Annotated in this window: 47 protein-coding genes and 2 pseudogenes; 26 read left to right on the forward strand and 23 right to left on the reverse strand. The window is 41.3% G+C overall.

Features of this window, described 5'->3' with window-relative positions; translation table 11 throughout:
* Positions 1–186: 186 nt before the first annotated feature.
* Together RM049_RS30365 and RM049_RS30370 are read right to left on the reverse strand one after the other, a co-directional pair.
* The gene (locus RM049_RS30365; protein WP_322706812.1) at positions 187–1,674 is read right to left on the reverse strand and encodes an SIMPL domain-containing protein; all 1,488 of its coding nucleotides are present in this window, start codon (positions 1,672–1,674) and stop codon (positions 187–189) included.
* Between the two features lie 14 nt (positions 1,675–1,688).
* On the reverse strand, positions 1,689–1,835 hold the full coding sequence (locus RM049_RS30370; RefSeq protein WP_322706813.1) for a hypothetical protein: 147 nt from the start codon (positions 1,833–1,835) through the stop codon (positions 1,689–1,691).
* Positions 1,836–2,058: 223 nt separating this feature from the next.
* Between RM049_RS30370 and RM049_RS30375 the strand changes: the two genes are divergently transcribed.
* The 6 genes from RM049_RS30375 (at position 2,059) to RM049_RS30400 (ending at position 10,636) form a co-directional block, all read left to right on the forward strand.
* Positions 2,059–2,655 carry a cytochrome b/b6 domain-containing protein gene (locus tag RM049_RS30375; protein ID WP_322706814.1) on the forward strand — a complete coding sequence of 199 codons (597 nt, stop codon included), beginning with the start codon at positions 2,059–2,061 and terminating at the stop codon, positions 2,653–2,655.
* A gap of 86 nt (positions 2,656–2,741) precedes the next feature.
* Complete coding sequence (locus tag RM049_RS30380; protein ID WP_322706837.1) at positions 2,742–4,175, forward strand: bifunctional orotidine-5'-phosphate decarboxylase/orotate phosphoribosyltransferase; 1,434 nt, start codon at positions 2,742–2,744, stop codon at positions 4,173–4,175.
* Positions 4,176–4,295: 120 nt separating this feature from the next.
* The gene (locus RM049_RS30385; RefSeq protein ID WP_322706815.1) at positions 4,296–5,396 is read left to right on the forward strand and encodes an AI-2E family transporter; all 1,101 of its coding nucleotides are present in this window, start codon (positions 4,296–4,298) and stop codon (positions 5,394–5,396) included.
* Between the two features lie 119 nt (positions 5,397–5,515).
* Positions 5,516–6,229 carry a serine/threonine protein kinase gene (locus RM049_RS30390; RefSeq protein WP_322706816.1) on the forward strand — a complete coding sequence of 238 codons (714 nt, stop codon included), beginning with the start codon at positions 5,516–5,518 and terminating at the stop codon, positions 6,227–6,229.
* A gap of 495 nt (positions 6,230–6,724) precedes the next feature.
* Complete coding sequence (locus RM049_RS30395; protein WP_322706817.1) at positions 6,725–8,635, forward strand: GTPase family protein; 1,911 nt, start codon at positions 6,725–6,727, stop codon at positions 8,633–8,635.
* Between the two features lie 321 nt (positions 8,636–8,956).
* A complete protein-coding gene (locus tag RM049_RS30400) occupies positions 8,957–10,636 on the forward strand; it encodes an ATP-binding protein (protein ID WP_322706818.1) in 1,680 nt (559 codons plus the stop codon).
* 181 nt (positions 10,637–10,817) lie between these two features.
* Here RM049_RS30400 and RM049_RS30405 read toward each other — a convergent pair whose 3' ends face one another.
* Positions 10,818–11,237: an endonuclease domain-containing protein gene (locus RM049_RS30405; RefSeq protein WP_322706819.1), complete on the reverse strand. Its 420-nt coding sequence runs from the start codon at positions 11,235–11,237 to the stop codon at positions 10,818–10,820.
* A gap of 336 nt (positions 11,238–11,573) precedes the next feature.
* Between RM049_RS30405 and RM049_RS30410 the strand changes: the two genes are divergently transcribed.
* Positions 11,574–12,671, forward strand: a complete 1,098-nt coding sequence (locus tag RM049_RS30410; RefSeq protein ID WP_322706821.1) for an endonuclease NucS domain-containing protein — start codon at positions 11,574–11,576, stop codon at positions 12,669–12,671.
* A gap of 58 nt (positions 12,672–12,729) precedes the next feature.
* Here the strand turns inward: RM049_RS30410 and RM049_RS30415 are convergent, their stop codons facing one another.
* The 7 genes and pseudogenes from RM049_RS30415 to RM049_RS30445 all read right to left on the reverse strand — a co-directional run.
* A complete protein-coding gene (locus RM049_RS30415) occupies positions 12,730–12,945 on the reverse strand; it encodes a type II toxin-antitoxin system HicB family antitoxin (RefSeq protein WP_322706822.1) in 216 nt (71 codons plus the stop codon).
* 13 nt (positions 12,946–12,958) lie between these two features.
* Complete coding sequence (locus RM049_RS30420; protein ID WP_322706823.1) at positions 12,959–13,405, reverse strand: DUF29 domain-containing protein; 447 nt, start codon at positions 13,403–13,405, stop codon at positions 12,959–12,961.
* A 57-nt stretch (positions 13,406–13,462) separates the two neighbouring features.
* Positions 13,463–16,093 carry a bifunctional aconitate hydratase 2/2-methylisocitrate dehydratase gene (gene acnB / locus RM049_RS30425; RefSeq protein WP_322706838.1) on the reverse strand — a complete coding sequence of 877 codons (2,631 nt, stop codon included), beginning with the start codon at positions 16,091–16,093 and terminating at the stop codon, positions 13,463–13,465.
* A 285-nt stretch (positions 16,094–16,378) separates the two neighbouring features.
* Positions 16,379–16,633, reverse strand: a pseudogene (locus tag RM049_RS30430) (DUF4351 domain-containing protein); the annotation flags it as partial.
* A 12-nt stretch (positions 16,634–16,645) separates the two neighbouring features.
* On the reverse strand, positions 16,646–17,578 hold the full coding sequence (locus RM049_RS30435) for a DUF4351 domain-containing protein (RefSeq protein WP_322706825.1): 933 nt from the start codon (positions 17,576–17,578) through the stop codon (positions 16,646–16,648).
* Between the two features lie 200 nt (positions 17,579–17,778).
* Complete coding sequence (locus tag RM049_RS30440; RefSeq protein WP_322670899.1) at positions 17,779–18,174, reverse strand: hypothetical protein; 396 nt, start codon at positions 18,172–18,174, stop codon at positions 17,779–17,781.
* Positions 18,175–18,632: 458 nt separating this feature from the next.
* A pseudogene (locus tag RM049_RS30445) lies at positions 18,633–18,857 on the reverse strand (hypothetical protein); the annotation flags it as partial.
* Positions 18,858–19,131: 274 nt separating this feature from the next.
* On the opposite strand from RM049_RS30445, the gene RM049_RS30450 reads away from it, so the two are divergent.
* The 5 genes from RM049_RS30450 (at position 19,132) to RM049_RS30470 (ending at position 22,631) form a co-directional block, all read left to right on the forward strand.
* The gene (locus RM049_RS30450; protein ID WP_322670901.1) at positions 19,132–19,452 is read left to right on the forward strand and encodes a 2Fe-2S iron-sulfur cluster-binding protein; all 321 of its coding nucleotides are present in this window, start codon (positions 19,132–19,134) and stop codon (positions 19,450–19,452) included.
* A 147-nt stretch (positions 19,453–19,599) separates the two neighbouring features.
* Positions 19,600–19,806, forward strand: coding sequence for a hypothetical protein (locus RM049_RS30455; protein ID WP_322670902.1), 207 nt, complete (start codon positions 19,600–19,602; stop codon positions 19,804–19,806).
* A gap of 196 nt (positions 19,807–20,002) precedes the next feature.
* Entirely contained in the window at positions 20,003–21,067 is a 1,065-nt protein-coding gene (locus RM049_RS30460; protein ID WP_322706826.1) for a DUF3326 domain-containing protein, read from the forward strand.
* A gap of 121 nt (positions 21,068–21,188) precedes the next feature.
* Positions 21,189–21,785 carry a CPBP family intramembrane glutamic endopeptidase gene (locus RM049_RS30465; RefSeq protein ID WP_322670904.1) on the forward strand — a complete coding sequence of 199 codons (597 nt, stop codon included), beginning with the start codon at positions 21,189–21,191 and terminating at the stop codon, positions 21,783–21,785.
* Positions 21,786–22,010: 225 nt separating this feature from the next.
* Positions 22,011–22,631 carry a CP12 domain-containing protein gene (locus RM049_RS30470; RefSeq protein ID WP_322670905.1) on the forward strand — a complete coding sequence of 207 codons (621 nt, stop codon included), beginning with the start codon at positions 22,011–22,013 and terminating at the stop codon, positions 22,629–22,631.
* Between the two features lie 257 nt (positions 22,632–22,888).
* Here RM049_RS30470 and RM049_RS30475 read toward each other — a convergent pair whose 3' ends face one another.
* The 6 genes from RM049_RS30475 to RM049_RS30500 form a co-directional block, all read right to left on the reverse strand.
* Positions 22,889–24,004: an LptF/LptG family permease gene (locus RM049_RS30475; protein ID WP_322670906.1), complete on the reverse strand. Its 1,116-nt coding sequence runs from the start codon at positions 24,002–24,004 to the stop codon at positions 22,889–22,891.
* Positions 24,005–24,231: 227 nt separating this feature from the next.
* Entirely contained in the window at positions 24,232–24,960 is a 729-nt protein-coding gene (gene lptB, locus RM049_RS30480) for an LPS export ABC transporter ATP-binding protein (RefSeq protein ID WP_322670907.1), read from the reverse strand.
* A gap of 30 nt (positions 24,961–24,990) precedes the next feature.
* The gene (locus RM049_RS30485; RefSeq protein WP_322670908.1) at positions 24,991–25,488 is read right to left on the reverse strand and encodes an LptA/OstA family protein; all 498 of its coding nucleotides are present in this window, start codon (positions 25,486–25,488) and stop codon (positions 24,991–24,993) included.
* Positions 25,489–25,790: 302 nt separating this feature from the next.
* Positions 25,791–26,183 (reverse strand): DUF309 domain-containing protein, encoded by a 393-nt coding sequence (locus RM049_RS30490; RefSeq protein ID WP_322682978.1) that lies wholly within the window; start codon positions 26,181–26,183, stop codon positions 25,791–25,793.
* Positions 26,180–26,545 carry a ferredoxin thioredoxin reductase catalytic beta subunit gene (locus RM049_RS30495; RefSeq protein ID WP_292854015.1) on the reverse strand — a complete coding sequence of 122 codons (366 nt, stop codon included), beginning with the start codon at positions 26,543–26,545 and terminating at the stop codon, positions 26,180–26,182. The genes RM049_RS30490 and RM049_RS30495 overlap by 4 nt, the downstream gene beginning before the upstream one ends.
* 205 nt (positions 26,546–26,750) lie before the next feature.
* A complete protein-coding gene (locus tag RM049_RS30500; protein ID WP_322706827.1) occupies positions 26,751–27,911 on the reverse strand; it encodes a DUF58 domain-containing protein in 1,161 nt (386 codons plus the stop codon).
* Between the two features lie 169 nt (positions 27,912–28,080).
* Here RM049_RS30500 and bchM point away from each other — a divergent pair, with 169 nt between their 5' ends.
* The gene (gene bchM, locus RM049_RS30505) at positions 28,081–28,767 is read left to right on the forward strand and encodes a magnesium protoporphyrin IX methyltransferase (protein WP_289797917.1); all 687 of its coding nucleotides are present in this window, start codon (positions 28,081–28,083) and stop codon (positions 28,765–28,767) included.
* A gap of 228 nt (positions 28,768–28,995) precedes the next feature.
* Here bchM and RM049_RS30510 read toward each other — a convergent pair whose 3' ends face one another.
* A complete protein-coding gene (locus RM049_RS30510) occupies positions 28,996–30,417 on the reverse strand; it encodes a WGR domain-containing protein (protein WP_322706839.1) in 1,422 nt (473 codons plus the stop codon).
* A gap of 542 nt (positions 30,418–30,959) precedes the next feature.
* Here RM049_RS30510 and RM049_RS30515 point away from each other — a divergent pair.
* The 7 genes from RM049_RS30515 (at position 30,960) to RM049_RS30550 (ending at position 38,648) form a co-directional block, all read left to right on the forward strand.
* Positions 30,960–31,382, forward strand: coding sequence for a hypothetical protein (locus RM049_RS30515; RefSeq protein ID WP_416211803.1), 423 nt, complete (start codon positions 30,960–30,962; stop codon positions 31,380–31,382).
* A 582-nt stretch (positions 31,383–31,964) separates the two neighbouring features.
* Positions 31,965–33,323 (forward strand): APC family permease, encoded by a 1,359-nt coding sequence (locus RM049_RS30520; RefSeq protein ID WP_322706828.1) that lies wholly within the window; start codon positions 31,965–31,967, stop codon positions 33,321–33,323.
* A gap of 161 nt (positions 33,324–33,484) precedes the next feature.
* Complete coding sequence (locus tag RM049_RS30525; RefSeq protein WP_322699629.1) at positions 33,485–34,147, forward strand: class I SAM-dependent methyltransferase; 663 nt, start codon at positions 33,485–33,487, stop codon at positions 34,145–34,147.
* Between the two features lie 537 nt (positions 34,148–34,684).
* On the forward strand, positions 34,685–36,088 hold the full coding sequence (locus RM049_RS30535) for a glycoside hydrolase 100 family protein (RefSeq protein WP_322706829.1): 1,404 nt from the start codon (positions 34,685–34,687) through the stop codon (positions 36,086–36,088).
* 515 nt (positions 36,089–36,603) lie between these two features.
* The gene (locus RM049_RS30540) at positions 36,604–36,906 is read left to right on the forward strand and encodes a hypothetical protein (RefSeq protein ID WP_292810531.1); all 303 of its coding nucleotides are present in this window, start codon (positions 36,604–36,606) and stop codon (positions 36,904–36,906) included.
* 103 nt (positions 36,907–37,009) lie between these two features.
* Entirely contained in the window at positions 37,010–37,477 is a 468-nt protein-coding gene (locus RM049_RS30545; protein WP_322690949.1) for a hypothetical protein, read from the forward strand.
* Positions 37,478–38,006: 529 nt separating this feature from the next.
* Positions 38,007–38,648, forward strand: a complete 642-nt coding sequence (locus tag RM049_RS30550) for a DUF938 domain-containing protein (RefSeq protein ID WP_322670917.1) — start codon at positions 38,007–38,009, stop codon at positions 38,646–38,648.
* Between the two features lie 170 nt (positions 38,649–38,818).
* Here the strand turns inward: RM049_RS30550 and RM049_RS30555 are convergent, their stop codons facing one another.
* Complete coding sequence (locus RM049_RS30555; protein WP_322706830.1) at positions 38,819–41,083, reverse strand: family 10 glycosylhydrolase; 2,265 nt, start codon at positions 41,081–41,083, stop codon at positions 38,819–38,821.
* Positions 41,084–41,289: 206 nt separating this feature from the next.
* On the opposite strand from RM049_RS30555, the gene RM049_RS30560 reads away from it, so the two are divergent.
* Complete coding sequence (locus RM049_RS30560) at positions 41,290–41,751, forward strand: DUF3592 domain-containing protein (RefSeq protein WP_322706831.1); 462 nt, start codon at positions 41,290–41,292, stop codon at positions 41,749–41,751.
* A 7-nt stretch (positions 41,752–41,758) separates the two neighbouring features.
* On the opposite strand, the gene RM049_RS30565 is transcribed toward RM049_RS30560, so the two are convergent.
* Positions 41,759–42,031 (reverse strand): Precorrin-3B methylase, encoded by a 273-nt coding sequence (locus RM049_RS30565; RefSeq protein ID WP_322670920.1) that lies wholly within the window; start codon positions 42,029–42,031, stop codon positions 41,759–41,761.
* Between the two features lie 316 nt (positions 42,032–42,347).
* Here RM049_RS30565 and RM049_RS30570 point away from each other — a divergent pair, with 316 nt between their 5' ends.
* The gene (locus RM049_RS30570; protein ID WP_322706832.1) at positions 42,348–43,877 is read left to right on the forward strand and encodes a glycosyltransferase; all 1,530 of its coding nucleotides are present in this window, start codon (positions 42,348–42,350) and stop codon (positions 43,875–43,877) included.
* Between the two features lie 323 nt (positions 43,878–44,200).
* Here RM049_RS30570 and RM049_RS30575 read toward each other — a convergent pair whose 3' ends face one another.
* Positions 44,201–45,301, reverse strand: a complete 1,101-nt coding sequence (locus tag RM049_RS30575) for an alpha/beta hydrolase (protein WP_322670922.1) — start codon at positions 45,299–45,301, stop codon at positions 44,201–44,203.
* 501 nt (positions 45,302–45,802) lie between these two features.
* Positions 45,803–47,086 carry an MFS transporter gene (locus tag RM049_RS30580; protein ID WP_322706833.1) on the reverse strand — a complete coding sequence of 428 codons (1,284 nt, stop codon included), beginning with the start codon at positions 47,084–47,086 and terminating at the stop codon, positions 45,803–45,805.
* 867 nt (positions 47,087–47,953) lie between these two features.
* Between RM049_RS30580 and RM049_RS30585 the strand changes: the two genes are divergently transcribed.
* Positions 47,954–48,142 (forward strand): hypothetical protein, encoded by a 189-nt coding sequence (locus RM049_RS30585; protein WP_322670925.1) that lies wholly within the window; start codon positions 47,954–47,956, stop codon positions 48,140–48,142.
* A gap of 81 nt (positions 48,143–48,223) precedes the next feature.
* Here the strand turns inward: RM049_RS30585 and RM049_RS30590 are convergent, their stop codons facing one another.
* Positions 48,224–48,406, reverse strand: coding sequence for a hypothetical protein (locus RM049_RS30590; RefSeq protein ID WP_322706834.1), 183 nt, complete (start codon positions 48,404–48,406; stop codon positions 48,224–48,226).
* Positions 48,407–48,933: 527 nt separating this feature from the next.
* Here RM049_RS30590 and RM049_RS30595 point away from each other — a divergent pair.
* Complete coding sequence (locus tag RM049_RS30595) at positions 48,934–49,914, forward strand: aldo/keto reductase (protein ID WP_322706835.1); 981 nt, start codon at positions 48,934–48,936, stop codon at positions 49,912–49,914.
* A 148-nt stretch (positions 49,915–50,062) separates the two neighbouring features.
* Here RM049_RS30595 and RM049_RS30600 read toward each other — a convergent pair whose 3' ends face one another.
* Positions 50,063–50,260 carry a hypothetical protein gene (locus RM049_RS30600; RefSeq protein WP_322670928.1) on the reverse strand — a complete coding sequence of 66 codons (198 nt, stop codon included), beginning with the start codon at positions 50,258–50,260 and terminating at the stop codon, positions 50,063–50,065.
* Between the two features lie 31 nt (positions 50,261–50,291).
* Here RM049_RS30600 and RM049_RS30605 point away from each other — a divergent pair, with 31 nt between their 5' ends.
* Together RM049_RS30605 and RM049_RS30610 are read left to right on the forward strand one after the other, a co-directional pair.
* Positions 50,292–50,792 carry a DUF4174 domain-containing protein gene (locus RM049_RS30605; RefSeq protein ID WP_322706836.1) on the forward strand — a complete coding sequence of 167 codons (501 nt, stop codon included), beginning with the start codon at positions 50,292–50,294 and terminating at the stop codon, positions 50,790–50,792.
* Positions 50,793–51,085: 293 nt separating this feature from the next.
* On the forward strand, positions 51,086–51,358 hold the full coding sequence (locus RM049_RS30610) for a GlsB/YeaQ/YmgE family stress response membrane protein (protein WP_104909288.1): 273 nt from the start codon (positions 51,086–51,088) through the stop codon (positions 51,356–51,358).
* Positions 51,359–51,549 lie beyond the last annotated feature (191 nt).

The following is a 51,549-nucleotide window of genomic DNA, read 5'->3' on the forward strand; positions in this document are numbered from 1 at the left end:
TAACAAGGCGGCCGCCGCATTCACAATACAAGTCGATGTATTAACAAGGCGGCCGCCGCATTCACAATACAAGTCGATGTATTAACAAGGCGGCCGTCGCCTGCCTTAACCAAAAAATTCCTTAACCGAACGGTATTGGGCGCGGTGTAGTCCGCCACGTGCTTATGAAACTTGCATAAGTCCTGATTAAGCAAATTGCTGCAATCCATTAAGAGGTAGATCGAGAATCACTCCTGAATTTGGAGAATAACCGATATCTAGAGAAACACTAGCTTTTACCGTCTGAGAACCACCAATTATAGGAGTTGTAGAAACCCTATCTGCTGTTAAATTAGACACCAAGGGAGATGGTCTAGGATTCTCATTTGAGTTGAGATCAATGTCAATAATCTCTCCGGGGGTTAACTGCAAGGTACTAAAAACAGCCTGAGCTTGAGCTTTAGCATCTTTGACAGCTTCGCTCAGAACTTGCAGGCGTGCCTGTTGCAATACTTCGTCTGAGGCAGTGAAGCTGATATTCTGTATGACATTTGCGCCTGCTTGAATAGCTTTGTCAATTGCTGCTCCAGATTGATTTGTTGGTAACTCAAACTCAAGTGTGTTCAGACCTTCAAAACCTGTTAGGGTTTGAGTACTATTTTCATAACTATAAACAGGATTTAGTTGAATAGATGTAGTTTGAAGTTCTTGCGCCCCAAGCTTTTGCAAGACATCAACTACCGCACTTGAACGTTGAGCAACAAGTTGTTGAACTTCGGTTGCAGTTTTTCCCTGTACTTTAATCCCCAATTCTACATCAGTTAAAGTGGTAGCAACATTGACCTCTCCTTGACCAGTAACTTCCAATATCTGAGGAGTTTTTGCAGCAGTGCTACCAATGAAGGAATCGGCGATCGCAATACCCAAATTTCTCACACCGATGAGATTATCAGTAGCCGAAGCAAGAGTCCCTGCTGAATTTGGAGAATAACCGATATCTAGAGAAACACTAGCTTTTACCGTTTGAGGACTACCAATTATAGGAGTTGTACTAGCTGTTGCAAAAGTCCTATCTGCTGTTAAATTAGACACCAAGGGAGAGGGTCTAGGATTATCATCTGAGTTGATATCAATGTCAATAATCTGTCCGGGGGTTAACTGCAAGGTACTAAAAACAGCCTGAGCTTGAGCTTTAGCATCTTTGACAGCTTCGCTCAGAACTTGCAGGCGTGCCTGTTGCAATACTTCGTCTGAGGCAGTGAAGCTGATATTCTGTATGACATTTGCGCCTGCTTGAATAGCTTTGTCAATTGCTGCTCCAGATTGATTTGTTGGTAACTCAAACTCAAGTGTGTTCAGACCTTCAAAACCTGTTAGGGTTTGAGTACTATTTTCATAACTATAAACAGGATTTAGTTGAATAGATGTAGTTTGAAGTTCTTGCGCCCCAAGCTTTTGCAAGACATCAACTACCGCACTTGAACGTTGAGCAACAAGTTGTTGAACTTCGGTTGCAGTTTTTCCCTGTACTTTAATCCCCAATTCTACATCAGTTAAAGTGGTAGCAACATTGACCTCTCCTTGACCAGTAACTTCCAATATCTGAGGAGTTTTTGCAGCAGTGCTACCAATGAAGGAATCGGCGATCGCAATACCCAAATTTCTCACACCTATGAGATTATCTGTGTTAGCCATCTTATTCTCCTTGCTTAAATGATGTTTGATACCTGTTGATGTTTTAATCTTAAAGGATGTCTAAAAAGTAAACCGCGTTTATCACCAATACATACTGGATAAAAAACGCTCTCGCATTCGCCAGCCAAAATGCGATCGTTTGACAACTCTAGGGTTGTCACAAAACCTCATTCCACCAAGAAAGAGCAATCCTGTACTGCTGCGCTGCTGATTTAGGTATTGGATTGACATCGGTCTACTGGTAATCAAACAGCAGATGGTAGACCATCAATGCCAAAATACTGAATCTAAATGATGGGAAAATAAAAATGAGCAATACCCACCCAAACTTGCTGGGCTATTTACCCAAGACAGATAAACAACAAATTTTATCAGTCAAAATTTATGACTTCCAACGTTCCCTCTCCAACTCGAAAGCGACCCACTCAAGCAATAGGAGCCAAAATTTTCCACTGGTGTAACATCATTAGTCTATTTATCATGCTCACCAGTGGACTACAAATTTACAACGCTAACCCTGTTTTTGGTGGACGCGCAGGTTTGCACATTCCTTGGATATTTACTTTAGGAGGTTGGCTGGCAGGAGGTAGACACTGGCATTTTGCAGCAATGTGGCTATTCTCGCTGAATCTGTTGTGGTATGGAATTTACATTTTTATTACCCGACGTTGGCGACATCGCTTTGTCGGTGCTAATGACTTGAAAGCATTACAAAAAACTCAAAATTCTCAACGCCTAATTTATGCTTGGCATCGGATTGCTTATACAGCAATTATTCCTATTTTGCTGCTGGCATTATTTACAGGGATAGGAATGTATAAACCTGCTCAATTTCCCTGGATTGTGGATTGCTTTGGCGATTGGCAAGCATTGCGAATTGTTCACTTTGCCTCAGTGCCGATGGTTATCTTATTTGTAGTAATTCACTATCAATTAGGGAAAAAAGCTGGAGGGACTCAACTAACAGAATCAATGTTTTAGTAAACAAACTTGGTCATGGAGATAAATAAACGAGAGGAGAAATGACCAATGACTAATGACCAATGACCAATAACTATTTAAAAAAAATGAACTTTTTTGATAAATTGAATAGAAATATCTTACAAAATCAAAGCTTACTATTTGTAGGACTCGATCCAAATCCAGAGATGATGCCTGGGCGTTATGAATCTGAAGAACTCATCACTGGTTTGGAGAAGTGGTTACAATTCATTATTGCGGAAACTTCTGATTATGTTTGTGCTTATAAACCGACACTCGGCTTTTACGAAGCTTTAGGTATTCCTGGTTTAGAACTACTGTACAAAACTTTAGCAGCGATTCCAGCCCATATTCCAGTGATTTTAGATGCCAAACACAGTGACTTAAATACTAGTAGCATCTTTGCCCAGACTGTGTTTACACAATGGCAAGTGGACGCAATCACTCTCAGTCCTTATACAGGACAAGATCACATAGCACCTTTTTTAGTCTATCCTGATAAAGCAGTATTTATTTTATGCTGTACTTCTAATCCAGGTGCAGAAGCTCTACAGCAATATCCGACAAACGAATCACCCCTTTATTTACAGGTAGTAAAAGAATCAAAAACCTGGGGAACTCCAGAACAATTGGGTTTGGAAGTGGGAACTACAAATCCTGAAGTTTTAGCACTTATTCGAGCAGTTGCACCTGAACGAATCATTATGGCGCGTAGCATCTGGGCGGAGGGACAAAACCTGAAACAAATTTTAGAAGCTGGCTTGAATAGTAATGGTGATGGTTTACTGATTCCTATTCCTCAAGATATGTTGGTAAATATCGAATTATCAAAAGAAGTCCAGTCCCTACGTGCAGAAATTAATCAAATCAAAACTGAAATTATTTCCGAAAATTCTACTTGTTCTGTGTGGTTTCCTGATGTTTGTTTTCTAAATCAGCACCCTCACCAAGATTTGATTTTACAACTTTATGATATTGACTGCATTATGTTTGGCAGCTTTGTCCAAGCATCAGGAGCGATATTTCCTTATTACATCGACTTACGCAAAATTATTTCCAATCCCCAAGTTTTTAATCAAGTTCTCACAGCTTATGAGGATATTTTGAAGAATCTAAATTTTGATAGATTAGCAGGTATTCCCTATGGTTCATTACCGACTGCGACTGGTTTAGCTTTGCGCCTTCATTGTCCGATGATTTTCCCGCGTAAAGAGGTGAAAGCACACGGAACTCGGAGAGTAATTGAGGGTAACTTTCATGCTGGTGAAACAGTTGTAGTGGTTGACGATATTCTCATTAGTGGCAAAAGTGTTATGGAAGGGGCAGGAAAGTTGGAATCAGCTGGATTAAAGGTTAATGATATTGTGGTATTTATCGACCACGAACAAGGAGTGAAAGATAGGTTACAGCAAAATGGTTATCGTAGCTATGCGGTTTTAACTATTTCGGAAATCACTAATACTCTGTATCAAGCAGGGCGAATAAATGAGGAGCAATTTTTAGCTTTTGCTGAAAGTTAATCATTGAAATAATGGGAAGTGGAGCGTCGGGAAAGGTTTTTCTTGTCTACTTCCTCTTGAGCAAATTTAATTACTCGGTTAAATCTCGTAAATAGAATAATTTTCACTTTGAAATTAATTATGAATTTTCCACTGAACCAATTACTTAGATGGTTAATTTTTACGCTGTTATTTCCTCTAGTATTCCTCAATGGTTGGCTAGCATTTTTGCTGATTAAAAACTTTCAACCTGTTGTCACAATTCTTGTATTGGCTACCTTGCTTGCATTTATTTTAAACTATCCTGTTTCGATTCTCCAACAACGGAGAGTTAAACGCAGCTATGCAGTAGCATTGGTTTTTATATTAGCATTGGTAATTGTTGTAGCTTTGGGTATCACTTTAGTACCCATTGTTTTAGAGCAATTCAATGAAATGGTTAAAGTCTTTCCCCAATGGATTGATTCTAGCGAAGAAAAACTTCAGATTCTCAATAATTGGTTTTTTAAACATAAATTAAATGTAAATTTAAGTCAGCTATTAGCACAAATAACTGACCAATTACCTAATGAAATAGAGTTTATTTCAGATAAACTTTTAAGTATTATCATAGATACAATTGATAGTGTTTCTGAGGCGTTAATCACAGTAGTGCTAACTTTTTACTTGTTGTTAGATGGGCCAAGAATTTGGGAGGCGATATTTAAGAAATTACCTGGAAATATTGCCCAGCAGATAAGCCAGTCTATTCAGCAAAACTTCCAAAATTACTTAATTGGTCAGGTAAGTTTGGCTTTGTTGATGGGTGTTTCTATAACATTATTATTTTTAGCTTTTCAAGTCCAGTTTGGTTTACTCTTTGGTTTAGGAGTTGGACTTTTGAGCTTAATTCCCTTTGGTGATGTCGTCAGTCTGGTTTTAATAACTTTAATAATAGCGTCACATGACTTTTGGCTAGCAGCTAAAGTTTTTGCGGTAGCTGTTGTTATCGATCAGTTAATCGATCAGGCGATCGCACCTCGTCTTTTAGGCAAATTTACTGGCATTAGACCAATATGGGTATTAATTGCTTTGCTTGTAGGAACCAATGTTGGCGGAGTCTTGGGTTTACTAGTTGCGGTACCTGTAGCTGGTTTTATCAAAGATGTAGCAGATGGTTTTTCTAAATCTGTTAATTCTGATAACCTGGGTGAGGGTGAAGCAGCATCAGAATTGTTGGTAGAAGAATCAATATCGCAATGAGTTGTGAATAAAAATTGCCATCTCTATTCTTAACGGGAAGTTACAACGATATCATTTAGGTCGTAATTCACTCAAGTCAACCTTATTCCCAAACCTCGTAAATTGGCTAAGGAATTAATATGGACAAATTGCCCCTAAAACAGTTAGTCAAAAACATTTATCAGGAACTACTGCCTAGATTACAGATTGAAAGTGTCAATCCCCATAATCCAATTAAGGTCAGTTATCTTCCGCAACCTTGGCGGCTGCTTGGCAAAGGAAACTACGCCGCAGTATTTTATCACCCCGATTCCCCTGACTGTGTAGTTAAGATTTATGCCCCAGGACGGCCAGGTTTTGAAGAGGAAGTAGAAGTTTACCACCGTCTAGGTTATCATCCAGCCTTTTCTGAGTGTTTCTACGCCAAGGATGGGTTTTTAGTCTTGAAACGGCTTTATGGAACAACTCTCTACGATTGTATGCACTTTGGTTTACTAATTCCCAAGCAGGTAATAAAGGACATTGATGAAGCTCTTGACTATGCGCGAAGTTGCGGACTCCACCCTCATGATGTCCACGGGCGTAATGTCATGATGTACCAAGGCAGAGGATTAGTTGTAGATATATCAGATTTCTTGCATCAAGAAGCTTGCTCAAAGTGGAATGACCTCAAAAAGGCTTACTACTGGTTATATTTGCCCGTGTGTTACCCACTGCGACTGCGCATACCATACTTTGCCTTAGATATCGTCCGCAAATTTTATCGCTTGGGAACTTCTGTTAAAAATTTTTGCTGCCAACTACCCTTAAGATTAACTAATATTAAGTATTTAAATAAGTATTTAAAACGTTAATAGCTTTGTAAGAATTCAGCACCCAGGAGCGGAGCCGGAGATGCTCCGCCTCCGGTCAGGAGCCAGAATTTATCAGGAATCTAGAATAATTGGTATATTTATTCATCGAATGTTCTCCTGATTGTTTAACTATTCTGAATTCAGAAGGACTGAATTCTTACATAGCTTTTATCAATAGACCTCTTGCAAAAGTCCCTAACACCCCACCCCCAACCCCTCCCCGCTAGCGGGGAGGGGAGCGTTTGCGTTAGCAAATGCGGGGTGGGGTTCTTTATTTTTTATTTATGCAAGAGGTCTAATATAAGCACTCAAAAATATTAGTTGGTTTACCAATACTGCTCGGGTTTTGGGAAAAGGTTAAAGGGTAAAGGTTAAAGGTTTTTTCTTTCCCTTTCCCCCGCCCCATCCTGCCTGCATTGGAGACGATAGACTCTTTATAAGAGTAATTTTGACAAAAACTCGAATTTCCCAACATTTCAAAGCAGGTATGGGGCAATGGTGCGGTTAAAACTGTGGCAGTGGGTAGTCTTAGCAATTCCGATCGCGTTTATCATCATTTTCTTACTGGTGTCTGCCGGTTCACAAATTCACGCGTGGGGCATTAATTGGATTTGGGGTATATTCACCGTTTTATTTGTTGGTTGGCGTTGGCTGCTAGTCAAATGGACTCAACCAGCTGTTAACCAAGTGGAAGCTGTATTAACTCAAGTTCGTGAAGAACTGGAATCGACAGCAGAGGATACAGTAGAGCTACCAGTGGGAAGTGACACCACAAAGCTTGCAGAAGCCGCCCTTCAAGAGATCCTCCAAGCAGCACAAAGCGATCGCCCGATTTGGGAAGACTGGCAAACTTTTTGGACGCGATGCCAGAATTTAGTGGTGGCGATCGCTCATATCTACAATCCTGAAGTTCAATATCCCCTGTTGAATATTTACGTCCCCCAAGCTTACGGGCTGATTCGGGGAACGGTGGATGATATGGATAAGTGGATGCAAAAGTTATCCCCTGTCCTCAATCAGGTAACGGTTGGACAAGCATACCAAGGATATGAAGTCTACCGAAAGTTGGAACCATCGGCTCGGAAATTCTGGAAAGCTTGGAACTGGGCACAGTGGATCTTAAATCCGGTGGCGGCGGTGGCAAAACAAGCCAGTCAGGGTTCTAGTAACCAAGCAACTCAGCAATTATTGGGGAACTTGAGCCAGTTATTTCGGGAAGCTGCCTTGAGAAACTTATGCCGACAAGCGATCGCACTTTACGGACGTAGCACCTTACCAGTTCCAGCAACCGTAGCTTCTCCAGCAACTTTACCCAAGCCAAAAACTCAAACACTCCGAGAAATCCTGACTCAAGCTCAACCAGCCGAGGCGGTTGAGCAAAAACCCGTGAATATTCTGCTGGTGGGGCGCACGGGATCGGGAAAAAGTAGCCTGATTAATACGCTATTTCAGGCGGATCTCGCAGCAGTTGACGTTTTACCCAGTACCGATCGCATTCAGAGTTATCAATGGCAGACTGAAAGTGGGGAAACTTTGACGCTTTTAGACACACCTGGTTACGAACAAGTCAACCGTGCCGAACTCCGAAATCTGGTGCTTGATTATGCCATTAATTCAGATTTGCTGCTGTTAGCTACTCCTGCCCTCGATCCTGCGCTGCAAATGGATGTGGACTTTTTGCAAGACATCAAAGCAGAAGTTGCAGATTTACCTGCGATCGCGATCGTCACCCAAGTAGATCGGCTGCGTCCCATCCGCGAATGGCAACCGCCTTATGATTGGGAATGGGGCGATCGTCCCAAAGAAATTGCGATTCGCGAAGCCACTGAGTATCGCGCCAAACAGCTAGTAAACTTCTGTAATCTCGTTCTACCAGTGGTTACAGGCGACAGCAAAACAAATCGAGTTGCCTGGGGAGTAGAAGCGCTATCCTTGGGATTAGTGGATGCGATCGCACCTACCAAGCAACTCCGTCTCGCCCGCTTTTTGCGTAACCTAGAAACTCGCATCGTCGCCGCCGCCAAAATCATCGACCACTACACCTTCCAAATGACGACAACACAAGGATTAACGGCATTGCTCAAAAGTCCCGTCCTTCAGTTTGTTTCTACCCTCTCAACCGGATCTCCAGCTTTAGCATATATGCTGGCAAAGCAAATTCCTGTGGAACAGTTGCCGATTGTAATTGGCAAACTGCAAATGGGATATGAGCTTTTCTCACTCTTAAACCCCAACTCAGTCAACTTTGAATTGCTAGCCCTTTGGCCGCTCCTGCTGGAAAACACCGCTGCACCCGATCGCAATGCTTGGGCATTTGGTCACGCCTTAGTGGAGTACTGGACTCAAAATCTGACGGTTGAACAACTCCGGGAGCGATTTGAGTATTATTTAGCGATCGCCAAATAATTTGTCTGCGATGGCGATGTCTACGAAGGATTGTGACGTATCTTCGATTTTGTTGCAAATACTACGTCTAAATAACGAGTTTAAGCTGTTACGTAACCACCGTCAATAAACACCAAAAGTTGCATTAATAAATAAAAGTAACTTACGAATATTTACTTAGCAATTTTGAAGAATTTCATACTATATAAGGAAAAGTAAAAATGCGGTAACAGATTGTACTCCCAATATAGAGGTTAAGATTACGATTAAAAGTAGATGTCTGCTGAACCTACCCGTTTTACCTAAGTTTTGATACTAGTATCTTTTTGTTCGGAGTTCTTTATGAAAAATATATTACAAACCTCCATCTCTCAAGAACAGAATTCAGATCGGAGCTATAGCATTTCCTCTTACAACAGGCTGCTTTCGGTCGTGAAGGATTTGGCTTGTGTGCGGACTATTGAAGAAATTATTGAGATTGTGCGTTTGGCTGCTCGCGATCTCACAAATGCTGATGGAGTAACTTTTGTATTGCGGGATGGTGAATGTTGCCACTATGTCGATGAAAACGCCATTGGCCCGCTTTGGAAAGGTATGCGTTTTCCCCTCAAGTCTTGCATCTCCGGTTGGGCAATGCTCAATAAAAAAGCAGCCGTAATTGAGGATATTTACCAGGATGCACGAATTCCGATTGAGGCGTACAAAGTAACTTTTGTCAAAAGTTTAGTGATGGTTCCGATTCGGGTTTCCGATCCCCTGGGTGCGATTGGAGCTTACTGGAGTACACACCACCTAGCCACACCTGAAGAGATCGGAATGCTTGAGATTTTGACTGATACTACAGCAGTTGCGATCGCTAACGTGCAACTTTTCCAGAAATTGACGAACCAAAATGCCCTAAAAGACAAATTTATTGCCATGCTAGCTCACGAACTGAGGAATCCCGTTGCCCCCATCTCCAACGGCGTTCAGCTACTGAAGTTGAAGCTAGGACAGACTGGTGCAATCGGAGAAACAGTTTTAATGATGCAAAACCAGATTAAGCACCTCTCGAAATTGATCGATGAGTTACTTGATGTGTCGTCCATCACTTATGGGAAGATTTCATTAAACCTTGAGAAGGTTAATCTGGTAGAATTGGTTCGCCAAAGTCTCAATGACCATGCACAAGCAATCAAGAGATGGAATCTTAATGTAGTAGAAGACCTGCCAAAAGCGCCCGTGTGGGCTTATGTTGACTCCACTCGCTTCTTCCAAATCTTTGGAAACCTTCTTGATAACGCTTTAAAGTTTTCCCAGCCAGATGGAACGATCTGGGTGGATCTCTCATGTATTCCAGGTGAGAATGGCTCAGGTAGTGTAGCAGTCTTATCTGTAAGAGACTTAGGCATCGGGATAGAACCGACAATATTACCAGAACTTTTCGAGCCGTTTACCCAAGCCGATCGCAGTTTAGATCGTTCGCGGGGCGGGCTAGGTTTGGGACTTTCGGTAGTAAAAAGTCTTGTAGAACTTCATGGTGGTAATGTTGAAGCCTCAAGTAGAGGGATAAATTTGGGAGCAGAATTCAAAGTCACTCTCCCTATGTGCGAAGAGATTACAGCCTCAGACGACGACCTAGAGATTACAGAGGCGGCGAAAAAGTCGTTGAAGATTTTAGTTATTGAAGATAACGAGGATTCAGCCTTATCCTTACAAGCAGTACTTGAGTATTTTGGGCATGAAGTTTCCATTGCCAAGGATGGAATTTTAGGGGTAGAAACTGCAAAGAAGCTTGAGCCTCATGTAATTATTTGTGACATTGGACTTCCCAAAATGGATGGATTCGCCGTTGCACAGGAACTGAGTAAAGACTCCAAATTTACTCGCTCAATTCTGATTGCACTTACCGGCTATGGTAGCCAAGAGGATCGGCAGCTTGCGCTGAAGTCTGGTTTCAAATGCCACTTAACCAAGCCTGTAGACTTTGACATACTGAAAGCAGAAATCGATCGATACTTTGATGAAGTATTATCAAGTTGACATTATCTTAACCGTCGATCTCCCCTCATAAGGCTTATTACATACGTACTTAATACAAATCCGTTGTTTTGTTTTGGAACATACGCGATCGCATAGATTGACCTCTCCCCCAACCCCTCTTTGAAACGGAGAGGAGAGCCGGATTTCTCCCCCTTACCTCGTAGGGAAGGGGGTTGGGGGGTTAGGTCTCTTGAGAACAAGCTGTGGAAATACGCATCAAAACTTTATCAAGTTCGTGTCTCACTTCTTCATTTTTAATTCGCAACAAATGCAGTCCCCTAACTGACAAAACTTTGTCTCGTTCTGGATCATATTCGGCTTGCTGTTCATGAATTTTGCCATCTACTTCTATCACTAATGCAGTTACGTGACAGTAGAAATCTGCAATAAAGCCATTGATAATCTGCTGACGGCGAAAGTGCAAACCATTCAGGCGATTAGCACGAAGATGTTGCCAAAGAATTTTTTCTTCTGATGTCATTTGCTGACGAAGTTCTTTGGCACGTTGTACTTTAACTAAGTCTGCTTTGTATCCGATTACAATATTGCGAGTTCCTTCTTTTTTTGATGGATAGGGTTCTTTGGGTGTTGGATTATTCATTTATAAAATATGAAAATAGGTGTTTATTTTTATATGATTGACCTCTCCCCCAGCCCCTCTCCGAAGCGGAGAGGGGAGCCGGATTTCTCCCCCTTCCCTTGTCGGGAAGGGGGTTGGAGGGTTAGGTCTGTGTGGGAAGTGAGAGGGTGCGATCGCATTTCACTACCTTCACTTGTCCAAACAAAGACATCAGATAATTTTTAGTATAAATTAAAAACATCAGCCTATATATTTTTTAAAGAATATCTCAGTAAAAGCTTAATATAAAAAGCTTTTTGTCTCATTATGGTTTAAAAAATAATCGGCTTCTCTACTTATTATTACTTAACTTTGATTATGCAAAAGAACGTAGCATTACGCAAAAGCGAGCAAGGCTGGAAATTTATTGATGAGTCTGAATTAGAAACTTTTGTTTGGGAGAATTTAGAAGAAATATTTGAACTAAAGCCCTTAACGCGCCAATTATCTATAAAAGGAGAAATTTGTGACATCCTAGCAATAGGAGAAAATAATCAACTAGCTATTATTGAACTGAAAAATACAGAAGATAGATATGTGATTAATCAACTCACACGCTATTATGACAATTTACTAGAAGAACAACCTTTAAAAACTAATATTAATTATGATGAAGAAATTCGGCTATTAGCCATCTGTCCAAGCTTTCATCGTCATAATTTAATTGATGAAAAACACAGTAGATTAAATTTTAGTTTATTTACTTTTCTCATTGTTTATGAAAATAATGAATTTTATTTTCATTTATCTCAGATTCATAACAAATCAGAAACAAAAATTATAAAAATTAATTATCAAGAAGTCAATTTACAAAATCAAGAAAATGATAATATTCCTGAACCACCAAGATTATTATTAGATTGGTTAGGTTCCTTAACAAACACAGAAATAGAAAACTTCACGAAAATTAGACATCAGATATTAACTTTTGATCGTAGGTTAGAAGAAACAGTTGTGAATAGAAGTATTATATATGCAAGTAAATATGGTAAGGATAAGATAAGACCATGTGCAGAGTTATGTTTTGATAGAAAATCGAAAAAGATACTCTTGTTTTTATGGCTAATTATTCCCAACCGCCAAAATAAAACTATTGTAAGAATGCAAATTGATACAATGGATGAATATCTAACATATTGGCGATATATTCCTTTAAAAGAAGGAAGTATATCTTGGGAAAAATTATCATATCTTAGTATTGATTATACCTTTTATAGCGTCCCAGGAAATTCAAAAAACCTTCTTTATTTCACAAGTTTCAATTCAATCATTAAAGAACTAGAGCCAAACAATATTACTCATGTTAAAGGTAGACAGTTAATCTTTAAAAAATCAGCGAACGAAGAGATAATTGTTGATGACGTTAAACATATCATTAATAGATCATTAAAAATATGGCTAGAAAGAATTAGTTAAAATAAGTTGATTTTTAAGTTAGTTTTAAGGCAGTGAAATCCAATATTATGTATTTGCCTTAAAGAAATAAAAATTCATGTAATTCATCTATTGAAACGGGAGATTTATAAATATTACTTTCAGACTCATAAACAACTTTAAAAGATTCAATTGCTTCTTTCAGTTTCTTAATTGCATCTTCTTGACTATCTCCCTGACCGACAATGCCGTTTTCTAAACATAAAGCAACCCAATAGTCAGAATTCTTTCTAAGTACGACAGTATAAAAATTCATTCTTTCCTTCAACCTAATAACTATTTTTTAACGTTTCTTCTAATGTAAAAGGAGATTCTTGAGGAAAGAAATTTAATTTAATCCCTGTTTCATCAAATGCTTTGAAGCGAGCTTTTTGATAACAAACTTCAAATACTTCTGCAAGTAGAGGTTGTAAGCTGGGACTATCTTCTAATAATGTTTCAATGCAGATACGTTGTTCAGAAATGGTACTACGCCAACTTTCAATACGTTTTTCTGGTTGATATTGCCATTTAAGCAAGTGCATCAATAGCACAATTAATCGATTTCTTAACTCGCGTTTTTCACTCCTCCCTATGCTTTCAACTTCTTCAATTAGATTAGGTATATCTATTTCATTAAAATTATTTTCTTTTAACTGCTGGGCAATTGTTTGTGTCCATAAGTAAAAATCTTGTTCATAAAGATTTTTTTCATTTATAAAAGATGGACTAGTCATTCACATTCCTCTTGGAAACGCTAAAAATTAGGTGGGCATAACACCCACCTAATTAAACTATACTAACAACGCCTGCTCCTCTTTAGAAATCACGCGCCCTTCATCCTCAAAACCGACAATTTGATCGAAGTTCAAATACCGATACAAATTATCTGCAAAAGGATGAATTCTACTCGCCACAATATCCAAGTATTCCTGCACTGTCGGAAGTCGTCCCAGCAGCGCACAAACTGCGGCTAATTCTGCTGAACCAAGATACACTCGCGCATCTTTACCCATGCGATTATTGAAGTTGCGGGTAGAAGTAGAAAATACTGTTGTGCCATCAGCAACTCGCGCCTGATTTCCCATGCACAAACTGCATCCTGGCATTTCTGTTCTAGCACCCGCAGCCCCAAAAACGCTGTATACACCTTCTTCTTTTAATTGGTGTTCATCCATGCGCGTTGGTGGTGCTATCCACAGGCGAGTTTTCACTTCACCTGCGCCTTCTAAAACTTTCGCTGTTGCCCGATAATGACCAATATTCGTCATACAAGAACCGACGAATACTTCTTGCACTGGATCGTTAGCAACTTCCGATAATAACTTAACATTATCGGGGTCATTGGGAGCAGCAACAATTGGTTCTTTGATTTCGTTTAAATCAATTTCAATTATTTCGGCATACTCCGCATCGGCATCGCCTTCTAATAACACGGGATTTGCTAACCATTCTTCCATCTTTGCCACACGGCGCAGCATGGTACGTGCATCTTGATAGCCCCGTGCTATCATATTTTTCAGCAATGCTACGTTAGAACGCAGATATTCAGAAATTGTCTCTACACTCAGCTTAATTGTGCATCCGGCACAAGAACGTTCGGCACTAGCATCGGTGAGTTCAAAGGCTTGTTCAACTTTTAAATCTGGCAAACCTTCTATTTCTAGAATTCGCCCAGAGAAGACGTTTTTCTTGTTCTGCTTCTCTGCTGTCAGCAAACCTTTTTGAATTGCTACGTAGGGAATGGCATTCACGACATCGCGGAGGGTGATACCTGGTTGCAATTCACCTTTAAATCTTACCAATACTGACTCTGGCATATCTAAAGGCATCACACCCAAGGCGGCTGCAAAGGCCACTAATCCAGAACCGGCGGGAAAAGAAATACCCAAGGGGAAGCGGGTGTGAGAGTCGCCGCCAGTCCCCACGGTGTCGGGTAGCAGCATCCGGTTTAACCAAGAGTGGATGATACCATCACCGGGACGCAGGGCAACACCACCACGAGAGGCGAAGAAATCGGGGAGTTCGTGATGGGTTTGGATATCTACTGGTTTGGGATAAGCTGCTGTGTGGCAGAAACTTTGTATCACTAAGTCTGCACTGAAACCAAGACAAGCGAGTTCTTTTAATTCGTCGCGGGTCATGGGGCCTGTGGTATCTTGAGAACCAACGGTAGTAATGATGGGTTCGCAGGATGTGCCGGGACGCACGCCAGGTAATCCGCAAGCTTTACCTACCATTTTCTGTGCTAGGCTGTAGCCTTTGCCTGTATCAAAAGCTTGCTGGGGACGGGTGAAAACTGTGCTGTGTTCTAAACCAAGTGCAAGACGAGTTTTATCGGTGAGGGTACGTCCAATAAGTAGGGGGATGCGTCCACCTGCGCGGACTTCATCGAGGATGGTGTCAGGTTTGAGGGCAAAGGTGGAAATGACTTCGCCTGCTTCGTTGGTGATTTCGCCTTTGTAGGGATGGATGGTAATTACCATGCCGGTTTCTAGTTTGGTGACATCGCACTGAATAGGCAAAGCACCGGCATCTTCAGCTGTGTTAAAGAAGATTGGCGCGATCGCACCACCTAAAACATAACCCCCAGCGCGTTTGTTTGGCACAAAAGGTATATCATTTCCCATGTGCCACAATACTGAGTTGATGGCAGATTTACGCGAGGAACCTGTACCAACTACATCCCCTACGTAAGCTACAGGATGCCCTTTTTTCTTCAGTTCGGCAATGGTTGCCAAGCTTCCCGGTTGCCGTGACTCTAACATCACTAAGGCGTGTAAAGGAATATCCGGGCGAGTTGTGGCGCTTTGGGCGGGGGATAAGTCGTCGGTATTGGTTTCGCCAGGAACTTTAAAAACGGTGACGGTAATCGCTTCTGGAACTGTGGGGCGACTGGTAAACCATTCAGCTTCCGCCCAAGAGTCAATCACCCGTTTGGCGAAAGGATTGGTTTTAGACAACTCTAAAACATCGTGGAAGGCATCATACACCAAGAGGATTTTGCTTAAAGCGTTGGCGGCGTAGGCGGCGATGGGTTCCTTCCCTTGTCCACCCATTACCAGAGGCGTTTCAGATGAGTCAGAGAGGGATACGGTGGGCCATTGCAGCAAATCGATTAAAGATTGCACATTGTAACCACCTACCATCGTCCCCAGCAATTGCACTGCTTCTATGCGCGAAACCAAGGGACTAGTGATTTCCTTTTTGGCGATCGCAGTGAGAAATCCAGCTTTGACATAAGCTGCTGGATCGACACCAGGAGAAACGCGATCGCTCAATAAATGCAATAATATATCCTCTTGACCCTTTGGCGGATTTTTCAGTAATTCACATAATTCTGAGGTTTGCTTCGCATCCAATGGTAAAGGGGGAATACCGAGTGCTGCTCTTTCGGCAACGTGTTTACGATATTGTTCTAGCATTTTTATGTTCTCCATTGGGATGTTCTATCTTCAATTATGAAATTTTTAGGCAATACTTGGCTATAAAAGTTTAGCTTACTTTTATGATGAAAGCCTTACTAGTAATCGGTTATTAGCAACTTTTTTATACTGAAATTTTGGAAAATATAAGGCAATAAAATTCGCTACTACACAAACTTTCGTCCACCTCCGTGGACTAAGAGTAAATCAAGAATTTTTAACCCACAGAGGTGGGTTTCGTTTGTATAGCCGCGACTTCTAGTCGCCAGGTGTAGCAATAATAAATTAGATTGATTGTTGGTTTAACCAAGTTTCTAAATCAGCAACACTAGAAAAATCTAGTAATGCTTCTCCTAAATTCTCTAATTTTTCAATGGATAAACCTTTAATTTGCCCGATTAATGATGCCTCAATTTCACCAATACAGCGATTTAATAGACGCAGTATTAAGTCTTGCCTTCCTTCTTGTCTTCCCTCTTCTTTGGCTTGTTCTCTGTCTCTTTGGTAAAGTGGTTCTAGTCGCATAATTAACTCTTTATCAATCAAAATGAATTAGATTGATTGTTGGTTTAACCAAGTTTCTAAATCAGCAACACTAGAAAAATCTAGCAATGCCTCTCCTAAATTTTCTAATTGTTCAATGGATAAGCCTTTAATTTGCACGATTAATGATGCATCAATTTCACCAATACGGCGATTTAGTAAACGCAGTATTAAGTCTTGCCTTCCTTCTTGCCTTCCCTCTTGCCTTCCTTCTTGCCTTCCTTCTTGCCTTCCCTCTTCTTTGGCTTGTTCTCTGTCTCTTTGATAAAGTGGTTCTAGCCGCATAATTAACTCCCTATCATCTGCTTCTAATTCTTGGTTTACTCTCAAGTTTTCGCGCAAGTTGTAAACTAATTCGAGAGTTGCTTTCTGGTATGGATGATCTAATGGTAACGCTTGCAACTCGATAATCGCTTGTGATTGCACACTTCCCCTATCTAAAAGCCTCAACCATAATGTCTCTGGTGTTTGGGGTAGTTGGTGTATTGCTACAATTGCTGTTCGCAAGGCATCTGGCAGAAAATGTACTCCCGATAACCAACCTGTTTTTTGTATAGTTCCAAAGCTAGACAATCTAGTTTCAGATATGGTAGGTGTAAGAACCCACAATTTGGGAATTTCGGAGTCCTGAAGTTTGATTTTATTAGTTTTAGCTTCTCGTCGCAGCAGAGCCTTTATTTCTAATAATTTGAGAATACAGTCGCAGATTTCATCGGTAGAAGCTGGATTGCGGTATGGTTCTATAATTGCAGGATTTTCAGCAAATCTTCCAAGCATTCCCAGTATTTGTATATTAGAGCTTTGCTGTTTGGCAGGAGTGAATAAAACATCTATTTCTTTAATCTCTCCTGAGACTTTTTCTGATGCTTTGACTTCTCCGTAATCTTTTAATAATTCTTCTAGATAATCTTTGGCAAATTTATCATGTATAAACCTGGTCATTCAATTTTAAGATTTCGGAAGTTTTGGGTTAATATAAAGTGTTATTATATAGCAGTTCTGAATCATTCGTGATGAAATAAATTCCCGACTTCTCAAAGAAGTCGGGAATCTGGCCACCTTGTATTTTTACAGATACCATTCTAAAAAAGTTAAAAGCAGATTCTACAAGCCTTTTGACTTTTGACTTTTGCGTAGCGATACTAGGTGGTTATTGCATTTTCATCTGATGTTTTATCTGTGTTAGATTTCAAGCGTGTCAATCGGCTTTTACGGATACGTTCGCTGTCTCTAACGCCACCTGCAAGTTCATATTCATTGCTGTTTTTGCCGTACTTGCAACCAACCCACGTCAGCATTTTGTCTGAAACCTGACTTAAGGTTTTTTCCATGTCATCCAGCTTATTTCTAGAAGAGTCAATCATAGCTATAGCAGCGTTATAATCATCAAGCATATTGTGAAAATTGTCTATTAACTGAGTCAGGTTTTGCAAATTGTAAGTATTATCAAAATTGATCTGTGGATCGATAGCTTTCAGTCCGGCAACTCTAAATTCAGCTTTTTCTAAAATTCGGGAACTACGTTTTTTTCTAGCCATAAATTTACACTTTTAAAAGCTTTACAAAGCTATTTTGTCTCAATTAACCTGGATTTTGGTTCAGCAAAAAGCGCATTTTTTTAGTAAAAGTTTTTCTTTATGTCCGTGATTTCTCGGAATTTAATCATCAAAGGGTGATTTTCAGCAAAATAATATTATGTTTGAGCAACATGACAATAGGGCACAGCATTGCTGTAACCCTACAAATGGTCTGTCTTCTATGTCAACTGCGATCGCTGTAACCTTAAGCCTTAATGCTGTAACCTTAAGCCTTAATGTTGTAACCTTAAGCCTTAATGTTGTAACCTTAAGGCTTAATGCTGTAACCTTAAGCCTTAATGTTGTAACCTTAAGCCTTAATGTTGTAACCTTAAGCCTTAATGCTGTAACCTTAAGCCTTAATGCTGTAACCTTAAGCCTTAATGCTGTAACATTGTGCAGAGTGTGTATTGTTGATTTACAGCGATCGCAATTCCCCCCACTGAATCACGAGAAGCACCCACATCCGGCCCGGCGGCTTTGAGAACTTCGCGGGTTGTACCAAATAAACTATAAAGAGAGTTCATCGCTTCTCGTACCAAACCCTGGTCAACTTCCAAAGGTTTTACAGCAATGCGCGTCACCAATTCCACATAAAGCGACCAAGCCGCCTTCTTTTGTGTGGTGTCAACTTTCCAAGACATCGAACCAATGCCAAAAGGCAGACTTACAGATACAGTCTCTAATCAAACGCGATGCCTAGGGCGGGCTACGCCTACGCGCATATTTATAACAAGCAAATTTAACTAATTTATTTGGGTATTGTGTAGTCAATAATGTTACTAATTTATAACTTATTCAGAATTAGTTGCTATAATTATCAATCTTTAACCTAAATTTTTATAGTAACATCTAGATATTTTTAACTAATTCAGATAAACTAATAAATTTGTCCGTTGCATCACGCTTCTTTTGTATATGCCTAAAACTTACACCGTAGAAATCGATCACCAAGGCAAAATTCATACCTTGCAAGTTCCTGAAAATGAAACGATCTTATCAGTTGCCGATGCTGCTGGTTTGGAACTGCCGAGTTCTTGCAATGCAGGTGTCTGCACAACTTGCGCCGGTCAAATAAGCGAAGGAACTGTGGATCAAACTGATGGTATGGGCGTTAGTCCAGATTTGCAAAAGCAAGGTTACGTATTGCTTTGTGTTGCCAAACCCCTTTCTGATTTGAAAATTCAGACGGAAAAGGAAGACATAGTTTATCAATTACAATTTGGCAAAGGCAAATAATCAGCGAACAGTTATCAGTATATCGGATGATTTTTCATAACTGAATAACTGTTTGCGGAGATTACCAAACCTGATAAATTACGCAAGTATTTAATTGCAGATAAAATCAGCTATTCTAGAAACTAGAAATTAACAGGAATTACCAAAATGACGACTCATTTTATTACCGCAGAAATTGATTTACAAGAAACTCCCGCAGAGTTACTAGAAGTAATTGAAACAGAGTTAAAGAGACAAGGCGAACCTCTGCGTTGGGCAGTTACTTCTGTGGACGTTGACGAACAAAAAGCTACAGTTGAAGCTGTGGTGACAAAGAGTGCTGTTAGCGATAGCGGGGCATTAAGCCAGTGCTGAGTTAGAAGTTAAAAGCTGAGAGTGGGCAAAGGTTATTTCATTTTCATCTAGCCCGCCTCAGAATGAATTCTGAGTCTAATAGCGAAAGTCGTCTCAAGACGACTAAGAAAAGGTTATAGCCCGTTTTAACGGACTTTAGTTCTGAGCAGTTTATGTTTAGAACAAAATAGCCCTGGAGAGTGGGAAATAACTTAAAATGAATCGTCCATATACCGCTATCTTAATTGTACCAACTGGCGTTGGGGCTGCCATTGGGGGTTATGCAGGAGATGCTTTGCCTGTTGCCAGAGTTATAGCACAGGTTTGCGATCGCCTAATTACTCACCCCAATGTCCTCAATGGCGCAAGTTTGTATTGGAATCTCCCCAATGCTTTTTATGTTGAAGGTTACGGGCTTGACAAATTCGCCTCTGGATGCTGGGGGTTGCGTCCAGTCCGCAGCAACAAAGTAGGTTTGCTTTTAGACCAAGGCATTGAGCCAGAGTTACGACTACGACATATACAAGCAGCCGATGCAGTCAGAGCAACTCTGGGATTGACTTTAACAGATTATGTAATTACGGATGCGCCATTAAATGTAGAATTACGGACTACAGCATCGGGGGCTAGTTGGGGAACAATTGGCAACCCAGATAGCTTGTTACGAGCAGCCGAGATATTAATAAAAAAAGCGGGGGCAGAAGGGATCGCAGTAGTCGCCCGTTTCCCGGATGATATGGACTCAGAAGCAGTACAGAAATATCGTCAAGGTGAAGGGGTAGATTCTTTAGCGGGTGCAGAAGCCGTAATTAGCCATTTGTTAGTGCGAACCTTTCAAATTCCTTGCGCCCATTCACCCGCCCTTTTAAGCGAACCTCCGCAACCAGATTTATCTCCCCGTTCCGCCGCCGAAGAATTGGGTTATACCTTTTTGCCGTGCGTGCTTGTAGGATTAAGTCGTGCCCCACAATTTATAATAGAGAGAGCGATCGCATCACAGCAAGGAGATATTTGGGCAGATGAAGTGGATGCTGCGATCGCACCTGCAACTGCCTGTGGTAGCAGTGCCTTACTGAGCTTAAGCCAAAAACGATGCCAAATAATTACAGTAGAAGAAAATAAAACTCTAATAAAAGTTCCTCCGCAACCGTTGGGGATCAAATCTATACAGGTAAACTCATATTTAGAAGCAGTAGGTGTATTGGTAGCACATAAAGCAGGCATCAATCCCTCCGCTCTCCGTCCCAAATTATTACCTTTGCAGTCAGTAATTAAAAGTTAGGAGTTAGGAGTTAGGAGTTAGGAGTTTGGAGTTATGCCCAATGCCCAATGCCCAATGCCCAATTCCCAATTCCCAATTCCCAATGCCCAATGCCCAATGCCCCCTCTCCCTTTAAAAACCTGTGATTGAACAACAAAAGCAAGAGCCAGAAATTCCATACCTAACGCGCATCCAAGTACTTGGGGCGATGGGAGCGACTGCAATCATTTTGTTGATAGTCGCTAAACTTTCGTTATACTTTGGCAACTTTTCGCTATTTTCTTGGGACTTGAATCCAAGAGAAGCGCTATTAGGTGTAGGGTTGGGGTTTGTACTCACCGCGTTAAGTGGCTTAACTTACCGTCTATGGACTGCCTATCGTAAGAGTGCAGATTATTACCTAGAAATCGTACTGAAGCCTTTAGCTTTACCAGATTTAATTTGGCTGGGGTTGCTACCCGGATTGAGTGAAGAATTGTTATTTAGAGGTGTGATACTACCAGCTTTAGGCTCCGATCTGACAGCTGTAATTGTATCCAGTCTTTGCTTTGGCATCTTGCATTTTAGCGGTTCCCAACAATGGCCTTATGTAATTTGGGCAACAATTGTCGGGATGATATTGGCATATAGCGCTCTGCTCACGGGCAACTTGTTAGTGCCGATTGTTGCTCATATTATTACCAATTTGATTTCTAGCTATTTCTGGAAAATACGGCAATTTTCGGCAATTAAAAAATAAATATTTGTTGATCCGCAGAATGTTATCACAATTCATGCTTGGTTTTTGGGCATTGGTTACATTGGATAACATCATAAGTTGACAACTGGTCTAATTTATTGTTGTAGCTGGGCAAAAGTTCCACTTTTTTTACTTTCTAGTTAGAGCAAACTTTGCGCTGCAACGCTTCGATACGTCCATGAGGGCGCAGTGCTGCACCGGACTATTAACCAGGAGACTACAACAATGATGAAAGCTGAAGATATCATGACCAAAGACGTAGTTACCATTCGCGGTTCGGCAACTGTTGCTGAAGCGGTGGGGCTGATGAAGGATAAAGGATTGCGGGCGCTGGTTGTGGATCGTCGCTATGACAATGATGCTTATGGTATTGTCACAGAAACAGATATTGTTTATAAAATAACAGCCTACGGGAAAGATCCAAAGCAAGTGCGGGTTTATGAAATTATGAGCAAGCCCTGCATCGTGGTCAATCCTGATTTGGGTGTGGAATATGTAGCGCGGTTATTTGCTAATACTGGTATTCATCGCGCACCTGTGATTCAAGGCAAGCTGTTGGGGATCATCTCGATTACCGACATTTTGACTAAAAGCGACTTTGTGGAAGCGCCAAAAGCGCTACTGCTGGAGGAGAGGATTCAAAAAGCAATTGAGCAAGCTCGTGCTATTTGCACCGAACAAAGTGCTTATTCTAAAGCCTGTGCAGCTGCCTGGGATGAGGTAGAAGAACTTCAGGCAGAAGCAGCTCATCAAAAAGCTGAGGGTATGATATCAGCGAAAGTTTCTTTTGAAGAATACTGCAAGGAAAACCCCAATGCACCAGAATGTCGAAATTATCACCCGTAATTGAAGTGGGAGGATGAAGGAGAATAATAGACATCTGGTGAAAAAGGAATATAGAAATGTAGCACTGCTATGTTTCTACAAGGGTTATGGATAACGCATATTTAATTTCACCAGATGTTTAATAATTGTTTGTCTACTTCCGCATCCTCCTCAATTCATACCAATTTAAAAAAAATGCGACAGATACATACGAACATACCTTTGTTCTGTTTAGCTTTCCTAATTTTGAATTTTGAATTTTGAATTTTGAATTGGTATTACCTTCTCGCAACTCGCATCAATAAGAATAAACCTATTCCCAAAAAAAGAAAGTTGGGCAACCAAGCCCCCATAAACGGAGAAAGGACACCTGCTTGTGCCATCGCCCCACTAACAAAGAATATTAAGTAGTACGAAAATATAACTATGACACTAATCCCAAAACTGGTACCTCTTCCCGTTCGCTGGGGTATGCTTCCCATCGCTGCACCTACCAAGCCAAAAACCACGCATACAAAGGGCAAAGAGATTTTTTGTTGAATCCGCACTTCAAGTTTACGAATTTTTTGGCGATCGCCACCAAGATTTTCCACTTCTAGTTGCTGTAGTGCTTCGGCAATATTCATTTCACCATAATCGCGGCTTTTTTCTGCCAGACTTAATGGCGTGCGCGGTAGTTGCAGTTGTTGCTGTTCAAATCTGACGATGTTACGATAAGAGCGATCGGCAGCAACAAAATAGATCGTGCCGTTGTAAAAATCCCAGACATTTTGAGAAGGATTCCACTGAGCCGATTCTGATACCACAATTTGATTCAGATTTTTGGTTGAGCGATCTATAATTGTCAACCCTTTCATTCGCTTACCATCAAATTGGTCGGCGTAAAATAAGCGTGTCAATATCCGATTTTTAGAACCATCCGGCTGGACAACATCCTGGTATTCAGGATAGAAAATATTTTGCTGTTTAAAAGTGGGCTTATCTGATTTTAGGGCTTTATCCAGAGTCATCGCCGCTTGATAATTTGCTGCTGGTGCAATTTCTTCGTTAAACACAAATGTCATTCCTGTGACTACAAGACTTAACATCACAGCAGTTAGCACCATGCGATAGACACTGACACCACAACCACGCAAGGCAATTAGTTCGCTCTCGCTAGAAAGACGACTGTAAGTCATCAAAGTAGCCAGCAGCGTAGACATGGGAAAGGCTAAAACGATAAAGTTGGGAAATTTTAACAAAAAAACTTGAATAGCAATGTCTATAGGTAGCCCAGATTCGACAATTTTTCTGACGAGATCGAATACAGCATCAATGGTGACGCCAATTGATGAAAAAGCTCCGACACCAAAGAAAAACGGCGCTAACAATTCGCTGGCAAGGTAGCGATCCATGATCGTAAAAGGCAGCAGCGAATAGAGACTATTAAAATACGTGAGCTTCTTTGATATCATAAGCAATTTTAAAATTTAGATATTGGCAACCCTGGCAAAGCAAAACATCTCTAGTGTATTTAAGATCAAAATTAAATACTTAATGGCTAAAAATAAACTAATAAATTCATGCTGAAAAATCAAAAATCAAAATATCCTGGGAGATTATTAACTAAATAATTGTTAATTTAGACTTGAAAATTATCCCCCAAATAATATTGCCGCACGAGGGGATTGCTGTAGAGTTCGTCAGCAGCGCCAAAAGCAAGAATTTGTCCCTCACGCATGATATAGGCGCGATCGGTGATCGCGAGGGTTTCACGGACATTATGATCTGTAATTAAGATACCCATGCCGCGATCGCGCAGTTGGGCGACGATTTGCTGAATTTCTGAGACTGCGATCGGATCGACTCCGGCAAATGGTTCATCCAAAAGTAAAAATTTTGGCCCTTCTTGTCCAGCAGCTAAAGACCTTGCTAATTCCGTCCGCCGTCGCTCACCACCAGAAAGTTGAATTCCTTTACTCCTAGCTAATTTTTCCAACCGAAACTCCCGCAGTAAAGTTCTGAGTCGCCTTGCCCATTCCCATCGTGGCACATGAGTTTGTTCTAGCACTAACAGAATATTATCCTCTACCGAGAGTTGGCGAAAAACACTGGCTTCTTGTGCTAGATAACCAATACCCAGTCGTGCCCTTTGATGCATTGGCATTCCCGTCACGTCTACATTACCCAGCCAAACTTTTCCTTGATTGGGTTTTTCTAAACCTGTGGCAATGTAAAAAGTCGTCGTTTTACCAGCCCCATTGGGGCCTAGTAAACCAACGATTTCCCCCTGAGCAACAGAAAGATTGACACGATTGACAATTACTCGCTTGCCGTAAGATTTATGAATATTTTCTAAAACAATTTTCACGCTGGAAGCACCCTTTCTTGGTGGTAAATGCTAATTAGAAGGCTTCAAAGGTGGTGTTTTTGGGGCAGGTGTCGCAGTTTGTCCATTATTATCTGATTCTTGCACCATGTAGATGGACTCTACCTGACGGTTGGATTGGGGTAAAGCAACAAATCGCCCTTCATCAATTAAATAGGTTACTTTCTCTGCTCGGATACTGTTACCGCCCTGTTGCAAAATATAGACGTTGCCACTGAAATCAATTCGGCGTTCTTTACTAAAATACTGTGCTTGGGCAGATGTTGCCTGAAGTTGGCGAGCCGGATACAACATTTGCACATTACCGCGAGCGGTGATTACTTGATTTTTCGCGTCATATTCTTGTACATCAGCGCGGATAGTTAGGGGGCGATTTGCCTGAGATGTTTGTGCAGTAGCAGTTTGCACTTGGGTAGGGAAGGCAAAAGCGCCCAAAAGTGTAGCTGGCAGCATTAAAGCTAATCCAAAGCGACGTATCTGGGATAAGGGCAATTGATAGCAGGGCATCATAGCAATTGGGGATTTAGGATTTCAGCTTGCATTCTAATTATCTCAAGTACTTTATCCAGATTATGAAATATACAATCTGGAGTGATTTCTGATAACTACTGGCTGAAATAGTGACGCTACCCCCAACCTCAAGGTTTCAGGTAATTGACATCTGAATGAAAATGACGTAGACACAATACTCTTTTTTTAACAAAGACGCTATGCGTAGCTTGCTTCCACGTAGTAGTACGCGAAGCCCTCGGCTAGATGAATTTTGCCTACCAAGGATTTCAGGTAACGCATAATTAATTTCACTCCTATGTCTAATCAGTCGTTAGCACGATTTTAGGCAAAGATAAGACTTGATTTTCGCCCAGATTGCCAGCAGCAATCAAGTCTGGCCCTATTTGCTGTAATGTCGTCAACAACACTGCGCTCTCGCTCAATAGCTCATCTACGTCAATGCCGCTGTAACTAGATGGGTAACGGCGTAGGCGATTGCTGCCTTCTCCCAATAGAATTACAGCACCTCGCCAGTTCCGATTTTCCAAATGATACAGTGCCACAGCAATTTGGAGAATTCCTTGATAAAAGCTTTTTTCCGGTTCGCTAGCTTCAATCCACAAAGCCTCTAAAGTGTCATGACAAGCGTAGAACTGTCCAGAATTGAACTGTTCTACGCCTTGCCAAAACTCTTGGGGGATGATTTCGCTCATCCCATGCTGTCTCGTACTTCTTTGATTGTTTCCAGAGAGATTTCTTGTTTATCTCCAGCAAACTCATTGTCAGAGGTGAGGAACAACATGCAATGGCACTCTTTGCGTTCTCTCATTGGCACACAAGGACAGTTCCAATATGTGGCGTGAATCTCAGCTTCTTTATCTTCGTAATGGCGACAAGGACATAAAGGCGCACCCAGGTCGTCTTTATGTTTGGCTAATCCTTCAATCACAACTGCGGTGACAGAAGGTTCAGAACAGAAGTATGTTCCAGTACGCTTGGCGTATTGTTCGGAAAAATGCCGCATTGCCTCTAGGCTTTTATCGCTGGATTTTGTGTTATGTTCTGATGCGATCATGTCGTTCATAATTTAAATATTTCTTTGCATTGTACCTCAGCCTCATGTGGGGATTACTGGGTGTATTTCCCCAACCTTTTCCCTCAAATTGTTTTACATTTGCTCAAAGGCTGATATATCCGGTGTCCTGGGATCGGAGAAAATCTCAGAAATCGCAGAAGTTGAACTTGTCAGCGGTCTTTGAAATTATAAAATTTGAATTGATTTATGAATGTAATGTTTTTTGTAGCTGGGGTTGCAGTGGGCGATCGCTTTGCAAAACTATACCAGGGTGTTCCCAACTAATTACCTCTGGTTCTGCTGGTGAGGAAATATTTGGCCATAAAACCCAGCGACTACCTTGAGGAAGAGTAGCAAGGCTCAGGGGGTTTTGAGTCAGCCAAATCAAAGGATAGCTTTTAGGAACAACTGAACTGGCATCTTCTAAGGCTGTGGTTGCTGCTAAGGTTTCTAGAACAAAGCGTTCGCCTTTGATTAAATTTGTTGATGCTGTCCACAGTTGCACCTGTAATTCTTGTTGCTGTGCATAAAAGTACAAAGATGCTGCGGCAATTACTGCTTGTTCAAAGTTTTCTTCTTCCCAATTGCTAGCACTGTCAAGGGCAATCACTATTTCTTGTCCACCTGTTACCATTTCTAACTCCCGCACCCTTAATTCGCCATAACGGGCACTAGTCCGCCAGTGAATCAAGCGAGTAGGATCTCCTAGACGGTAGGGACGGAGCGATCGCACCAGCCCCGTTGTCGCTGTTTGCAAGGGTTTACCACGAGGATCGCCCCTTTTGCTCTCTTCTTGTCCCATTTCATCTACTAGGGGGCAGGTAGCCAAGGGTAACACTGTGGGATAAACGATCGCTGTGGCAGCACAATCACGCTGACGGCGACACCAAAACAAACCCAAAGGCGCACCAGAACCAAGTTCGACTGTGTGCCAGCGATAAACACCCCGACGCACAGTCGGGTGGTAATATACCCAACGGTAACTACCTTGGCTAGGAATTGTTTCGATTGCCTTTTGTACTGGTTTACCTAAGACAAAGGGCAGTATATCTTCAACTTGCAATAAGCTTACAGGCTGCTGTGTCTGATTGCAGATTTCTAATTCCACCGTTAGATCGTCGCCTGCTGACACAGGTTGCATGGGACGGCGGGTGATGGATAGACCTGTGAGCGATCGCGGCGGTAAGATGGCTGCTACACCCAAAAGGGCAAAACTAATGCCGCTAATGGCGTAAAGCCAACCAGCCATCGTATTGATACCTGCGCCAAAAAAACAAATAGCGGTTGCAGCTAGTACCCAACCGCCGTATGCAGGGGCACTGGCGCGGGTTTCTAACCAATTGGTGATGGGTTTGATGATTTTCATGTTTCTTTTTTAACCCAACACCACCCTAAATTCACAGGGTCTTAGGGTATGTCAAAAAAACCATAATAGTAATATTTATTAAGCCATCTAGAAAAATCTGGAAGACCGCTCTTATGGGTTCCTATCAATGATAATTTTAAGCATTGGGAACCCCTAAAAATCGAAGTTTATGAACGCAGCCGATGACAAAACGATTGTTCGCGAATATTTCAATTCCACAGGGTTTGACCGTTGGAAGCGAATCTACGGCGATGGCGAAGTCAACAAAGTCCAATTAGACATCCGCAATGGACACCAGCAAACTGTGGATACAGTTCTCGGTTGGCTGAAGGCTGATAACAATTTACCAGAGCTATCAATCTGTGATGCTGGGTGTGGTGTCGGTAGTCTCAGCATTCCCCTGGCAGTCGATGGTGCCAAAGTCTATGCCACCGATATTTCGGAAAAAATGGTAGAAGAAGGCAGAGATAGAGCAAAACAAACTTTGGGAAATACCGAAAATCCGACTTTTGCGGTGCAGGATTTAGAATCGTTGAGTGGTAGCTACCATACCGTTATTTGCCTAGATGTTCTCATCCATTACCCTCAAGAAAAAGCCGATGAGATGATATCTCACCTCTGTTCTTTGGCACAGTCGCGGATAATTCTCAGTTTTGCGCCGAAGACCTGTGCCCTGAGTATACTCAAGAAAATTGGCAGTTTCTTTCCTGGGCCAAGTAAAGCCACTCGTGCTTATTTACATCGTGAGGCTGATGTGGTGAAAATCTTAGAAAGCAATGGCTTTTCTTTGCAACGACGGGCAATGACAAAGACTCGCTTCTATTTTTCTCGCCTACTGGAAGCTACACGCAATTAAGCTTAAAATCGCAGCAAAGGTATAATAAACCTCTTGCTGCGATTTGACAATCTCAAACATGAGATATATAGCAATCCTATTTGATTTGTGAGAAATTTGGTGTTGACTGTCCTTGGTCATTGGTCATTGGTCATTTGTCTTTGGTTTTGTCTTACGAATGATTTAGGATTGCTATAGGAGAGGCGCTGGGGGAGAGGTCAAAATAGCACTCGTCGAACTCACGTCTAGTTAAACTAATTTTTGAATATCACCATAAGCACGGTAGAATCCGCCACTTGCTGATTCACGTATTTCTTGAACAAGGTAACGCGCACCTTCAATACGAATATCCTTGGGAAATTGAACTTTCCAGTTGTGGTTGTAACCATCAGAAACAACACGAACTCTCAATTTACTTCCTTCTCGAAAGCATTCAACAATAACCCCAGAGCTTGTATTTGTAGTAGTTTCTAGAACAGATGAGGGTGCAACTCCTTCACCTAATGGTGCTTTAATTACTACAGCTTCGGGAACTGTGCCTGTTTGAGCAGAGCCAATCGCAGTTTCACTAGCATCAATGCAAGCCAAATAACCATCTGTTGTAACAATATAAATATAGTTGTTGAAAAACTGCATAGATAAAGCCGAGCCACACCCTGTAGAAAGCTTCCAAAGACGCTCTCCTAGACCATCAAAGCAGTAAATGGAAGAACTATTGTCTCCAGCAAACACATACTTCCCGTTAAGTGCGGTGGCGCAAGAGTAAACTGACGCATCACATTTGAAAACGGAGCCAACTTCCCCATTTTTATTAAAGCAGTAAACTTTATGGTCGCTTGTTCCGGCATAGACTGTTGATGCTTCTTGCCAACCAAACAGTACGCTGCCTTGAGTTTTTTGATGCCATAACATCCGACCTTCAAGGCGATCGTACATAGTCACGCCTTTGCTGTGACCGTGATAAATCCCAGATTGGTCACAACGTACCATCCAGCCGGAATCACCTTGGCTCAGACGAGTCCACTGTGATTCATCATCATGATCGATTGTCGTTACCCCACCATTGGCATCAGAGACGGCTAACAATCCATCTTTGATATCTAACCAAAAAATATCAACATTTTCATCAATTTTATAGCTCAGACGCGGTAGCTTGCCGGTCAGGTCGTAAACATTACCATCATCGCAACCAGCATAAATCCAAATATCATCAGCAACTAAACATTTAACGCCATCAGGAAGCTTAAACCGATTGATTGCTTGACCTTGATGATTTAAAGCAAAAACTTGACCTGCTTGATTCCCAACCCAGCAACGTTTGGCATCAATGAAAATTCCAAAAGCAGCTGAAGATGAAGCAAACTTCCAAATAATCGGAGCTTGTTTTGCGGTGGAAATAGTGCTGCTGACTTGGCGGCGTGTCACAGGACGCTTCTGGCGAACACCCATAACAGCTACCTCGTAACCTTTTTTGAGCTTTTCTTTAATTTTTTTACTAGCCTCTGCTTTCGCTTTCTCAGAAGTTGGATAAGCTTTTGTTTGAGTTTGCCCACAGTCGCCAATACGACCGTAACGTATAGTTAATTGGTTATCTTGAACTATCACTTCATAAAACTTGTGAGAGTTTCCACTAGCTTCGGAAAGCTCTAAATATGTCTTTTCTTCTGGGATAACTTCTCTCATAAAATCAATACCAATGTTTAAATATACAGACAAATTTGGGATATGCAAATTAGCTATAGAATTAGACTTTGCCCCAATCTATTGTGGGAAGTATCTTGAGCTTTTAGCACTGATCTAGATCACGAGCTAATAAACTTTTTTTAAGTTATTTATAATACAAAAAATTTAATATATTACATACACTACTTAGTTAACACTGACATAACGAGGTTTTGTCGAGCGACACCAAGTCCTATTTTTTGGACTAGAGTACAATATTTCTCAAGAAGCGAGTAAATAGAGCGGGACTTATGCAACTGGTACAGAGCGATCGCTATTTTATAGTACTTAAGTACATCGGTAGTGTTGCAAGGGTCAGCCAGATACAATTACTACAACTGTTTTTAACGATTATATTCTCTAGGCTATTATTTAGGTGAACAAATTACGCCATTGATGCTGATAGTCTTTGGTATCGTGATTGCTGTAACATTTTTTGAATAGAATTAAGAGATTAACTTGGTATTTTTCTAAGCCTTGGCAGTATAAATATGGAATTTTTTAACAGGATTCCTTTAATGCCTTTAATATTCCTTTTATTGGCTTACATTCTTCTGGGATGGTATCTTGCTGCTAATCATATTATTTGGTTAGTAGGAGCTTTTGTTGTTGCTATGGTTATAGCTGTAGCAAGAAAAAGTTTTTCTTGGTTAGAGCGTTTAATCGAGTTTGGCTCGAAAACTTTAGTTGTTATCTTGTTTTTAAGTATATCAATTGCTTTAGTAGCAACTTGGTCAATATTATTAAGGCTCTTTATGATACCCTTAGCCACTACGCTTTTAGCTGATTTAGAAATGCGCTTTTCTGGCTACAATAAACTAGATTCATTTTGGGTTATAACTGTCCTAGCTGTATTAGGTTTGGTAGTAGGTGAAATAATAGACATTTTACTTTTTCCCAGTAGCAGATACTAAAGAATTATGGATTAAGAAGCCGATACATTATTTATTAATTAACAACGCATATATATGCATCCCTACTTAAGCGAAACTATGGAGCGATCGCTGTCTTGAGTACAGCAGGGCGTAAATAAAGTATCAATTTTCAATCAATGAAACGTGTACGGTATAAAAATTACGCATAGCAGTACCAGCTTTTTAATCAAATAAGCACGATTACCCCTTATGAGTCAATCATTCTTTAGATGAGTATAAATCTCACTAGTGGAAGACGTTTTACCAATTCAGATTTTCTACTGTACTTGTAGAGTGCTGTTGTCTGGCAAAAGAATTTAGAGCGATGCTTACAGTGGTAAGCTACGCAGGGAAGTTAATCTAATGTTACCAGATGAATATAATTTGAAATCTGCTGTATCGCTGCTGACTGTCACATTCTCATCACATTTATTGTTAACCATAGAACTACAGGTAAAACAGTGATTTAAGGTCTTATTGAATCGTGAGTTCCCAAATCTGGAGTACATAAATGATTCCTCTGTTGAACAAAGACTGTAAAACAAAGCTAAAAGTCCCAACTCAACACTATAAGGAAACAATGTGAGTAGACGTAAAAACTACAATTTGCTCGATCAAACAATATCAACTGAACTAGCAACACCCAAACCATCCCTGACATTACCAGACGCAGTGGCTCTAATTGTCGGTATTGTCATCGGAGCGGGGATTTTTGAAACTCCGGCTCTAGTGGCCAGTCAAGCAGGTAGCGATATTGCTGTACTGCTTTTTTGGCTAATGGGTGGTGTGGTATCTCTGGTAGGAGCGCTGTGCTATGCAGAGTTGGCCACTGTCTATCCCGACGTTGGTGGTGCCTACTATTATTTGAAACGTGCATTCGGGCAAAGAGTCGCCTTTTTATTTGCTTGGGCGCGGATGACAGTGATTCAAACTGGTTCCATTGCTCTTTTGGCATTTGTTTTTGGTGATTATGTTTCTCAGATATGGCGGCTAGGCACGTTTTCGTCTTCTATATATGCAGCCATAGCGATCGCACTTTTAACTGCTTTGAACATTGTCGGTTTGCAACAGGGTAAGTGGACACAAAACTTACTGAGTGCTGCAAAAGTTCTAGGTTTGTTGCTGGTAGTTATTATTGGGCTTACCGCCATTCCTAATTCTGCCACTCCTGTAGAATCTGCATCATCAGGAACCTGGGGACTAGCGATGGTGTTTGTGTTGCTATCTTATGGTGGTTGGAATGAGGCGGCTTACATCTCCGCAGAAATTCAAGACGGACGACGTAATATTGTGCGATCGCTAATGTGGAGTATTGGTATCATTACAACCATTTATCTGCTAATCAATCTGGCTTACCTGCGAGGACTGGGATTAGCAAATATGTCACAGTCAGAAGCAGTAGCCGCAGATTTAATGCGCTCTCTTTGGGGTGAACCGGGAGCTTTGTTTATCAGTGTGCTGATTGCGATCGCGACTTTGGGAGCAACCAACGCCACAATTTTTACTGGAGCGCGTACCAATTACGCATTAGGACAGGATTTTTCGCTATTTGGTTTTATGGGACGCTGGCAACAACGACCTAGCAGCCCTACCTATGCCTTATTCTTGCAAGCAGCGATCGCCTTAGCACTGGTTTTTTTAGGCACGCTCACCCGCAAAGGCTTTGAAACAATGGTGGATTACACTGCCCCGATATTTTGGTTTTTCTTTTTGCTTTCCGGCGTATCACTGCTGGTATTGCGCACCCGCGAACCCCACATAGTTCGCCCTTTCCGTGTGCCATTTTATCCTTTCACTCCATTACTATTTTGCGCCGTCTGTACTTACTTGCTGTACTCAAGCTTGGTTTATACAGGTGTGGGAGCGATCGCAGGTGTTTTAGTCGTGGCAGCAGGTATTCCCCTGTTGTTCTGGAATAACTACCGTCAACGTAGGACGTGAGATGAGTGAGCAGGGGAAAAATCAATTCAAAATTCAAAATTCAAAATTCAAAATTCAAAATTCAAACATTTTAGAACTTCTACCCCTCTGCCTCTTCCCAATGCCCAATGCCCAATGCCCAATGCCCAATACCTAATAACTATTGACAAAGGAGAAAATTCATGGAATTCAAAAAAATTCTGTTTTTACTGGTTACAAGCGTTAGTATCACCAGTTTAGGAATTGCTGGGTGTACGCCGCAACAACAAGATTTGGAAGCCGGAACACAACAACCTTCTACTTTAACAGGTCAGACTGAAACCGAAACACCAGCGGCGACAACTCCCACAACTCAAGTCCAAGAACGTCCTGGAGATGTTCCTTATGTACCTACACCACAGCCAGTGGTAGATGCAATGTTACAAGTGGCAAAAGTGGGTAAAAATGATGTGCTTTACGATCTTGGTAGTGGTGATGGCAGAATTGTCAATACTGCGGCACAAAAATTTGGTACGCGGGGCATTGGTATAGATATTGACCCCGATCGCATCAAAGAAGCTAATGCTAATGCCCAAAAGGCAGGAGTAAGCGATCGCGTCAAGTTTGTCCAACAAGATTTGTTCAACACTGATTTGAGTCAAGCAACAGTAGTTACACTTTATTTACTGCCAGAGATCAACGCCAAACTTCGTCCCAAGCTGTTGAAAGAACTCAAACCTGGGACTCGCATTGTTTCCCACGCCTTCGATATGGGTGATTGGAAACCACAGCAGACTCTCAATGTAGAGGGTAAAACTGTTTACTATTGGGTAGTCCCTGAACAAGTGCCAGCGAATTTGCGATAGAGATTAATAGCAATTTGTAATTAAAAGGTGTCAGATTCAAGTTAATACCAATTTGAAAAAAGAATACGACAAATAGACCATTTGTAGAGACGCGATTCATCGCGTCTTTACCCAAGATTGAATTGGTATAAGTTTCCATCTCTTGAATCTGTAGCCTCATTTTTGAGCTTTAGCAGCTTAAGCAAGAAATATGATAGGCTTAAAAGGAAAGAATGTTTTAATTACAGGTGGAACATCAGGTATAGTCCATTCCACGAAGTTACCACAGCATACTTTGACCGAGTAATTGCAGTCAATCTCCGGAGTGCTTATCTCTGCGCCCGTAAAACTATTAAACACTCCTTGCCCCCACTAATTGTCTTTAATTTTGAATTGATAATTTTGAATACTTCGACAAGCTCAGTACAAGTTTTGAATTGGAGCGAAGCGACTTGACTGTATATGCTTGACTTTCGGGAATCTTGGTCAGCTTGAGGTTAGGCTGGCGTACTTTCCACAATTAAGCCGATACATACTCCTTAGTGGAATTCAACGCCTATGATTAGCGCGATCGATAAGAACAGTCAGATGCAAGCAGAAGCCTGGGAATTATTGGAAAATTCTGTAATTTATTACCAAGGAAAACCCATTGGTACTGTAGCCGCCCACGACCCGGAGTCAGATGCACTCAATTATGACCAGTGCTTCCTCCGCGATTTTGTCCCTTCTGCCTTGGTGTTTCTCATGCATGGCAAAGCAGAGATTGTGCGTAACTTCTTAGTAGAAACACTGAAATTACAAAGTCATGAAAAGCAGATAGATTGCTTTGAACCGGGAGCGGGATTAATGCCTGCCAGTTTCAAGGTTCATTCTAAGGGGAACGAGGAATTTTTGGTCGCTGATTTTGGAGAGCAAGCGATCGCTCGTGTTCCCCCAGTTGATTCTTGTATGTGGTGGATTCTCCTGCTACGAGCTTATGAAAAAGCTACAGGTGATTTAACTCTAGCGCGTCAGCCAAATTTTCAAGCCGGAATCAAACTAATTTTGGATCTTTGCTTAGTACATCGGTTTTCCATGTACCCAACAATGTTAGTTCCCGATGGCGCGTTTATGATTGACCGTCGGATGGGAGTTTACGAACATCCTTTAGAAATTCAGGTGTTATTCTACGCGTCTTTGAGAGCTGCTAGTGAATTGCTTTTACCAGATGGGGATGGCGATAGCTACCTTAGCAAAGTCAATAGGCGATTGGGATCTTTGAAATATCATATCCGCAACTATTATTGGCTAGACCTAAAGCGATTGGGGGAAATCTATCGTTACAAAGATAACGAATTTGGTAAAGAAATTGTTAATAAATTCAACATCAATTCAGAATCAATTCCTAATTGGTTGACCGAGTGGTTGCCTGAAACTGGAGGATATTTAGCGGGAAATCTGGGGCCGGGACGGATAGATTTCCGCTTTTTTGCTCTGGGAAATCTGATGGCAATTTTAACTTCCTTAGCTAGCGTTAAAGAATCTCAAAGCATTATGAATTTATTCGCCCAACGTTGGCAAGACTTAATCGGCTATATGCCTGTTAAAATTTGCTTTCCCGCAATGGATGGTTTAGAGTGGAGAATTGTTACAGGATGTGACTCTAAAAACAGAGCTTGGTCTTATCACAACGGCGGTAACTGGCCGGTTTTACTCTGGTTATTTACCTCTGCGGCATTGAAAGCCGGTCGAACAGAACTTGCTCAAGCAGCGATCGCTATTGCCGAAAGGCGTTTATTTAGAGATAAATTCCCGGAATACTACGATGGCAACAATGGTCGTTTAATTGGCAAAGAAGCCCGAATTTATCAAACTTGGAGCATTGCCGGATTGCTAGCTGCTAAACAGCTTGTGGAAAATCCAGAGTACTTGGAATTAATCAGTTTTGCAGAGGGTCTTGAAGGCCCAGGCTGTAGCCTGTAGGTAGATTGTAGAGACGGCGATTCATCGCGTCTCTTGCCTGAACCGAACAGTATTGGGTAGTCAATACCTGGCAAAGTTTGGCCCTAAAAATGATTTAGTGGTGTAATTATACAGGGTGTTTCTGCTAACTAGTACAACTTGGTGTCAATCCAGCTATCATCTCAATTCAGCAGACAATAGGCAGAAAAGTTGTTTTGAGCAGCTGGTTAAAGGCAGACAAACTTTCGGCTGTACTAGCTATACTGACATAACATTACAAGCGGCTAAACTTTTGGTAAGTATAAGTTAGTAAATAGTAGATTTGTACCATAAAAATCCTGAGTAAAAGATGACAGCGATCGCACAGCCTACTTTTCCATCAGGGAGTACGCCAACGAATGACCCTGCCTCTGAATACTCTTCTCAAATACCCGATAACTGATACACTATAGTTGTAAGAGGTATCTGAAGTGTCATACTTAGTAATATCAACAGATAATCTTTGCATAATTATCACGTTTTAACGTGTATTAACCATGAAAACTACTTCAGATTTAATTCCAGAATTTGAAAAACTATTCAGACAAAAATTACAACTAAATAATTGTAAACTTAGAAAGAAAAGACAAGAGAATAATTATGAAATTATTACTCCAGCTAAAGACATTTTTTTGATGTATTGGTCTGAGTTTCCAGAAGTTAACTTAATATATCAGGCTGTAGGGGTACGCACTCAGCAGACTAGTGTTTATGAACGAGCTATCCGCTCCCACATTAGTTCTAGTTTGAGTAGTATTCAGGAGAATCCTCACTCTGAATCACCATTATTGGTGAAATAGCCGATGCTCAGATAACACAGATAATATTTACTAAGCTCTCGCCAGTTTTGTTATATAACTGACGAGAGTTAATCGCCGAAAATGTGTCGATCGAGAGATAAAAATGCAATCCGAAAAAAATCAAGATCGGCTAGATTATAAAACCTTGTTAGCCAATGCAAAGCAAGCCTTAAAAGTTGAATATCAAAAATCAGCCGCTTTAGCATCCCAATTGAAAGCCATCAAAACTCAGTTAGAACAAGTTATGGCTGAAAACAAAACTCTGAAAGAAAGTGCCTATGAAGATGTAGTTAAGCACTTTGAGGCGCGTACTCAAGCGGCAGAAGCACTGGCGCTAAAAACAGAAGTACGCCAAAAATTCCTGGAAGCCAATGGTTGTAAGGATGATGAGAGCTTCGATGCTCTATGGGATATTATTAAAAATAAGATTCAGATCCAAGACAATGAAGTAAGAATCGTTGCTCAAAATGGCACTCCTAAGTTCACCTTAACAGGCAGCATGATGACTTTGAGAGATTTTATTCAATCCCTCAAACAAGATCCAATTTCGAGAAAATTTTTCTTGAGCTAGAGAGGCAAATTCATGAAGGCCTCTGGCTAAAAATAAACTAAAGATTCTAGTCAAAAGTTATTTATCTTCGTCTCCGTCTCCTGACGACCGTTTGATTTGACTTTGTTAAGCATTCCACTCCAAAGCAATGCACTCTTAATACTTATCAGTTCAGGAAAAAAGGGGAAGGGAAAAGGGAAAGAAAAAACCTTTAACCCTTCCCCTTTTCCATTTTCTCAAAACCCGATTTAGAATCACAAATTCACAAAGCGAAAAGTATTGAATTCACTTCAACATTTCAGATTGCGTACAGTTGTTAACATTGGCGTATATTTTAATTAGCCAATTCAAATTCCAGAGAGATTTAATGATGATACAAAATGATTTTATTGAAAGTTTTTGGTTATCACCTAATGATTTAATAAAATGGTTGTATGACGGCAAGCCTGCAAAAAGTGATTTGCTCAAACTTGTGCAAATATTTTATCAAGATTAAGTAGAGTTCTTCGTTTAATATTTGTTCCGATTAATTATAAATATAACGAGCCAGATGACACCACAAGACGCACGAAAATACGCACCAGCAACCGAGCGTAACCGCGAACCAATTCTAGAAGTACTTTTACAAGTGTTGCCGGAGAGTGGCACTATTTTAGAAATAGCAAGTGGTACTGGTGAACACGCAGTCTTTTTTGCATCCAAGCTCAAAGATTATCTGTGGCTCCCAACCGATGTAAATCCACAATCAAGAGCCAGCATTATTTCATGGACTGAACACAATGTATGTGATAACGTTTATGCACCGCTTGAGCTAGATGCAAAAGAACCAGTTTGGGCTGTGGAAAATGGTGGATTGGATTGGCTGAATACGAAGCCAATTGTGGCCATTGTCAACATCAATATGATTCACATTTCACCTTGGTCAGCCTGTCTGGGGTTGATGGCAGGGGCAGGTCGTATCCTAAAAGCAGGAGGTATCCTCTATTTATATGGCCCCTTCAAACAAGGTGAAGAACATACAGCTGCGAGTAATGCAGCTTTTGACGAATATTTACGCACTGAAAACCCAGAGTGGGGTGTGCGTAACTTGGATGATGTCATAGCAGTAGCTAGGGCACAAAATCTGATATTGCAACAGATTTACCAAATGCCAGCTAATAATCTTTCAGTAGTGTTTCAACGTTCAGGGTAACTGAAAGTTTAGGGTTCAAAACCCTTCATTTGGATGAAGGGTTATTGGTGTAAATCATTGGTCTTTTAAGATGCGATAAATCGCTTCTCTACATCAGGGTTTTGGCCATTGTTTGCGTAAGTCCTGGGTTAATTGAACGCTATCTGAGTAAGCAAGTCTTTACTTTCTTCTTACCGCCGACTGCGAAAACCCTGTTTACCATTAACTTGGTCAAAGAGTACATCGTATTTATCAAACAAAGCGATTCCAGGATTTACAAATACAGTCAGTTCTGATTGTGGCGAGATACTCAAATTCCAGCGATTAAATCCGTCACGGGTTCCTGGTGTCAAACTGTAATCAAAAATGCCATTAATTCCTACTTTTACAGCATTTGCTGACCCTAATACTCCGGGTTTGAGTTTACCTGCTGTAGAAGCTGACTTGAATTCAGTTAAACCATTAATAGTTCCAGTATCAGCGATCGCTCTGCTATTACACAAATTTTTCGCAGAACTCCCAGCAAGAGTTAAACAAACTTTGTTCAGTCGAGAATCCCATCTTTTACCGGGTACACCATTAATTTCGGGTTGTTGACTCCAAGAAGCCATTTTGAAACCTGCTTGATTCTCGGCAGTTAAACCGAGAATCAGGCTGCCATTATTATTACTACCACCATTACCAACGACAATAAATCCGTTACTCAGATTGCCTGGTAATTTTCTCAACGGGTTATAGGGAAGTGATTTTTCAAAATAGTTAACACCGATAATTCCCGAAAATGGTACACCACTGTTTGCTGAACACTTAGGTTTGTTGGCGCTACATTGGCGATTAGTAACAACCTGTACGGGAACAGGTTCGGCGGTGGGAATCAAACCAAATCGGACATTAGTGTAAACTAATTCTCCTTCCAGGATAGTACCATCGCTTAATACTTCCTTGAGATTTTGACCTGTTCTTTGGATCGGAGAATTACCTAAAAACTCTTTGGGAACTCTTAACCCTGCTGACCCTGTATCTAATAAAATACGTTTTGGTTGACCATTTGCGATCGCAACTTCCAAAAAATAACCGCGAACACGTTGTCCAAGAGAAGGTTTTGGATATAAAGGTAAGCTTATGGTGTTAAAAGTTGGCTGGCGAGGTGTATTTTGCGAGATATCGCGCAACGCTGAATTTGGGAAAAGAGCCGCAAATGCCGACTGGCGTTGCGCTGCTGGTTCAGGGGCAATATCCCAAAGGCTTTCGTAATAGAAAAAGCCGATACCTAAACCGCGTTGTTGCACTGCTTCTACCTGGGATTTGATTTGTGGAATAGCAACTGGACGATTTCGTAAACCCGCCATAATCCCGATACCAGTTGGAATAATTTGTTGGGTTTCTAAAATTTCTGGGCGGGTAATTTGAGCGATAAAACTTTCCACATCATTACGGTACACCTGCATAACCAACTCATCGACAATACCCAACCGTACCCAGTTTAGCCAGTCTTGCAGTTGCATTTTATAGGCGAAATTATAGTAATTAGGAGCAACTGAAAAAATAGCATTCGGTTTTCTGGCTTTCACGGTTTGGTAAAGGTCTATCATAAAGGCAGTAATTTTATCTGCCCGCCATTTTATCCATGCTTGGGCTTGGGGATTGGGTGGAGGAGGATTGCCAGTTTCTTGAGTATATAGACTAATCGTGTACTTATCGTAACCAAAATCCACAGGTAAACTCGTATGGTCGTCAAATTGAACGCCATCAGCATCGTATTTAGCAATCACTTCCACGACAAGTTCCCTGATAAAATTTTGCACTTCCGGGTGAAAGGGATTCAACCACGCGACTTCACCCGCAGCACTAATTGAAGTTTGAGTCCCATCCCCTTTTTGTGTTAGCCAATCTGGATGCTGCGATGCGAGTTCCGAAGTTAGAGGAACCATAAAACCAAATTCAAACCAGGGTATTGCTAGTAACCCTTGTCTGCGGGCTTGAGTAATAATATCTGCAATTACATCTTGTCCATCTGCTCCCTTGAAGAAAAAGGGTATCCCCTCTTTCTGCATGATGGCACTGGGGTATTGTGTATAACCATCATTCCAAACTACAGGATAAACAGTATTAAAGTTTAACTGCCGCAGTTGGCTCATAGCTGCTTGCACCTGTGAACGATTTCTAAAAACACTAAAATCGTTACCACTTAGCCACACTCCCCGAATTTCCTGACGAGGTTGAGCAGGTAGTTGAGCAACGGCAGGGGCAAAACTGTTGAGTAGCAGTACCAGAAAGAATGATATCAGACATAATAATGGCAACAGACGCTTTTTCAAAATCCACGGCGATGTCTGTTGACTCGTTACCTGTAGCTTGCTTAGACCTACTAGTACTCGTCTGTGTAGAGGCTTAAATAGTAAGTTAGTTAGAGTTGCATTAATTTCTCTACTTTTTTCCCAAAACTGAGTTGTCATTACTTCTGCTTATTAAATGAGGTTAATTGGTTATATTTAATACCATAGAAACGTTAAATTACTACATCAGAAAAACTGATGCAGTAATTTAGCTGCAAGATAGTTGACGTAGTTATAAGGTTAGTGGTGCCAAATAGAAATGTTTCAAATGTAAGCTGTAATTGAGATGCTGTGATGAAATTTATTGTTGTGCCATCCTCAAACCCATGAATTTCCAACCTCACCAAAACACTTTTGATGACAAACTAAGCGCAAGTATTGGGCTGGCCATTGGATTGCTGTTTATTGGCGGTGGTTTTTGGGTACGTAACATAATCGCCCACGAAGGTGCAACGCTAAACGAAACACGTGGTACGGTGGTAGACAGCATCAGTCGTCGCGATCGCAGCAGTACGAACAAGGATGAGCAAAAAGAAACCTATGCGCCAGTTATCGAGTTTTTAGCCAACGGCAAACGCACTCGTTTTACAGGCAGTTATGAGTCCTACCGCTCCAGCAACGGTCAAATAGTGGTGATACGTTACAATCCTCAACAACCCATAAGTACTGCGCGTGTGGTGAATCCGTTGGAAGGTTTAGTACCTTGGGGAATGTTTGGTATGGGTGGGTTAGCTGTGGTTTTTAGCGTGAGCGCACTGTTGCCTGTACGCTGGTCTTCAGGTAGATAACTATAAATTAGATATGTTTTGATTTTCGTGCTGACTTTGGCGGGGTTCGGTGTGCGCCAAAATATTTCTCACTGCGGTAACGCAACCACACCCGCAACACTTGCGGAATCTGGTCTTTTTGCTCCTTAGTCAGAGTGTTGTAAAGGGCTAAAGCGCGATCGCGTTCGCCCCGACAAGCAGCATTGTTGTGAGCATCCCAATAGCTACGGGCTACTCGAATCCGCCGACAGACTTCTTTAATCAGCGCCTCTCCCGTAAGTGGAATGTCTTGCTTGGTCATACTCAAATGTGATGAATTTCTAATGCCATCCTAGCAAGTCAGATTTATCTGGACACTTCAAATATGTCATTTGGTATATGTGCGCGAACCGCAGTAATGATTAACTTTAAGCATTAGGAAAATGACTGTACTGGTTGAGTTTAAGCTAAAGGGAATCAATAAAAGCCCTTTGACTGACTTTTTGATGGTATTTATCTACAGTCTCACTGCCTGCATTTTTCAGCCTTGAGAGTTTTTAACAAGCTCACTAAGCTGTTATGCTGCCATATTCAGGCAAAATCTCTGGTAGAAATCAACCTGTATTAGGAAGCGGGCAATGCACATTGGATTTCTCAACCCTCAAGGCAATTTTGATTCAAGCAATAGTCACATAACGAAACACCCAGATTTTGGGGGTCAGCTAATTTACGTTAGGCAAGTCGCTATAGCCATAGCTCAAATGGGTCATAAAGTTGATATTATCACCCGTCAAATTATTGACCCGGAGTGGCCAGAGTTTGCCGAAACGATTGACACTTATCCAGGGATCGATAATGTCCGCATTATCCGCTTACCAGCTGGGCCAAAAGAATTTCTCTCTAAAGAGTTGTTATGGCCTCATCTTGTCGCTGATTGGGTACCCAACATCTTGAAATTTTATCAACAAGAAGGTAGCTTACCCGATGCTATGACTGCTCACTACGCTGATGGAGGACTGTGTGGCGTTCTAATTGAAGAGGAGACAGGCATACCTTTTACCTTTACTGCTCATTCTCTCGGCGCTCAAAAGATCGACAAATTGGAAGTCACCCCAGAAAATCTCACAGGGATAGACGAGCAATTTAATTTTAGATATCGCATTTTAGCCGAACGCCTGAGCATGAATCGCTCGGCGGTTAATATCACCAGTACACGACAAGAACGTTTTGAACAGTATTCTCATCAAGTCTATAGTAGTGCAGTGGATGTAGACAACGACAACCGCTTTGCAGTGATTCCACCGGGAGCAGATTTCTCGATTTTTGGTGCAAAAGCGCGTTACGAAAACGAGGAGGCTACTTACGAGTTCATTCAGGAACGATTGGCACGGGATATTGCAGAAGACCGTCGAGATTTGCCCGTCATCCTAGCATCTAGTCGATTAGAGCTGAAAAAAAACATATTGGGGCTAGTGCAAGCTTTCGCAATCAGTCCAACACTTCAGGAACGAGCTAACTTGGTGCTAATTACAGGGGCGCTGGACAATCCTTTACAAGAAGAGGCTAGCGACGAAATCACTGAAGAAGTATTAGCCCCTATTCGGGAAGCGGTCAAAGAAAACGACTTGTGGGGCAAAATCAGTGCATTTAGCTTGTTACATCAGTCTCAAGAGTCACTAGCAGCAACCTATAGGTTTATGGTTAAACGTCGTTCAGTATTTGCGCTGACTGCACTCTACGAACCCTTTGGGCTTGCTCCCTTAGAAGCAGCAGTAGCAGGTTTACCAGTGGTAGCAACCAAGAACGGTGGCCCTAGCGAGAGCTTGCGACAGGGAGATCGGGAATATGGCGTACTTGTCAATCCAGAAGATCCTGCTGATATTGCACGAGGCTTGGAGCGGTTGCTATGTGATGCTCAGGAGTGGGAGTATTTTGCCCAAGCTGGTCAGGAACGGGTGCTGAAGAAGTACACTTGGGAATCTACTGGTGAAAACTACCTGTCTTTGCTTGAGCAAATTCTGTCTTCACCGGAAACTCGCCCTCGCCCTGAACTCCTTCCTATCCATCCCTACTTCCATAATCCAGAATCGCAGACCGATGTTTCTTTGGAAGAATTGAGCGAACTCTACTTTGGATCTAATCAAAAGGTAGTAAGAAATGCGGATTAAATAAAGTGCAAAACTAGGGTTAAAGCAGAAGTTGCTACAGACTGCGCGAAACACCGAAACGTCAAAGCGGAAGTTCTTGCAGGGAAGGCGGAAGTTGCTACAGACTGCGCGAAACACCGAAACGTCAAAGCAGAAGTTCTTGCAGGGAAGGCGGAAGTTCTTACAGGGAAGACGGAAGTTTCTACAGACTGCGCGAAACACCGAAACGTCAAAGCAGAAGTTCTTGCAGGGAAAGCGGAAGCTCCTACAGACTGCGCGAAACACCGAAACGTCAACCCTGGAGCAATATTTTTTGATGGATGCTAAATGTGGAATTTAGGCAGCTATGAGCAGCTAGCAGAAAATCTGCTGACTGCTTCAGAAAACTGCTGGTTTTGTTCCATCAATGCCATGTGTCCACCTGGTTTGAGGGTGACTCTTTCAGAGTAAGGTAATTCTGCTTTCATGCGATCGCTCGCCACAGGTTTTGTCGCTATATCTGAACCACCGCAAACAACCAACACAGGAACGTTAATAGTTGCAAGTGTGTCTGTTTCGTCGAACTTCAACATTCCCAGTGTGCCACGAGCCAGAACACCAGGCGAACCCAATGCTGATAAGAATGCTGCAAAATTTAGTTGACCGCGTGTTTCAGTACCCGTAAATCCAGATAGTTCGACGGTGATGTACAGCGAACCATTTAAATACGAGAGCCAAGTCATCAACCAAAAAATCGGCCACAGCACGATAGTCAGGTACAACACAGGTTCGAGTAGAGGTTTCTGTAATTTCCGTACCAGATTGCTGAAGATACAAGTTTTTACCGGATTAGTGTAAGTAGTATCTACAAGAATTAAGCCAGCCACGCGACTCCCTAATTGCTCTGGAAACAGGCGACAGAATGTCAGGTTAATCATGCCGCCCATGCTGTGTCCCAACAAGATAACAGGTTTGTCCCCTGCTATGGCGACAACAGCTTCCAAGTCACGAGCATATTTTTCTATAGAGTGATCGTTATTTTTCGGTTTAGCGGATTTTCCTAACCCTGGTAGATCCCAAACAATTACTCGGAAGCGATCGCTTAGTTGTCGTTTGGCATAATACCATACAGTACTGTTTGGCCCCCAACCGTGTGACAAGATAATTGGTTGACCATCTTCAGGGCCAAAAAACTCTACCTGCAACACACTCCCATCTGGGCGTGACAAGCGCTGCACGCTTTTGCTACGCATAAACTTCGGTTCCTGTTTTCCAGGACGGCGCAGCAGTGGCAAACTGATAAAACGACCTCCAAAAGTCCACAGAACCATTACTAGTCCAGCCACCAAGTAGGGCGTTCCTACAAGTTCTCGTTCATACCACTCATAGAGAATGTAGATTCCCCCGCCAAGCACCCCAACGGACAGCAGTTGAAACAGCCATACAAGTAGAAAATTATGAGGCATGAATATCATGAGCCTAAACCTTGCAATGCTTTGTTAACTGCTTTTAGGTTCATACCATAGTTAGAATCATCCAACTTTCACTCCCAAGAGTGATTTATACAGGGTTATAGGGGGTGATAAAAATGCTGGGTTAGTCAATCAACAGTGTAGATTGGCAAAAATAACTATTAATAAAAAATATTTCCTCTGCCTCCTGCTTTTGATTAATTAACAACTCTTCAGTAAGGGCGTGTTAGTGACAGGTGTATGGGCCTATAGCAGAATGGCACTAAGAAAACGCGAAAGGCTTATTTAACCTCGTTCCCAGTCTGAAGACTGGGAATGTATTCCAAGAGGCTCCGCCTCTCGTCAAGAAAGAGGAGGCAGAGCCTCCCAGAATGCGTTTCCAGGCTGGAGCCTGGGAACGAGGCAACACAAGACTTTGGACTTATCTTAGTGCCATGCGCCTATAGCACGCTAGCGCATTCGGATTAGGGATGACGAATTAATATCAAATGCTTACTACTCAGGCAAAATATTAACTGAATTGTTACTAAAATTTTCTTCAAGATAGCGTGGATTGCTTACTCCTACGTGCAAAAGCAGTGCTGTAGCTAATGCACCGATAGCTGCTACCAAGAAGGTAGTTCTATAGTCAATATTCTCTACTATCCATCCACCTAGTAGGGGAGCAAAGATGGTGGCAGGAGCAATAAGGGTATTACCAAGACCAATATAGGCTGGTCGTTGATGTTGGTTGCCAAACTCTAAGGTCATTACCGCAGCAATATTTTGCAGAGCCATCATACCTATTCCTTCTCCTATAAATACCAAGTAAAACCAGTCTGCATTGGGTGCTAAACAAGCAAAAATCGAACTGAATGCACAAGCCACACAACCAATTTGTAAAATTAACTTGCAACCTGTGCGATCGCCTAACCAACCCAAAACCAATCCAGCAATAGTTTGTGTAACCATCAATAGAGTCGTAATTAACCCAACAGAAACTTCTCCCATCCCATATTGATGTATGGCATAGAGTGTATAGAAGGGAAGTGGCATCAGTGCTAGCTGTGAGATCATACGTGCGATCGCAAAGCAACGGAAATTCTCATCGCACCGGAGAATTACACCCAGAGTGTCCCAAAATTCACGTCTAGTTTCAAAAGCTGATGATGTGGTGTTTACTGGCTCTCGCGTCCTAGACATAAAAAACCAAGATAAAGCCATTGCCAAACTGGCACACAAAAAACACAGAGCAAAGTTAAATGGTTGAGCAATTTCCTTAAGCAGTAAACCAGCGATCGCAGCACCACAAATACTCATCAAATTACCAGATGCAGCTAAAGTACCGTAAAAAATCCCAAGCTTTCTGGAGGGAACAATTTTAGCAATCATGCTTTGCCAAGCAGTGGCGCTAAACCCACCGCCTAGCCCTTGCCAAATGAGTATGGCAAATGTCAAAAGTAAGATAGTTTGGTGATTGAGTTTTAGTTGTAATAAAGCCACCAGTGCTAATCCCAAAAAAGGAAGCTTATGATGAATTGTCAACGACATTACAGTTGGTTTGTAACACTGTAGGCGAGCTACTTTACTAACTGTTAATAGCTGAGGTAATTGCCAGCCTAAACGTGGAATAGCTGGAATCAGGCCGATAAGCAATGCAGAATCGGTAAGAGTGCTAACAAATAGTGGAATAATCGTGAAAAATGAAGCAAAACCACTCCCAAAACCAAAAAATCCACTTTCAATAACATTGACAGTAAAGTTATGGCGAAGGTCTTTTTGAAGTTCAGAATTAAACATTTTTATAGATATTGCCAGTTTAGTGATTTATTCCCTTTTGGGGAAACTCAGACTGCATTTTGAACAGGTTTATCTTCTTTTTGTAGATACTTAGAAATTACCTAAGTACCTACAAAAATCTGAGTTCCATAAATTGTTCCCAAATGTTGTACTTAAATCACCGTTGAAAAATATTTTTGTAAAATATCCCAATTTTTGATGGTGAGCCTGACTGCAACACAGCCCTGGGTCAGTGGCAGGTCTAGGTTCTTGAAGTGGTGCGTGATTGGCAAGCGGTGTAAATTATGCTCTCACAAAGCTTATACCTATTAATCATAGAGATGACTTGACAATAAAATAGCTAAAGCATAGGCGTAGATCGTTGTAGACATCGCCTAAAGTTATTGATAAAGTTGGATTTGAAGCTGGACTCTTTGGGTTGGATCGAAGGAAAACTGGAAGTGTGTCTATTGGTTTATTGACCGACAGGATTGCTGCTGGGCTGGTAGCTTTGGAGGAGTGCGGGCAGCCATTGAGTTACGCACTTTTCTGTCAGAGATGGGAATGCCTACTATTTCAAGCATTTTTGCTATTTATAAAATTTGAAACTCCCTGGATGAAGCAGGTGCTTCACAAGAATCAGTCCGTTATAACTAATAGCTGCTTTAACCAAAAGAGTCGGTCAGCAATCAATTATTAGTTACAATGGACTGATTAATTAATTAAAGTTTTTTATATATCTTTGGCGAAAACTGCCATAGGTTCTTTCAAGATTGAGGGACAAACTCAACCCTTAGTCACCCTTTAAGAGGAACTTGTGTGAAGCTGTAAGAGAGTGAAGAATCAAACTCTCTTCTACTAATCAGTTCTAACTTACCCTTTGTAAATATGCCTTCAATTAGCTACAACCGCACCAACAGCCAGCAGCCACAAAGCATTACCATTGAAGGTTATGTTGTCCGGCCAGGATTACACATTCTCAGTTACGAGCAACTCAAGTTGCTACGAGAGCAAACACAGCATCATTCTCAGCTTGAATCTCTAGTTAGCCAAGGTGTCATTAAGTTGACTGGTTAATAGTCTTCAATTCACTTGCAATTCATCTCATCACCTACTTATTAGATAGGTGATGAGATGAATTGCTGTATTAGCTAAGTTCTAAGTAGATGAGTTTGAACGTTCTATTTGCTGACGAACGGTATCAATAGAAGCATTAATACCAGCCAGTTTAGACTCTAAATCATCTCGTAGCCAAATCAAGAATTTTAATTTCCGCTCTAAGCTAGATTTGTGCGAAATGGGTTCGCTTCCATAACATGGATTACCCCAAAAAGGAAACATAGTTTACCTCTGAATTTAGCTTTTGTAACAGTGCAATATATTGCACCACTACATTCTGACGAATAACAATCAGACTGGTGTATGTAACAACCGACCATTATTGTGCGTGCTTAACGAACTTTTGCTAAAAGTGAACAAGTTGAAGTGACGATACCATATTCAAAGGTTCTGGCAATTTGGCATTACAACTATGTATTTTGCAGTTTAAATGAGATATCAACAGAACAGAACAACCACAAATCGCCAGTTGTTGACCTAAAGCTGTAAAAGAACTCAGCAGCCAATTTACAGCGTTTGGTCATCGCTTCTCTACAACTGGCTAGTAATTTATTAGAAAATACATAATAAATGTGCGTAAACTAGAAAGCTCTCTGAACACGGCTGGTAAAATTGAATGTCAATTACCCGCAAATCAACTTACTTATATCAGTAAATACTTCTAATAATAGATGACTTGGTGGAAGGGAAAGGGATAATGCTGAAAAGGGTAATATTCTAAGACCAATTACTGAGTAGGAAATTCTTTTATGAGAACCAGAAAGCTAGGGAAACTTGGGTTAGAAGTTTCAACTATCGGGCTTGGTTGCATGGGAATGTCTGAGTTCTATAGTGGTCGTGATGAAATTGAGGCGATCGCGACAATTCACCGGGCATTAGAACTTGGAGTTAATTTTCTTGATACTGCTGATATGTATGGGCCGTTTACCAACGAACAATTAGTAGGCAGAGCAATTAAAGATCGCCGAGATCGAGTAGTTTTAGCAACTAAATTTGGTAATGTCCGTACTGAAGATGGTGGTTTTAAAGGGGTTGATGGCAGACCAGAATATGTCCATCAAGCTTGCGATGCCTCGCTAAAACGTTTGGGGGTGGAAGTAATTGACCTCTATTATCAACATCGAGTAGATCCAACTGTCCCCATTGAAGATACTGTCGGGGCAATGGCAGAGTTAGTCAAGCTAGGAAAAGTTCGTTATTTGGGGCTTTCGGAAGCTGCCCCGGCGACGATTCGCCGAGCTGTAGCAGTTCACCCGATTACTGCACTGCAAACAGAATACTCTCTTTGGAGTCGAGAGCCAGAGGATGAAATTTTACCTACCGTGCGAGAATTAGGAATTGGGTTTGTTCCCTATAGTCCATTAGGAAGAGGATTTTTATCAGGTGCGATCGCTAGTCCTGACGATCTTGCACCTGATGACTATCGCAGAAATTCTCCTCGCTTTCAAGGTGAGAATTTTTATAAAAACCTGCAATTAGTAGAGCAAGTCAAAGCGATCGCCAGCGAAAAAGGAGTAACTTCTAGTCAGCTTGCTTTAGCATGGCTACTCGCTCAAGGAGAAGATATTGTCCCAATCCCTGGTACAAAACGCCGTACTTACTTGGAGGAGAATATTGCAGCTACCGAAATTACCCTGACTGAACAAGAGTTGAATCGACTTGAAACAGTTGCACCAAAAAATGTGGCAGCTGGCGATCGCTATCCTGATATGAGTACTGTTAACCGTTGATCGATCTGAAAAGCTGGATATTTTTTAAAATTCCGCTTTAGATGCACAAGCAGACATTACCGCAGCTTAACAAAGTAATCACCCAAAATTCTGAGAGGAAATGTCAAAAGTAGCGATCGCTATTTTATCGCCTGATTTGGATACTAATTCAATCATCTGGAAACTGCCAGCACGAGATATGTTCAATATCTTTGCTGCCGCATTTACTACAAACTGCATCCATCACAGAGTCTACCCATTCATCGCTACAACTACGACAATGACAGAAAATATTATTGCGGTTAGCCATTTCAATACCTTGATGCCACTGTTGTAGTTGAGAAGAGTCTGGAAAAGCTTCTGACATTTCATCAAACCTCGTTCAGGTCATTGTCATTATGAGCCTAACAAGCCCCGAAGTGAATAACTCTGTATTAATTGCTCTGGCGATCGCTGCATCTATAGCCCTATCGCCTGTTAGTATTGCTGGTACTGTTCAAGGTTCAACCCATACGATCAAAATGTCTTCATTTAACCTCAGTTCTCAAAAATGGCAAAACCGAGTGCTGCTACTTTTTGCACCATCTGTTGATAACCATAACTATCAACAACAGATGCAGTTATTTAACCAGCAACAAAACGATTTTAAAGATCGAGATTTAGTTCTTGTTCAAGTTTTGGCAACAGATAAAAGCTATGCCAACGGACAGTTAATAGATGAGTCTTCTGCTGCCAATTTGCGAAATCGCTTTGGGGTTAATAAAGAAAATTTTCGCGTCATTTTGATCGGCAAAGATGGTGGCGTTAAGCGCCAAGAAACTACACCAGTGCAAGCGATAGCAATTTTTGAGCAAATTGACGCTATGCCGATGCGTCAGCAAGAAATGCAAGAAAGATAAATTGGTAAAGCAGTTGGTTTTCTTGTTTTACATTCATGCAAGTAAAGGAGTAGATGAGAACAATCATTAAAAATGTATATACTGCAATTATCAAGCAATAAATTTATTAGTTCCTGGTTTTATACCTACTAGGAGCTTTTTTATTATTCATTTCAATTAAGAGAGTTCATCACGAGAAGTAATAGCATTCATCCTCAAGGCTATGGATCATTGCTTCTGTTGATAGATTGAATGTCAATATTTGGATTGCTATTGTGTATTTGTCACTAAAAAACGTTTATCAAATAAAAACAATGAATATTCTTGCTTGGATTGTTTTAGGTCTAATTGCTGGTGCGATCGCAAAGGCAATCTACCCAGGTCATCAAGGCGGCGGAATTTTAGCAACAATTTTATTAGGAATCGTTGGTGCTTTTATTGGTGGTAGTTTGGGTGTATTCTTCAGTACAGGAAGCTTTGCTCTAGCGGCTCCCTCTTTGAGTATTCCCGGTATTGCAGTAGCAGTTTTGGGTGCAATTGTTGCAGTCTTCTTGTGGAATGCCTTAACTAGCCGCAGTGCTTTGTAATAAATTAAATTGAATTAACTAATTTAGAACTTACGCATTTTTTGTTTTATCTGTCAATGCGTAAGTTCTGTTTATCAATAATTATTTACAGAATTTGCTGCTTGTTATCCTGATAGCCTCAACATTATCAACCTGAATACAGCACTTTGTGTAACGGTTTGGTACAGTAGTTGAGAAGATAAAAGTAAAAA

Origin of the sequence: Nostoc sp. DedQUE04 (genome assembly GCF_034530995.1) — a bacterium.
Lineage (GTDB): Bacteria > Cyanobacteriota > Cyanobacteriia > Cyanobacteriales > Nostocaceae > Nostoc.

Bases quoted from the DNA above. Each gene is read 5' to 3' on its own strand.
- RM049_RS30365 (WP_322706812.1), bottom strand. From the start codon at position 1,674: ATGGCTAACACAGATAATCTCATAGGTGTGAGAAATTTGGGTATTGCG.
- RM049_RS30375 (WP_322706814.1), top strand. From the start codon at position 2,059: ATGACTTCCAACGTTCCCTCTCCAACTCGAAAGCGACCCACTCAAGCA.
- RM049_RS30380 (WP_322706837.1), top strand. From the start codon at position 2,742: ATGAACTTTTTTGATAAATTGAATAGAAATATCTTACAAAATCAAAGC.
- RM049_RS30385 (WP_322706815.1), top strand. From the start codon at position 4,296: ATGAATTTTCCACTGAACCAATTACTTAGATGGTTAATTTTTACGCTG.
- RM049_RS30390 (WP_322706816.1), top strand. From the start codon at position 5,516: ATGGACAAATTGCCCCTAAAACAGTTAGTCAAAAACATTTATCAGGAA.
- RM049_RS30395 (WP_322706817.1), top strand. From the start codon at position 6,725: ATGGTGCGGTTAAAACTGTGGCAGTGGGTAGTCTTAGCAATTCCGATC.
- RM049_RS30400 (WP_322706818.1), top strand. From the start codon at position 8,957: ATGAAAAATATATTACAAACCTCCATCTCTCAAGAACAGAATTCAGAT.
- RM049_RS30405 (WP_322706819.1), bottom strand. From the start codon at position 11,237: ATGAATAATCCAACACCCAAAGAACCCTATCCATCAAAAAAAGAAGGA.
- RM049_RS30410 (WP_322706821.1), top strand. From the start codon at position 11,574: ATGCAAAAGAACGTAGCATTACGCAAAAGCGAGCAAGGCTGGAAATTT.
- RM049_RS30415 (WP_322706822.1), bottom strand. From the start codon at position 12,945: ATGAATTTTTATACTGTCGTACTTAGAAAGAATTCTGACTATTGGGTT.
- RM049_RS30420 (WP_322706823.1), bottom strand. From the start codon at position 13,405: ATGACTAGTCCATCTTTTATAAATGAAAAAAATCTTTATGAACAAGAT.
- acnB (WP_322706838.1), bottom strand. From the start codon at position 16,093: ATGCTAGAACAATATCGTAAACACGTTGCCGAAAGAGCAGCACTCGGT.
- RM049_RS30435 (WP_322706825.1), bottom strand. From the start codon at position 17,578: ATGACCAGGTTTATACATGATAAATTTGCCAAAGATTATCTAGAAGAA.
- RM049_RS30440 (WP_322670899.1), bottom strand. From the start codon at position 18,174: ATGGCTAGAAAAAAACGTAGTTCCCGAATTTTAGAAAAAGCTGAATTT.
- RM049_RS30450 (WP_322670901.1), top strand. From the start codon at position 19,132: ATGCCTAAAACTTACACCGTAGAAATCGATCACCAAGGCAAAATTCAT.
- RM049_RS30455 (WP_322670902.1), top strand. From the start codon at position 19,600: ATGACGACTCATTTTATTACCGCAGAAATTGATTTACAAGAAACTCCC.
- RM049_RS30460 (WP_322706826.1), top strand. From the start codon at position 20,003: ATGAATCGTCCATATACCGCTATCTTAATTGTACCAACTGGCGTTGGG.
- RM049_RS30470 (WP_322670905.1), top strand. From the start codon at position 22,011: ATGATGAAAGCTGAAGATATCATGACCAAAGACGTAGTTACCATTCGC.
- RM049_RS30475 (WP_322670906.1), bottom strand. From the start codon at position 24,004: ATGGATCGCTACCTTGCCAGCGAATTGTTAGCGCCGTTTTTCTTTGGT.
- RM049_RS30485 (WP_322670908.1), bottom strand. From the start codon at position 25,488: ATGATGCCCTGCTATCAATTGCCCTTATCCCAGATACGTCGCTTTGGA.
- RM049_RS30490 (WP_322682978.1), bottom strand. From the start codon at position 26,183: ATGAGCGAAATCATCCCCCAAGAGTTTTGGCAAGGCGTAGAACAGTTC.
- RM049_RS30495 (WP_292854015.1), bottom strand. From the start codon at position 26,545: ATGATCGCATCAGAACATAACACAAAATCCAGCGATAAAAGCCTAGAG.
- RM049_RS30500 (WP_322706827.1), bottom strand. From the start codon at position 27,911: ATGAAAATCATCAAACCCATCACCAATTGGTTAGAAACCCGCGCCAGT.
- bchM (WP_289797917.1), top strand. From the start codon at position 28,081: ATGAACGCAGCCGATGACAAAACGATTGTTCGCGAATATTTCAATTCC.
- RM049_RS30515 (WP_416211803.1), top strand. From the start codon at position 30,960: ATGGAATTTTTTAACAGGATTCCTTTAATGCCTTTAATATTCCTTTTA.
- RM049_RS30525 (WP_322699629.1), top strand. From the start codon at position 33,485: ATGGAATTCAAAAAAATTCTGTTTTTACTGGTTACAAGCGTTAGTATC.
- RM049_RS30535 (WP_322706829.1), top strand. From the start codon at position 34,685: ATGATTAGCGCGATCGATAAGAACAGTCAGATGCAAGCAGAAGCCTGG.
- RM049_RS30540 (WP_292810531.1), top strand. From the start codon at position 36,604: ATGAAAACTACTTCAGATTTAATTCCAGAATTTGAAAAACTATTCAGA.
- RM049_RS30545 (WP_322690949.1), top strand. From the start codon at position 37,010: ATGCAATCCGAAAAAAATCAAGATCGGCTAGATTATAAAACCTTGTTA.
- RM049_RS30550 (WP_322670917.1), top strand. From the start codon at position 38,007: ATGACACCACAAGACGCACGAAAATACGCACCAGCAACCGAGCGTAAC.
- RM049_RS30555 (WP_322706830.1), bottom strand. From the start codon at position 41,083: ATGACAACTCAGTTTTGGGAAAAAAGTAGAGAAATTAATGCAACTCTA.
- RM049_RS30560 (WP_322706831.1), top strand. From the start codon at position 41,290: ATGAATTTCCAACCTCACCAAAACACTTTTGATGACAAACTAAGCGCA.
- RM049_RS30565 (WP_322670920.1), bottom strand. From the start codon at position 42,031: ATGACCAAGCAAGACATTCCACTTACGGGAGAGGCGCTGATTAAAGAA.
- RM049_RS30570 (WP_322706832.1), top strand. From the start codon at position 42,348: ATGCACATTGGATTTCTCAACCCTCAAGGCAATTTTGATTCAAGCAAT.
- RM049_RS30575 (WP_322670922.1), bottom strand. From the start codon at position 45,301: ATGCCTCATAATTTTCTACTTGTATGGCTGTTTCAACTGCTGTCCGTT.
- RM049_RS30580 (WP_322706833.1), bottom strand. From the start codon at position 47,086: ATGTTTAATTCTGAACTTCAAAAAGACCTTCGCCATAACTTTACTGTC.
- RM049_RS30585 (WP_322670925.1), top strand. From the start codon at position 47,954: ATGCCTTCAATTAGCTACAACCGCACCAACAGCCAGCAGCCACAAAGC.
- RM049_RS30590 (WP_322706834.1), bottom strand. From the start codon at position 48,406: ATGTTTCCTTTTTGGGGTAATCCATGTTATGGAAGCGAACCCATTTCG.
- RM049_RS30595 (WP_322706835.1), top strand. From the start codon at position 48,934: ATGAGAACCAGAAAGCTAGGGAAACTTGGGTTAGAAGTTTCAACTATC.
- RM049_RS30600 (WP_322670928.1), bottom strand. From the start codon at position 50,260: ATGTCAGAAGCTTTTCCAGACTCTTCTCAACTACAACAGTGGCATCAA.
- RM049_RS30605 (WP_322706836.1), top strand. From the start codon at position 50,292: ATGAGCCTAACAAGCCCCGAAGTGAATAACTCTGTATTAATTGCTCTG.
- RM049_RS30610 (WP_104909288.1), top strand. From the start codon at position 51,086: ATGAATATTCTTGCTTGGATTGTTTTAGGTCTAATTGCTGGTGCGATC.